Here is a 54,562-nt window from a genome sequence, read left to right as displayed (position 1 = left end):
GGCCACGGTTTTCTACTTCAGTCATTTTTCCAAGTCTTCTGTAACGAGGGAGCGACATCACCAGGTCGCCGGTCTAGGGTGACGAATTGCGACACGTCAACAGAAAGACCTTATCGAGGAATGATGAAGGCCAAAAGCCATTATTCTGGAAATTATTGAGCGTCATGGGGCGGTTGTTCGAGTCGTGCCTGATGGTTGGCGGATGAGGTGGGCGGCAAACAGCCCCAGTTGCGCACTGAGCCACTGTTGCCATTGCCAGTTACTTTGCTATCTCCGAATAGACGCTATAAATATTTAATTGATGGGCGGAAATAAACTCAGGTTTCAATGTCGGATATTTTTTGCACTCGCCCAGCGTTTATTGCCAAGCCTCAAGTTTGTTTTTTGTCGAAGGCTCTATCGCGACGATCAATATTTTTTGTTTGAGTTATTAATAACGATGATGGTTGAGTTGTCTGGTTATCTCTCGTGACCGGTGTTTGATATTGCAGTTTTTATAGCCGGTGCCGCTCGTCGTTTGGCTCAATAAAATCAAGGAAATTCGAGAGAAATACTGGACAAAAACCCACCATGAGCGATAATCTTACGTATAACTTGACGTGAAGAGTTTCAAAGACTCTTTACGCTTTGAAATGGAATGGAGTCCTCATATGTTAGCTCGCATTGATTCAGCCTTTTAGTTGCACTGCTTAGGGCAGGAATTGGTTTCATGAGTTGACGACTCTGAGAAACAACCTTATTGCAGGATATATAAAATGGCGAATGGAAAAGTACTCAGGCAACTTGTAAAGGCGGGTGCTATCGGAGATCTGGCGGCGTTCCGTCGTGCCTCTGAAGCAATCATCGAAGAAGAGCGCCAAAAGCAACATCACTTGTTGGCAAATGACTTAGAGCAGATCCTGTATGGTGGGGATATGCATGTTCAGTCTGCACGTAAACCGCAGTTTACTGCGGACATTCCTGTGGACAAAGAACGTGGACTTCCTTTGCTCGACATCAGGCCGCCGAAGCGGTCGCTGGAGGAGATCATCCTTCCCGAGAGCAGCGCCTCGATGATCGATGAGATGCTGGAAGAACATCGACGCGCGGAGGTGCTTCGTAGCTATGGCATGAAGCCGTCGGGCAAAGTGATTTTCTTTGGCCCGCCGGGGTGCGGTAAGACCTTGGCTGCTGAAGTCATTGCTTTCGAACTGGATCGCCCTCTGGCAATTGTTCGTCTCGATGCTTTGGTCTCCTCGTTCCTGGGTGAAACAGCCGCGAATTTACGCAAGGTCTTTGATTTCATTGCGAAACATCAGCTAATCGTTCTGTTCGACGAGTTTGATGCTATTGGTAAAGAGCGTGGTGATAGCGGTGAGCACGGCGAGCTACGACGCGTGGTTAATGCGGTGTTGCAGATGATGGACGCCTACGACGGGCAGAGCCTTATTTTGGCAGCAACTAACCACGAGAACATTCTGGATTCGGCAATTTGGCGCCGGTTTGATGACGCCATTGAGTTTCCGCTGCCTGATCACAAGCAGCTGATGGCATTGTTACAGTTGAAGTTGCGCGGGACTCGTCGTCAGTTTGAACTGGATGATCCTGAGTTGCTAAAAGAGTTCGATGGAAAAAGCGGTGCGGATGTGGAACGTGTTGTCCGGCGCGCTGTGAAGCGTATGATATTGCGCAATCAGGAGTTCCTCACGATCAAAGAACTGCGTAACGCACTTGTGCGGGAGGGACTCCGCAAGCACTAACCAGCTATCAAGGACGATGAATTGGCAACTTACAAACACCTGAGTTTTGAGCGCGAAAACCTGGACAATCGTCGCCGGACGAAAAAATCCCCCGAAGTTCACCAAGCGTGATGACTTGCGGGGGCATGGCCAGAAGCTTAACGGCTATTTTGCGACGGCAGCGGGTGTTGCTGCAAAGCAGCACAAGTCTGCCGAGAACTCCCCGTTTGTATTCAAGTTGCAGTACGACGGCGCGATGACGTTTGAAAATCTACAGAAGCATGGGCTGGAATTCATCAGTCAGGAGGGCAAGCAGGTTTGCGTCGTGTTCGCGACCGAGGCGGGCCTGGCCATCTTTCAAGACCACCTGAACAAGTTGGGCGTGCTTGGGCAGAATGTCAGCTACAAGCAGATTCTGGAAGCCATCGAGGGTATCGATGCGTGGTCCGTCGAGGACCGCAAAAGCTGGGCCTTACGTCATATTGGCCTTCCAGACTCTGAAACATTCACACTAGACGTTGAGCTCTGGCCACACCACGTCACCAATCATCCGGCACGCATTCGCCTTTGCGCCGCATTCGAAAAGTGGCTGGCGGACAACGGCATCAAGACCATCCACAAGCTCAACTTCGACAGTTTGGTGATGTACCGCGTCGAGGTGAGTGATGCTCAAGCACAAGGGCTGCTCAACCATAGCGACGTGCGCATGGTCGACCTCATTCCCCAGACCGGCATCTCTTACCCGCAGTTGAATCGTGACATCGCTCAGATCCCAGCAAACATTCCACGCCCGGCCGACGATGCGGCGCGTGTGTGCATCCTTGACAGCGGTATCAACACTAACCATCCGCTGCTTCGATCGGCCATTGCAGAAAGTGAGTCATTCGTGGAGGGGCAGGATGCATTCGATGAGGCTGGCCACGGGACAGCCGTCGCCGGCATTGCGCTTTATGGCGACGTGGAAGCCTGTGATCGAAGCAACTTCTGGAATCCGCAGATCTGGCTTTACAACGGCAAGGTCATGCGTAAATGCCCTGTCACCGACAATGCTATTTATGACGAGCACACGGTAGAAGCGACTCTGACAGAGGCCGTTGAGCACTTCGTGGGACTGGGCTGCCGCATCTTCAATTTGTCGCTGGGAAACACCAACGCGCCATACGACGGTACACACATTCGCGGTCTGGCCTACATCCTCGATGTGCTTGCACGTAAACACAACGTGCTGTTCGTCGTTTCAACCGGCAACTTCATGGGCTCTGAGGATCCGGCCGTACCCTTGAACAGCTGGCGAGACGAGTATCCGGAATACCTGCTGCACGAACGCAGTGTCATCATTGACCCAGCACCTGCGTTGAATGTGCTCACGGTCGGCAGCATTTCCCGCCACGACGCCACTTTCGACAGTCAGCGTCACCCCGAAATCCATCAGCTGTCTCCAGCATCGGAGAACCAACCCTCACCGTTCACCCGCCATGGGCCCTCGGTGAAAGGGGCTCTGAAGCCAGAGTTGGTTGCTCATGGTGGCAACCTAGCGTGCCCGGTGCATTACAACAATCAGCAGTGGAAGACCGACATGCGCGGTTTAGGCGTGCTGACGATGAACCATCAATTCCAAGGCAATACACTGTTCAAGGAACTCAGTGGCACCAGTTTCTCTGCGCCTTACATCACTCACTTGGCTGGGCGTCTGCTTAATGAATACCCAGAGGCCTCAGCCAATCTTCTGCGAGCCATGCTCGTGAACCATGCGTCTCTGTCCAGCGAAGTAGAGAGCACTTTCTCGGAGGAGATGCGCAAGGGCTACAAAGCCAACAAAGCGACTTACAACCGCGAGATTTCGCGCGATGTGGGTGGGTACGGCCAAGTGAGTGAAAGTGACTTGTTCCGATCCTCGGATCAATGCGTTGTATTGACGTGCGAAGAGAGCATTGAAAAGGATGCGTGCCAGTTTTATGAACTACCTCTTCCTCCTACTTACCTGCGCAAGACTCGGGGCCTCAGGGAGTTGTGCGTGACGCTGGCCTACTCGCCGGCAGTGCGTACTACTCGCCTGGACTACCTTGCGACCCAGATTAGTTTCCGTTTGGTCAAAGGGGCTTCTTTGGACGAGGTGCAGGCCTACTTCAACAAGGACAAGCAGGAGGAAAATGAAACCCGGCGGGACGATGCCGAGCCGAATCGGGATATTTCCGCTCAATTGAGAAGTCGCGGTACGGTGCAGTCCTCCAGGTGGACCTTCAAGCAACGCAATCCTGCTGAGAAATGGTTTGTCGTCGTGATTCGTCAAGATCGGGAGTGGAATCACCCAGACGTCCTGGACAAAGAGCCCTATTCGCTCGTTGTGACAGTAGCTGACCGCGATAACGAACGGGCTCAGCTGTACACGGAGATCCAAGCCCAACTCGAACTACAACTTCAGGCGCGAGAAGAGGCCAGACAGCGGGCGACTCTTTAGTCGGTTCTAGCTTTTGGGAGTGAATGCCGGATAGGAGGGCCAGTGATTTCTTTACGGCACTGGCCTTTCGACCCGATCGTCAATCGGGAGACCGATCAGCGAAAGTAAAGCCGGCACGATTTCTGTTGCCCGCCCGACCAGACACAATTCTCGGTTGCTCGGATGAGCAACTTGCACAGGGTTGATGTGCACGACGTAAGCGCCGGCGCGCAGAGCAATGGTTGGAATCTCTGCCGCCGGGAAAACCACCCCCGAAGTGCCGATCGACAGCAGAACGTCGCAATCTTTTACAGCCAGAACAGCGCGCTTCCATTCGGCCGCCGGCAGCTGTTCACCGAACCACACCACACCCGGGCGTAGTTTGCCGTTACAGCGGGGGCAGCGAGGCGGTTCGATCCTCAAACCCTCCCTTGCATTGGGTTCTTCGAAGGAAAAGGCCGTAGGAGTTCTATGGCAGGCAAAGCATTTCGGCTGGGCCAAGCTACCGTGAAGGTGGATCACCTGCTCGGATCCAGCTCGCTCGTGCAAGTCATCGATGTTTTGGGTGATCACTATCACCTCTCGCGTTCCTGCCAATTGCGCAATGGCCTGATGTGCAGCGTTGGGCAGGGCACGCGAGACCTGGGCTCGGCGCCACAAGTACCATCCCCAGACTAGGGCGGCGTCCTCGCGAAACGCGTTGGCCGTTTCCAGCTTTTCTGGATCCTGGAGGGCCCATAGACCGGTCAGCGGATCACGGAAGGTGGGTATACCGCTTTCGGCCGAGATACCGGCGCCGCTAAAAAACACGATTCGCCGTGCCCCCCGACCAGCGAGGCTACGGCTTCGACAGTATTGGCCATGTTGGTTTCCACCACTTACAACGCTAGCCTGTGCCAATAAGGAATGTTTCCGGCATTCTCAATACACGCCATATTCAATACGACCCAGATATTCTCTTATCCGCTGACAGCCATCTTCATCGTTCGCAACGCTGCAAGGCGGTTGATAATCTAGGCCACGGGCGGGATGGTTGAACCATTGCTCGGCACTAGCACGGCTACCGAGCACCATGGTGGCTTGGTCCAGGATCATGTCGCGTCGTAGCAGATAGGCTTGGTGGTGACTGCTAAGGCATTGGGCCGTAGAACAAGCTTTCTTACTCACCGACCAAGAAAGTTGGGATTGTGCATTGGAATGCATCGTTGCCACCTGCGAATTGCGTCATTCAGCGCGTTCAGCATACAACGGGCCTAGGCATCGGAGCAGTGCAGCCCGTCGAACAGAGAGGGTTGGGAGCGACCGCGTTTTGCGACTGTCGAGCTGGCACAGAGTTGTGGGCGTTGCTGAATGATTTCGCCAGAGAAGGCCCGAACCTCGATCACGTTTCGTGCACGATGCGAAGACCGCGTGCTAAGGGTGCAGGATTACGGTTTCCTTTTTCACAAGCGATCTGCGTACATTGGTTCGCAAGGAACAGGGGCAAAGGGGAACGTCATGCCAACGCAGAAATTATCCATCAACGATTTGGAGGTGAACGTTTCCATTCGTGGTGACGGTTCACCGCTGCTCCTGATCAACGGATTGGGTGGTTTGATCCGTGCCTTCGACCCCCTAAGGAAGGAGCTGTCTGATTACACGACCATCACGTTGGACGTGCCCGGCGTCGGAAAATCCCAAATGCCACTTTGGCCGATGCGTTTACCACGCCATGCCGACACGATTGCGCAGATGCTCACGCAATTGGGTTTCGACCAGGTCGACGTATTCGGCGTGAGTTGGGGCGGTGCTTTGGCACAGGAATTCGCGCTGCGTTATCCCACCATGGTGCGTCGCCTGATACTCGCAGCAACCTCAGCCGGCCCAGCAATGCTGGTGAAGCCCGCCGACGTCCTGGATTTTTTGAGCATAGGCAAAAGCCTCAAATCGTATAAGACAAAGGGTCCGCGCCGTTCGGTAAAGGCGCTGATGTCCTTCGGGGTCGCGAACGGCATGCTCTCCGTCAATCCGCGAACCTATTATTTGCAATTGGCCGCATTGGTCGGCTGGACCAGCCTGCATCGGTTGTCCCGTCTTCGCCAGCGCACGCTGATTCTCGCCGGTGATTGCGATCCTTTGGTGCGCCTTTATAACGCGCACATTTTGCGCCGAGCCATTCGCGGTGCCGAACTGCATGTTCTGCATGGCGAAGGTCATTTTTTTGTGGTGACCCGTGCTACGCAAACTGCCGATGCAATACGCGATTTTCTTCAGCAAACACACTACGAAAAGAAGCGTGTGATCGCTAATCCCACATTCCGGGCCACAACGTAGCCCATTGGCGACACTCACAATCAATATGAGCCGCCCACTGGGAATGCACTTTCGCCATTTCGGTTTTCCTATGCCCGTGCGTCGGCCTCAATCGTCTCTCACGTAGGTGGCCTAAAATTACCCTGGTGGCTTCGCGCTTCGGGAGTCGCTGCGTTGTCGGCAGGCACTGACTCAAGCAGTCAATTGCCATGAAAACGTGAACCAGTCATTTATTTCAGCTGTGAAAGTCAAACTTTTGTCGCCAGAAATGTATCGTAAGTGTCGCAAAGGTTCGAAAGGATTTTAGAGCCTGTGTATGACACTCAACACTGACCTACCTTGCTTCGGGAAAACGACACTGGAGGAACGAATGATTTCAACCCTGGAGCTGCGCCGGATCATTGAAGAAAGCTTCCGACCATTGGAGTGCCAATGCACGCTTACGCCTGGAAACTCGCTTCAAGTCAGGGTGACGGACCCTGCAACGGGACGAGTGGATTTGCTCGTTACCGGCATATCCACGAACACGTTAGTAAGTTCCCGAGCGATCTCTGAGTTGATTGCTGAACTGCGATACGATCTGGCTACGAACAAACAGAAGAATCTGACAGGCGCCGCCGGGTTCCACTGATGGCGAAATGTGCCGAGGGCTTAGCTGATTCTAAGCCCTCTTGCGTCTGTTATGGCTTTGGTGTTTCAGCCGGAGGCAGTGCGGCCGGCTTCTGGATCTCTACCACCGAAACGGATGAAGTTTCCGTGCACTCAACCTTTATCTCCTCTTCCCCTTCACCCATCGTGCAGTAACGTTTGCGCAGCTCGTGCAGCTCCTTGGTATCCATGTGATCCAATGACAGGAAAGCGTTTTGTGCATCCTTCGTGGCCCGAATCAGTTCATCGAGTTTCAGGTGCAAGATGTCGTTATCCCGGTTCTGTGTGTTCTGAATGAGGAACACCATCAGGAAGGTGATGATCGTTGTGGACGTGTTGATGATCAGTTGCCACGTGTCGTTGTAATGGAAGTACGGCCCTGTTAAAGCCCAAGCGACAATCAGCAGGATGGCCGTCAAAAAGGTTTTCGAGCTGCCCGACCAGTTCGAGAGCGCTTGGCAGAACTTTGCGAATTTCATGACCGTGAATCCTAGAGGTGAAGTAACTTTTCGACCGCGACCGTGCTCTGAAATTCTTTGTTACATTCGATAATCTCTCTCCCCTCGATGTGCTCCCTCGACAATCCGCTGAACACCGATAGTGGTTGAGCACGCCGCCCCCACAAAGGTTTGTATTCGATGCAGGAATGTCGACGACTGGCGGCAATTCGCACCGTAAATCCCCAAAAGAACCGCCGGTCGTTGTCAGTACATACAAATTGCAATTACTCGTTCGTGATTCGCTTCAGATGTCTGTGGGCTCGCATTCGACATTTTTTGAATGAGCATCGAGCCTCGCCTGATCTGAGGAGATTTGTCATGTTTCTACATAACAAGCGACTTCAATACACCGTGCGTGTTGCTGAGCCCAATCCGGGCTTGGCCAATCTATTACTGGAGCAGTTTGGCGGCGCTCAAGGAGAGCTCGCGGCAGCATCGCGGTACTTCACCCAAGCGTTGGCCGAGGATGACCCAAGTCGCAAAGACCTGCTGATGGACATTGCGACTGAGGAGCTGAGCCACCTCGAAATCGTCGGCTCCATCATCGTCATGTTGAACAAAGGCGCGAAAGGCCGAATGGCCGAAGGCGTTGAGGAGGAAGGTGAGTTGTACCGGGCCATTAATGGTGCCGGCAATGATTCACACATCACCAGCCTGCTGTACGGCGCCGGCGCACCGCTGACCAACTCGGCCGGTGTGCCATGGTCGGCCGCCTATGTCGATACGATCGGGGAGCCTACCGCCGACTTCCGCTCCAATATTGCCGCCGAAGCCCGCGCAAAAATCGTCTATGAGCGGCTCATGAACGTGACGGACGATCCTGGTGTTAAAGAAGCCTTGGGCTTTCTCATGACCCGTGAAATTGCCCATCAGCTGTCCTTCGAGAAAGCGTTGCACGCCATCCAGCCGAACTTCCCTCAAGGCAAATTGCCCGGCATGCCTGAGTTCACCAACGTGTACTTCAACATGTCCCAAGGCGAAGGCAGCACCCGAGGTCCATGGAATCAGGGAGATGACTGGGAGTTCGTAGAAAACCCTGAGCCAGCGGTGGATGGCGGTGACGGTACCGCCAGTGTTCAGCTCAGTGCTGAGGAAGACGCACTGCTGCTGGATATGAAGGCTCGAACCATGTCCGACCCGGATAGTAACCCCATCACCGGCGCTGATTTGGGTGCGGGTGTTCAGGGGGAACCGAAAGCCTGATGACCAGCGCCGCACGCCGCAACGGCGTGCGGCTTTTTTACAAGCAATCTGAGGTACACGAGATGAATTCGAATGCCGGCGTTTTCAGCGATGGTTTGGCGCAGTCCCTGTCTGAGCGATTCAACGCAACCGCTGCATCCTATGATCGAACCGCTTTGCGGATTGCCCGAACATTGCGCCCGTCCATGGTGAGCACCAATGGGAAATCTGCGACGGGACGATAGGAGGCGACATGTCACTTTCCCAATCGTCTGGAACAACCCCGCTGCGCAGCTGGCGGGGGATGGCGTCCAGTGGTGGCTGGCCTGCGGTGCTGTTTTGGGTGACCCTCCTGCTGGTAACAGTCCTGTTGTTGATCAGCGGTTACTCAGCGCTGGTCGGGGCTGAAAAGGAAAATCTGCGCCTGGCAGCATTAGGCGGATTGTCCGGATTTGCGGCGACCGCTCTCGGTGCCGTGATGGCGATCATCCTGCGTGATATTGCCTCGCGCACTCAGGACATCATGCTGGGGTTTGCCGCCGGCATGATGCTGGCAGCCAGTTCGTTCTCGTTGATCCTTCCTGGCATTGAAGCCGCTCAGGCACTGTGTGGTAACCAGCTACTGGCCGCCTGTGTTGTCGTGGTCGGTCTGGCCTTGGGTGTTGCGCTGATGATCGGACTGGATAGGTTCGTACCTCACGAGCACCAGGAAAGCGGCAGGAGGGGGCCTGACTCCCAACGCATCAATCGCGTGTGGCTGTTCGTCCTGGCCATTACCCTGCACAACCTGCCCGAGGGCATGGCGATTGGCGTCAGCTTTGCCAACGGCGACATGAAAGTTGGTCTGCCGTTGACCACCGCCATCGCCATTCAGGACATCCCTGAAGGTCTTGCCGTGGCGTTGGCATTGCGGGTCACTGGCATATCGGCGTGGCGGGCGGCGCTGATCGCCATTGGTTCCGGTTTGATGGAGCCTTTGGGCGCAATCGTGGGCCTGGGTTTATCGAGCGGTTTCGCCTTGGGCTATCCAGTCGCCTTGGGCTTGGCCGCCGGCGCGATGATCTTCGTGGTGTCGCACGAAGTTATTCCTGAAACGCACCGCAATGGCCATGAGACGCCTGCGACCCTGGGTCTGATGCTCGGCTTTGGCGTGATGATGTTTCTCGATACCGCGTTGGGTTAGCTGGGTGTCCTCCATCTGTAGATGGGAAAACTCTTTGAACGCCTCCTCAACGGGTCGGGTCAGCTTCTTTGAACACCACAAACGTGGATGCCTTTCCGGCTACTACGCCTTAGTGAAATTAACGACCAGAAGGAAGTTAGAAAATGGCTAGGAAAACAGTTGAAGATCTGTTCATTCATGAGCTCTCCGATGTCTACAGTGCAGAGAAGCAGATCACCAAAGCGTTGCCGCGTTTGGCCCGAGCCGCGACCAATCCGCTGCTCGCCGACGCGTTTACCTCACATCTTGAAGAAACCCAGGGCCAGATCGAGCGCATTGATCAGCTGGTCGAGCTAACGGGCCTGAAGCTAAAACGCATGAAGTGCGTGGCCATGGAGGGCTTGATCGAGGAGTCCAAAGAGTTGCTGGATGAGATCGACAAAGGTGCGGTGCTGGACGCGGCACTGATCGGTGCTGCGCAGAAAGTCGAGCACTACGAGATCGCCAGTTACGGCACGCTGATCGCAATGGCCAAGCACCTGAAACTCGACGACGCCGCTGCATTGCTACAAGCGACGCTCGCCGAGGAGAAAGGCGCCGACGAGAAACTGACGAAGATCGCCGAGCAAGGTGGTAACCAAGCGGCAACTCTCGAAAAATAACGTTTGAAAAGTAGGTCGGATGCAGGCTACGGCGTCTTTGGACGCCGTAGCATTTTCAGACTTAGCCGACCGTCACGTTGTATGAACATTACCCATTGGTTGTTCGCCCAAGTTATACGAACAACGGAGGTGCATCATGCAAACCGAATATTTTTGGATCGCCTGCGCAGTCATTCTTTTGCTGCTCGACCTGTGGGCGATGAACAGCGTTCTGAGATGCGACAAATCTTCTGGGACCAAGGCGGGCTGGACGGCTCTGATCTTCCTGGTGCCATTGCTGGGCGTAGTGATCTGGGGTGTGGTCGGGCCACGCGGGGTCACAAAAGGTCCATCTTCACCCGAGCACAGCAAAGGATGACCGATCTCTTCAGGTCATTTTGGGGTAATGCACTTTGCCACGGATCCTGACTTCACAGACCAGCGAAGCTGATCTGAATGAACACAATGCCAAGATGTTTGGATCACCCAAGGAACGCTTGGAGTTCTACCGGCGGGAGATTCATTACGAGACGGCGATATTAGCCAACCGAACCGATGCGTACCTGGCGGCGCAGTCCTTTCTCGTGATCGCTTTTGCGTCCTGCATGGGCAACCTCAACCCTGAGTGGGGCAAGCTGTTCACGCTGTTTGTACCTCCCTTTCTCGCGCTGCTGGGACTGTTGAGCACACTTAACGCGTGGCCGGGGATCCGGGCGGCTTACGACATCATTGATCACTGGTATTACAAGCAGAGTGAACTGCTGCGTAGCGAGCCGGTGATGGGCATGGCGTATGACGAATCGCCGTTGTTCTGCGAGCGGGAATCCACCCACAAGGGCTACCGCAAGGCGCTGCTGTTCTCGGTGCGCACACCGTGGATCTTTGCGACGTTCTGGATAGTGCTGGGTCTTTGGTCGATCGCCATCCAGCTTACCGATCCCTTTGGTTAGTCTGTAACTCGCCGGGGGACTTAGGCCCCGACGCATCGCTGCTTGGGTCCGTCGGTGCAGCAATCGAAGACTGGCCGCGAATGCGCAACAGATCCTGCTGCGCCTCGCCGCGCTTGGCATCCGCCAACCCCTTTGCCTCGCTAAAGCGCTCCCACGAGAGAGCAATGGTCGAGTCGCCCTCGATCAGGCTGTAGGCATACGTTTCCAGTCGGTCGGCCTCGAAGAAAAGAGCAGTATTACGTGCCAGCTCATCATCATTCTGGTCAACCGAGGATGGGGTTGTCTGGTTCATGGTGAGGCAGCCTCAATCCATTCCAATTTGGTGGTTTCACGCCATCTAACATCCGTCACGCCAAATCGCTCGGCCATCGGTTTGCTGAAGACCTTGAGCGGCGGCTTTCCGGGTTTTGGTATGGGCGCTATGTCCGCGTCGCAGCAAGCCCAATGCCAAGCGTCAGCGTTGCGCATTTTGGGAGAACGAATGACGAATGATTTCGGCTTCCCATGCAGCAGGTATTCAATGACGTACAGCTCGTTCTGGCTCATGAGGCCCTCCTAATGCTCATATGCTAAGGAGTGACCTCGGGCTGAATGATTCCAAAAAACTCGCATTACTCCTCTTGTCGCGATCATCTCTGCTGACCCGAAAATCTGATTCACGACAGGCAACGCTCCCTCTGGTCGACTCTGCTGAACTGTCCCTGATTTCTGAAGCTCAACATTCAAACCAAGTCCGAGAGTTCTCGCTATGAACACCTGCAGAAATGTTTTTTCTCCAGAACAGGAGGCCAAGCTGCGTGCCTATGAGCGATGGCATAGGGCGCTGGATGATTGCTCGCTGCGAATGGACTGTCCGGACGCGTACCACGAGGAGCTCTTGCGCCAGGCTGATGAAATGGATCGGCTGGACGTCGTGACCTGGCAGGAGTGGCGAGACTTGCGGGTGACGGCAGATCAGGCGTACCTGCAAGCGATCGCAGGTGCTGGCTACCATGACAGGCAAGGAAGAATGCATGTCCACGGCTGACGTCACGGTCTCTTATCTACGCCAAAACGAGTTGCGGTTAACAACGGCCGAGTCGTGTACCGCCGGCAAAATCATCACGCTTCTATCTGAGGTAGAAGGCAGTGGCGAGTTAATCGAGAGCGGTTACGTGGTCTACTCGCCGGAGGCGAAGCAGCGCTTGTTGAATGTCAGCCTCAAAACCATCGAGACGTTCAACCTCACCAGTTGTGAGGTGGCACGAGAAATGGCAATTGGAGCATTGCGCGACAGCCCTGCCAATGTAGCGTTGGCCACCACCGGAATTCTCGGCCCCGACGATGTCGACGGTATTCCGGCCGGGACCATCTGTTTTGCTTGGGCCTTTCAGACGAATCAGGGCCAGAGTGTATTCACCCGTCAGCTCCGGTTTTTTGGCTCTCGTTGTGAAGTGCAACTGGCGGCCGCCGAGCATGCCTTGGAGGCGCTCGCTCATTTCCATCTGCGGGCCCTCACCGGCGAGCAAGCCTGAGGACGATGATCATGGATGAGCATCAGCATTCTGACTTCAAGAGTCGCAAGCATCCGGTGTGCGAAGACATGCCGTATCAACTGAAGGTTTGGCGGTTTGAGCGATGGGGTTGGTATGCTCTGGTCGCTGTGGTGCTGATGGGCCTGCTAGGCGTGTTTTCACGCGGGCCCCTTAGCGCTCGGGAAGTCCACAGCGCAGACGGCAGGCTATCGGCACACTACGAGATCTTTCACCGCAATGGTTCGACGAACCCGATGAAGATTGCTATCAGCGGTCGGCCTGAGTCGCCGGTAGAGATTGAGCTTTCGGGTGATTTTCTCGACGGCTTCAGCATTGAATCCATGCAACCGGAGCCTGTTAAGTCGGTCAGCGCCGGCGACGGGATCAAGGTCTGGTTGCAAACGGATCCTCAAGGACGGGCGACGCTTTATCTGACGTTGCGAGGTGATGGCCTCGGCGGTTACACCAGCCGCCTGTCGGTGCCGGGATCTTCACCCGTGAACGTTACTCAATACATTCTGCCGTAGGTGCGCTATGGACTCGGTTTTACGCGCGGCCGCCATGTACGTGGCGTTGATGATCCTGTTCAAGATTGCCGGTCGGCGGTCCTTGGCGGAGTTGACGACCTTCGATTTCGTGCTGCTTATGATCATCGGCGAGGCTACGCAGCAGGCGTTGCTTGGCGATGACTTTTCGCTGACCAATTCCATCGTCGTGATAGTCACGCTGATCGCCGTCGATGTCGGACTGTCGCTTTTGAAACGACGCTCCTCGTTCGTTTCCCGACTCATCGATGGCGAACCCACGGTTCTCGTCGAACACGGCAAGATCCTGTACGAACGTTTGCGACACGCGCGCCTGATCGAGGCCGATCTCATGGAGGCCGCACGTTCAAGCCAGGGCATCGAGACCGTGGAGGAGATCAAATTTGCGATATTGGAGCGAAACGGGAAGATTTCAGTGATCCCCAAGGATCACTGAAAGCCAACGGGTTCAGGTTTTGCGTAATGGGTAGCCGGGTTGTAATACCTCAGCCACGGCGGCGATGAAATCATCCATGGCCCAGGGTTTTTGTAGATAAATCGTCGAATGAGGAATGTTCGCAGGCGCCAACAGATACCCCGAAATTAGGATTGAACCTGTTGACGGCCATTTGCTCTTCACCATCTCGATGAATTCGGCCCCTTGAATTTGCCCAGGCAGTGCATGATCAACCACCACCAAGGGACAAGGGACATGTGCTTCGAGCAAATGGGTGAGGGCGTCGTCCGCTGTCGCAAACGAAAGAGAGGAGGCGCCGATCTCCGACAAAATGTACACCATCAGCGCGCGAAGTGTAGGGTCATCCTCAATAACAATGACTTTTCCCGTTATGGGAAACAAGCATTCCATATTTATCTTCAATTTCCTGTTCCCTACTCTAGGCCTATTGAAGACGGTGACTCGCATTGTAGACCAACAACTGTTGCAAAATCCCATCCTACTTGACACCCGTTTGCATCCGACCTCACTAGGTATTTGCACTCGTTCGGGCCATCGATTCCATCGGATTCGACCAACCCGCTTACCAACCATGACCGGTAGATAGCGGCCAGTAGCAGACATCCAAATACTGCACTTGTATATGTTCCGACAGACAGATCTTCACCCACCGTGCGGAATCGGAACTGAGGTGTAGACCGTGAGGAGCTTTACGCTGAATCGCGTGAGATAGATCAAGGGATAACCGGGAGCTGAACCTTAAAAACGGTGCCTTCCTCAGGCGTTGAAACCACCTCAATTTGTCCTCCGTGGGCTGTTACGATCTCTGAGGCAATGAACAGCCCCAGCCCCAAGCCGGCGGTCGATCCTTTTTCAGTCGCTGCATAGCTTGAGTAACGGGCCTGCGGGTTGAAGAGATGAGGCATTACGCTAGCAGGTATAAGTTCGCCGCGATTCTGTACGCTGAAGACTGAACAATCGTCATCTTGAGACAAGGTCACATGTATAGGTTGCAGTGGGTCACCATGTCTGACCGCATTACCGATCAAGTTGGTGAAGACTTGTTCTATGCGCGACGGATCATACCTTCCCGCTACTCGTTCACTCACGCTTGAAACGATTTGCGCCTGTGGGAACGCGGTGCGTAGCTCTTCTATAACGGAAGCGCACACGATCGATAGATCAGTATCTTCTGGATGGACTGGGATGCCCGCGCCCAGATTCGAGCGGGCCAGGTCTAGCAAATCGCCGACCATATGATTGGCTCTGCTTACACTCACGTTGATTTGCTCTGCCAACCTTCGATCCCTGTCAGTCATACTGACGTTTTTACGCAGCATGTCACTAGCCATCAATACAGCGCCCAGCGGTGAGCGCAGGTCATGGCCGAGCACGCCCAAAACAGTTTTGCGCGTGCTCTCCACGGTCGCACCGTATCTCGCAATTGACTCCACGAGCGCTTGGTCTATTGCTTCATTGAAGCGGATGATGTCTTGCACGTCATGCGAATCTTCGATGGGAGTTTCCGCCAGCCAAAGCCTGAGCACGCTTGATCGGAGGGCCCGATATTCTGAAACCATCTGATCCATGGAAAAACCTGCCAAAAACCGCGTCATCGCATGCGTCTGCGCGGGCGAGTCTCCTTCCGCCACCGGCCCCTGACCGTGCGATTTGGCGATCTGCTGACGTTCGGTCTGAGGAGTCTGCATATCTTGAGCCACTGCCCTCAGGATGTGCTCAGAATGGTTCCTCAGTCCCTTGGCATCCATGGTAGGTAGCGCAGTGTCCACAGAGCGGGCAAAGCTTTCCCAAGCCGCCAGTATCTGCTCGATATGCTTTAGGATGAACTCGTGAAGTCTCATCGTTGTCCTTGGGTTTATGGTGAGGTGTGATATCGAGCGAAGCCGCGTTTTAAAGACTAGACCTGAATAAAGGCATCGAAAAGTCGCTGAGCTCCTGGTTGATAAAAGGTCGACACCTTGTTTGAGCCCTTGGGAGTTTCACCGTGTCACTCAATATACTTCTGGTCGAAGACGACGGATTTTTACGTTCAGTGATGGCGGAGGCTGTAACAATTCTCGGTCATGCGGTGATCGAGCGGTCCAGTGCCGACCAAGCGTTAATCGCATTAGAGGGTTCGACACCCATTGCCTTGGTTATCTCCGACGTGCGCATGCCGGGCAGGCTAGATGGGTTGGACTTGGCTCAAGCGATTTGGTTGCGATGGCCTGAAATACCTGTCGTTCTGATGTCTGGAAACACGGTGCTGCCTCCTGGCTTCCTTCCGGCTAATGCGCGATTTCTAACCAAGCCCGTGCATCTGCATGCGTTGCACCATGCGATCGGGGAGTTTCTGCCGACCGCAAATCCACATTAGAATCATCTGTTTGGTATTGATAGCTAACGATCGATTGCAGACGTCTGCGGATTGTGGTCAGCAAGACAGCGAATCCCTGCTCTACTTGCAGGGTGATGATGTTGCATCCCGGCGTTGCATCCATACCTCATATTTTCTCTGGCGCCCTAATATCCCGCCTGCACTCCATGGTCGGCGGTAACGCAAAGTCTTTAAAAGGCGCGAGGTTCAAGCCGCCGTTCGTCTCTCGATGCTGTCAGCAGTAGAGCAAATGTCGCCTTATCCACCGGCTTGCTCATCAGGTAACCCTGTACTTCGTGGCATTCATCTTTGCCCAGAATGCCCAATTGCTCCTCGGTCTCGACGCCTTCGGCGGTCACGGTTAAACCCATCGCCTTCCCTAGACTAATAATGGCCTGCACCACTGCGCGGTCATTCTCTCCGTTGCCGATGGAGGCGATAAATCGCTTGTCGATCTTGATACCGTCAAAGGGGTAGGCTCGCAGATAGCCCAGAGATGAATACCCAGTACCGAAATCATCCATGTTCAAACGAACGCCTAACTGCTTAAGGGCGTTCATGGTATTCAATGCGCCTTCTGTATCGTTGAGCATGACGTTTTCGGTGATTTCAAGTTCCAGCCGACTCGCTGGAAAACGGGTTCCCACCAACACCTCGCGAACATCCTCCACCACATCACTGTGGGTAAACTGCGCCGGTGACAGGTTCACCGAAAGCATCACCTCATGAGGCCATGTCAACGCGGTTTCGCAAGCTTCGCGCAACACCCAACGCCCTAAAGGAACAATCAAGTCGGTTTGCTCTGCTAGCGGGATGAACATATCCGGCCCCAGCAGACCCTGAGTGGGGTGTTGCCACCTGACCAGCGCCTCCACGGAAACGATTTCTTTGCCATCCACCTTGTAGCGTGGCTGGTAGTGCAGCACGAACTCATGATTTTTGACGGCCAAGCGCAGATCGTCTTCCATCTGACGGCGCGACTGGATCTGGTCGCTCATGTGGGGTTCGAAGTAGCACCAGGTATTTTTTCCTTCTGCCTTGGCCTGGTACAGCGCGATGTCCGCGCAGCGAATTAATTCACTGGCGACATAGCCCTGCCGGCGGCTGACAGCGACACCCACGCTGGCCCCGATGTGTAAGGCGTGCCCATCATGTTCAATCGGTTGATGCAGGCTACCAATCAGTCGGGTACAGAACTTGTCGATCTCGCTATGAGTGTCCATTCCGTTCAGTACGACCACAAACTCATCCCCGCCAAGTCGAGCAACCAGATCGTGTTCGCGCGTGCACTCACGAAGGCGCTGGGCGACCTCTTGCAACACCGCATCGCCTACTGGATGCCCCAGGGAGTCGTTGATCGGCTTGAAGTTGTCCAGATCAATCATCAGCACAGACAGCGGTACGGAATGCTCATTGAGCAGCAGAGCGTCCTCCAGAAATCGTCCCATTTTGTTGCGGTTGGGTAGTCCGGTCAGGGCATCGTGCATGGACAGGTGCTGGATCTGAGCGTGAGCGGCGACTTCATCAGTGATGTCACTGGCCGTGCCGCGAAATCCAATCACACCGTTCTTATCGACTATCGGGCGGGCTGAAACCCGGCAGTAACGCGTTTGTCCTGATTGATCCCGATATGTGCAACGAAGGTCACTGGCATGAGTCTCCTCGGTCAGCTTGCTGAACCACAGGGAAAGTGGCGTGGTGTCGCATTGCAACAGTTCTTCGAAGTTCTGCCCCAGCCACCGCCGATCTGAAAATCCGGTTACCGCACTGAAGCGACCGGATAGGTAGGAGATAACCAGCCGATTGTCTGTTTCCCAGATCCAGTCCGAGGCTGCTTCCGCGACCGCTCGGAACCGCTCTTCGCTGGCTTCAAGAGCATGATTGGCGTCTTCCAGTGCTTTGTTGGAGCGTTGCATGGCGTCAAAACTGGTGTCGACGTATTGGGAGGCGCGTAGGGCGTGCCGGAAGAAAAAGGCCGTCAGTAATATCAACACCACCAGGACACCGGCCAGGATTGGCAACAGCGTCCACAACAGGTGATGGCCCGGGCGTTCCAGCTCGGCGATCAGGCTGTAACCGGTGCTGTCGAGAGGAACTCTTTGTGGGCTATCCGAAAGCGTCTCATCAAGCGCTAGAGTCAAGTTGGTTAGGCCGTAGGCACTGCCCAGTTTGCGCAGCTTGGTTGGGGTCAGCTTATCGACGAAAACCAGAACGGATGTCGTCTTGGGATCGCCCAAAGGGCGTTCATCGTTGGGCAAAATTGCCGACGCGGTTATGAGCGCGGGCCATCCCTCAAAGAGCGAATAGGTACTGAGGGGTTTGGTGAGATCGCTTTGAGCTTGCACCTGATCGACTAGGGCAGACGCCGATGCTTGAAGGTAGGCGGAGATATCGGATTTTAGTAGCTGGCCTCTGACCAAAGCGTATTTGGTGTGCTCCTGTCCAGTACGAACACGCCGTCATAGCCATCTGTGGTGAACAGCGTCTTGCCCATGTTCTGGTCGGTATAGGCCCATCCCACATCGACCTCGCCATTCAGGTGTTCGAAGGCGGTGGTCCAGTAGGCGTAACTGGTGATGTAGTTTTTTGATGCAGTGATCCGGTTTTCCATTGCGCGAGCAGAATAAAACTGCGTTTCGTGCACATCATCGCTATCCAGATGTTTTGCAATGGTGAACAGGGCGCCGGCAGCCGCGACCACTCCGGTAACAAACAGCAGACCTACCGCTAATGCCAAGCGTCGAGTTACGGCACTTTGACGTGAAGGGAGTGGAATTGCGTATGTGGAGATGTCCATTCGCTCGTCCTTGATCCGGTGTCACTTCATGTAGATGTACTCACTGAGGCAACGTTCAGACTTTCAGGACAACTCCCCATGCCGACGTGAGTCGATGTGGAGTATAGGTAATTACGTCGGTGTCGATTATCAGCATAAAGGTGAAGGAGAACTTTCCAGCCCAACGCATTGAACACCGGTCAAGAAGTCAGGCCTGAGCCTTGAACTGTTTCAGCCAACGACCCGAAGTCGTTGAGCAGTACCGTCCAAGCCTCAAAGGCGCGCTTTTGGCGTGTCGCAGCCTCGTCCCAGCGTGGTCCTGAGACTTCTTTGACGATTACTAGCATCATCAGGCGGTTGGTTGCGGCATCCAGCTCGATGAGCAAATGATGGGAGGAAAAACGAAAGTCGTCGCTGGTGGGCATACAATCACACATACAAGAAAGAGAAAGCGACGCAAAAAAAACGCGCTGATGATGGCAGTCTGACAGCCTTGATGTGATATCTGATCCGTGAATAAGACGAACGGTCATACGAGAAGAACCGTTCTATAGTGCAGTGCAGCTTCATGAATGAGAGCGGCGCGTGAAAGGTCTGAGCCCCAACCAGCACCAGGGCCTAACACACGCGCATGGCGCTGTGACGTTTGAGCGAACGTCGGAAAGGGAATTTATGCAGGTTCACATGTATAAGGGCAAGTCATGCTTGATCCTACGTTGGACATGAGCCTCGGCAAAACCGAGGCAAAGAATCCAGTCACAAACGTTTTGACGGCGGAGCATGTCGTCGCGGAACACAAGGTCAGAACCGCTGTTCGCTTTCTGTTAACCGTCTGTCTTTCTCTAATGTTGGTCGCTATATGGCAAGGTTGGACTTCACGCCAGTACCATTTGCAGGACAAAGAAGTGGCAATGGCGAATTTGGCACAGACGCTGTCCTCACAGGCACACGACTCGATCAAACAAGCAGATACGGTGCTGTTCAGCCTGGTCGATCGCATTGAGACGCAGAGCATGGGCGCTGACCAATTGCCTCTGCTGAGGCGGTTGCTCAGCGCTCAGCGTAATGAGCTATCTCAGCTACATGGTTTGTTCATTTATGACCAGAACGGCGCCTGGATAGCTACCTCGAACGGCATTCTGCCGCCTAACGCGAATAACTCTGATCGCGAATACTTTATTTACCATCGGGACCACCCTGATCGCGGCCCTCACGTCGGGCCAGCCATCAAAAGCCGTTCAACGGGCGAATGGGTATTGCCTGTCTCACGTAGAATCAACAAGCCTGATGGCAGTTTCGCTGGTGTTGCCTTGGCTACCATCTATCTCGACCATTTCTTGAAGCTCTATAACAGCATCGATATCGGAAACAATGGCGTGATCAATCTGATCTCCAGCGACGCCAGGATCGTTTTGCGCCGTCCCTTTAACGAGGCGGTTATTGGAACGAGTGTTGCTGAAGGACCGCTCTTCACCCAACTGCTACCCAAAGGTTCTTCTGGCACAGCCACTGTCAAATCCTACGTGGACGGCGTGGAGCGCGTCGTGGGATACCGTCGGGTCAACGATTATCCACTAATCGTCTTCTCGGCCGTAAACAAAGAGGAGGTGCTGGCCAGTTGGCGGCAGCAGAACTGTGATGAGCACGGCTATCGTCTTTTTACTCATGACCGTGCTTGGCGGAATCGGTTATCGGTTCATCCGCCTGATGAAGAAACAGGGCCAAATTCAAAACGAATTGCTGGGTACGCAGAGCCAGTTGCTGGAAGTTAACCGAACGCTGGAGCTACTGGCCTTGGAGGATGCCCTCACGGGGCTGGCCAATCGTCGTCAATTCGATCTCTTCACGCAGACGGAGATGGGTAGAGCCAAACGGAGCCAAACTACCTTGGCCCTGTTGATGATCGATGTCGACCACTTCAAACGCTTCAATGACCGGTACGGCCACTTGGTGGGCGACGAATGCCTGCGCAGGATCAGCGCGATCATCAGGGAAAACATCAGGCGGCCAGGTGATCTGGCTGCTCGGTTCGGTGGGGAGGAATTCGCAGTGGTGTTGCCGGCCACAGACTACGTTGGCGCCTTTATCGTCGCAGAGAAAATTCGAAAGGCTGTTCTGCAAGCCCAGCTCGAGCACAAGGACAGCGATTTAGGAATGGTGACGGTTAGCATCGGGGTGGGGGCCTGCAACCCGACTGCCGAGGATACGCTGGAAGAGTTGATAGGTTCCGCCGATAAGGCTCTCTATATCGCCAAGACCAGCGGACGGAATATGAGCGTGATCGCCAATTGAAAAACAGAAGCGCAGGTAGAGCGTTGAGGCTTGGCTGGCGAGCGGCACTGAAATTCACGGTTGCCTGAATATGAGCATCAAGACCCTTCTGTAAAAAACGTCTTCAAGGCACTGGCCAACTCATGCGGCGCTTCTTCAGCCATGTGGTGACCACAGTCAATGCCTGAGCCTGTTACCGCCTGCTCCGACCATGGCGCCCAAACGGAAAGCACATCGCCGTAAAGGTCTTGCAAGTCATCATGCAGAGACCAGAGCACATGGAGCGGACATTGAATTTTCCGTCCAGCTTGGCGATCTTCTTGATCATGTAGATGGTCAAGTGCGATACCTGCGCGGTAGTCACCGAGCATACCAACGACCGTTCCTGGGTCCTGAATCGCTGACTGGAAATCATCATAGTTTTCCTTCCCCATTGACTCCGCGCAGCCGCCGTACCAGGCAGTGGGATCTTGCAGGATTGCCATTTCTGGTTTGGTGGGTTGGGCATAGAAAAACCAGTGCCACCACTTGGAAGCGAACCACGCGTCACATCTTTCAAGCGCTTCGAGAATTGGGACGCCATCCAGAATCGCGAGTTTTAATACACGGGAAGGATGATCAAGTGCTGTACGAAAGGCTGAATAACTGCCCCGGTCATGTCCCGCCAGGTAGAATTTTTCGAAACCTAGGCTTTCCATGAGGGCCACGCAGTCTCGCCCTTTGGCTCTCTTTGAAAACGCCTCGTTATCATGAGGGTCAGTTGGCTTACTGGATTTACCAAATCCTCTCAAGTCAGGGCAGACGACTGTAAAAAAATCCGCGAGCAGCGGAGCTACCTTATGCCACGTGGTGTGCGTTCGGGGGTGTCCATGGAGCAACAGTAAGGGAGGGCCCGCGCCGCCGAAGCGAACGCGTAAGGTAGCTTCCGGCAACTCAATCATTTCAAGCTGGAAACCTTCGAACATACTCACTTCCTTGAAAGTCCAAGCGACGTTTGATCAACGGAGCAACAACTCAGGCCATTCACAGGCCGCGCCCCGGCACCAGCCAGCATGCGCTTCCACAACATCCTGATACTGTTATGTCCCTTGTCCTACGCCTTCAACGGCTCGCCTGTAATTCGCTGTGGCTCTCTCAATCATCGCCCTGCGTTCTTCTCGGGTGATAAATCCCTCCTCACAGTACTCCTCGGCGAGTCGTAACAGTTCGTCATACTGTTCAGGAGCGCTCATTCGTGTTTCAGGATGAGCGAGTAACCGCTCCCAAGTTTCCAATGCGTGCGCTTTTCTATCTTCATACATGATGTGTCCCTCCCTGATGGTCGGTGGAGCGCTATGTCAGGCTTGCGGTTCAGCGACCGCGACGAATGGGAGTAGGCCTGATTCGTAGCTTATGGCCATGAAAGCGAGCCGTAAGGCTCAATGCCTCTTATTCAGACTCGCGTGCAGAAGCTGATACAGAGCTGCGCCATAGGTGCGGTACATGATTCGCGCTGCCGATCAGTCGTGTCCCTAAAAGCCTCGGCGGAAACTCAGAGAATCTTCCATTCGGCTCGTTGTCCCACTTTTAACTGCGTTATCACCTGGGAGACCGATATGACCGACAACCTCCAGAACCGTGGGCCACAAGACCGTGACCGCATCAACACCTCGGAAAAATGGGAAGTGGATTACTGGAGCAAAAAATTCGGTGTGAGCTCAGAGCAACTGAAGGCGGCGGTTAAAGCTGTAGGACCGATGGTCGAGGATGTACGCAAGAATCTCGGAAAGTAAATCAACCGTCAGTAACAAGCTGGGAGCGAAGCCTTTGGATTCTCAACTCACTCCGCAGTTTGAGAAGACCTTGGCCCAATTGGAGATTCTGCGGGATCTGCTCACAGGGTTGGAACAAAGCGTTGGCCATTCTTTGCTTGGGCACCAGACAGTGGATGACAGTGAGTGCTTGGAGCGATCATTTGAATCATTGCACGCGGCGATTGGCGACATGGAACAAACACTGACGCTAATCGCCGAGGCCACTGGAAAGCTTCCTAAACTATGAGCGCTAGGCCGGCCCTCATACCCGCGTAGGGTCTGCCGACGTCAAATACTCCACCAGAGTGGCGACACAGGCATCGATTGCGCCATCAACCACCAATTCGAAGCCGTGAGTGTTTTCCGTCGGTATGGCCAGACAGCCTGCTTGCGCGCTGAAGCCTGCGCCCATAACGGCACTTGCGTCGGACGCAAAGTCCACGAGAAGTGCAAATTGCGGATCGAGATGGCACCGCTTGGCTGCATCCGCCAATGCCCTTACTACCTTACGAGAGTAGTAGCCCTTCTCATCGCCTGTATTGATGATGGGATTAACGCTGAGCTTGGTACCGTACTCGCTCACAACTGGTCCGACTTCGACAGCAATTGTGATGTCTCCGGGCAAATGAGAGGCGGCGTACATGGCGCCAGAATTATTTTCTTCTTCAAGTGTGGTGAATACGAAGTACGCGTCAGAGAGCAGACCCTCAGGGCGTTCGCTGAGTTGCGCAACCGCTTTTAGCATGGCTGCGACAGGTGCCCGGTCATCAAGAAAGTGCGCGGCTGTCGCGTCTCCAACGCGAAATGGCGTTCTCCAGTGTTGGCTCAAGACCACACGTGTTCCTGGCCGAATGCCAAGGTGTTGAAGTGTCTTCGGATCTTTTCGCGTAATGACGTGGACGTCTTTCCATTGGACAGCGCCGTTCAGGACATCATTGCCTTGGGGTGAACCCTCGGTTACGTGCATCGAACCGAATGAAAGGACGCCTGAGAGTATTTCCAGGTCGCCCAGGATGTCGACCGGGCAAACGCCGAAATTCACCGGGTTTGCTCCGCCCAGTGCCACGACCCGCAACGTGCCGTCTGGTTCAACTCGCTTAACCACCATAGCGATCTCATCCATATGGCCCATGACACGTACTGTTGAGCGGCTTTGAGCGTCGGGCACTCGACACTTGAGCAGACCAATCAAGTTGCCGGCTTGGTCGACCCAAGATTCATCACAGTAGCGGGAAAGGTATTCGAGGCAAATGGCGCGTACTTCGTCTTCCTGTCCACCAGGACCACGTGCCATAAGCAGGCGGCTGAGCAAGTCCTGAGTTTTTTCGTTCCCGTTGGCGATCGCCTTACGGCCGTCAGGAATGGTGCCGTTCTGCGACATACGTAAGCTCCTATTTATTCAGTGCGTTTCTCAAAGCTCATGAATTTAGGGGGCCTACATCCGAAAAGATTCAGATCAACGATCCGTTGTTCATCCAACCAGTGCTTGGAGCTGCATAGACTTTGTAAGACTGAAGGCGTGGCGGTAGCTCAACTGCGTCGTAAATCCGCTACCAGGCTAAGGGCCAAGGATTGGTGTGTGTGCTAAGCAGGGTGGTCACGGTCGTCCTTCGCATTTTTTCTGAATCCGCGAAGGTTCATCACAAACAAGAACACCTGAAGAAGGATCAGCGCATACGCATCTGTGTGATAACCCCACACAACCCACAATGCGTTGCTAATGATAAAAAATACAAATCCTGCCATTCGACGCTTCGGTCGCTGGGACCCAATCCACCAGGCAGCGAGTACGGTCACCACCATGGCTGGCCACTGTAACCAGTCAATATCGAACTGGCTCATGACAGATCTCTAGAAATCTGTGGTTCATTTTTTTCTGGGCTTGTGTCATTGGGTTCCTCAGGTCTCAGATCCATTGATCTGACTTTGTGAAAGCATAGTGAACTCAGGTGGGTCCAAGTCCTTCGGTATGAAGACAAGTGTCTTTCTCTCAAAGTACGAGGACATCACCATGCGAGCAATGACTTACCACGGCGCCCATGACGTCAGAGTCGAAAATGTGCCGGATCCGATACTAGAAGCTCCGGACGATATCATTCTGCGCGTTACCGCGACGGCTATCTGCGGTTCGGATTTGCACCTATACCGCGGCAAAATTCCGACCGTCGAACATGGAGATATCTTCGGTCACGAGTTCATGGGCATCGTCGAGGAAACCGGTTCTGCCGTCACGGCAGTGCAGCGTGGTGATCGAGTCGTGATCCCCTTTGTCATCGCCTGTGGTGATTGTTTCTTCTGCCAGCAGGAGCTCTACGCCGCTTGCGAAACCACCAATGCTGGTCCGGGCGCCGCGATGAACAAGAAGCTGATCCCGCCGCCGGCGGCGCTGTTCGGGTATAGCCGAATGTATGGCGGTATTCCGGGTGGCCAAGCTGAACTGGTAAGGGTGCCCAAAGCCAACACAGGGCCATTCAAGGTGCCAGGCACGCTGGCGGACGAGAAGGTGCTGTTTCTCTCCGATATTCTTCCAACCGCGTGGCAAGCGGTCCTCAATGCCAACATCGGTCAAGGATCCAGCGTGGCGATCTACGGAGCCGGCCCGGTAGGGCTGCTGAGCGCCGCCTGCGCACGCATGCTCGGGGCCGAGCGGATTTTCATGGTCGACCATCATGCGTATCGTCTGGATTACGCGCAGCGTACCTATGGTGTGATACCGATCAATTTTGATAACGACGATGATCCGGCTGACACGATCATGCGCCAGACACCGGGTAGCAGGGGTGTGGACGGGGTGATCGACGCGGTCGGATTCGAAGCCAAGGGCAGCACGACCGAAACGGTGCTGGCCACGCTCAAGCTCGAAGGCAGTAGTGGTAAAGCCCTGCGCCAGTGCATAGCCGCCGTGCGGCGCGGAGGTGTGGTAAGTGTGCCGGGTGTGTACTCAGGGTTCATTCACGGCTTTCTATTCGGCGACGCTTTCGATAAGGGGCTGACGTTCAAGATGGGTCAAACCCATGTACAGCGATTCCTGCCTGAACTGCTGGAACACATCGAGACGGGGCGTCTGCAACCTGAAGCCATTATCACCCACAGGTTGTCCCTGGAGCAGGCGGCTGAGGGTTACCGGATCTTCGACAAAAAACAGGAAAATTGCCGCAAGGTTATTCTGACTCCCGGCAGCACCGACGTCCCACTCTCCGACGTCAATGAAACCCCGCCAATGATCCCAGTCGCTTGAACGGTGGCACTTATTCTGCCGGCCGCTGACTCGTGGTCAGAATTTGGGGTCGTGAGTCTTGGAGTGAAGCCTGTTCTTTCAATGGAGGATAGGCCTCACACTCGACTGAGCAGCCGTCGTCATCGGCGACGAAACCTAGGTCTCTTGGCTCACGCCTCCAACTGATATTTCGCCGTCGCGTTCTCGATGATCACCTGGCGCTCTTCTCGGGGTGATGAACCCCTCTTCGCAACACTCGACGGTAAAGCGCAGTAATTCATTGCGTTGCTTAGGAGCGCCCATTCGTATTTCTGAATGATCAATACGTCGCTGCCACGCATCCAACGCACGCGCTTTTCTATCTTCCTCATGAGGGGCCTCCAGTTTTGAACTGGTAGACAGATGTGCATGTTTACGGTTGAGCGTCGGGGATGCCTGGGACCGCTAGCGGCAAAAAACGCCTAAACCTACGATTATCTGTTGGGACCCCCGCAGCGCTTAGCTTTGAAGCATCGGCACTTAAAGATCCGCATCGCCTGCGAGTTGCATCTATTTCCAATCAGTTGCATTTATTGCCAAATGTCACAGCTGCCGCCGACCAGTGCCGGCCCGGAGGCCGAGTGATGGGGTTGGCGGAACGGGCGCTGCGGCCAGTGAGTGAGCGGCGTGCCGCTGGCAACCGATTGAATCGCCGCCACCTCCAGCGCTTCACTTTCGGCCAGCGGTGGCAGCAATCCCGGTAATCGACTGGCCAGTAGCGTCTTGCCCGTCCCCGGCGGCCCGCTGAACAACAGGTTATGTGCGCCGGCAGCGGCAATCAGCAGCGCCCGTTTGGCGGCGAGTTGGCCTTGCACTTCGTTCAGGTCGGGATAGGGTTTGGCAGCATGGATCAACCCATCCGAGACATAGGGTTCGACTGGTGTATGCCCGTTGAAATGCGCCACTGCCTCGAGCAGATGATCCACCGCGATCACCCTCAGTCCCGACGCCAGACACGCCTCCTCGGCATTCGCTCGCGGCACCACCAGTGTCCGCCCGGCCTTGCGCGCCGCCAGTGCCGCCGGCAACACCCCGCGCACCGCCCGCACTGCGCCGGATAACGCCAGCTCACCCAGGCATTCCACGTCATCCAGCGTCAACGTCGGCACCTGCACACTCGCCGACAGAATCCCCAGCGCAATCGCCAGATCGAACCGCCCTCCATCCTTGGGCAAATCCGCCGGGGCCAGATTCAGCGTGATCCGCCGCGCCGGAAACTGCAGCCCGGAATTGATTATCGCGCTGCGCACCCGGTCCTTGCTCTCCTTCACCGCCGCTTCGGGCAGGCCGACCATGGTCAGCGAGGGCAAGCCGTTGGCGAGGTGAACTTCGACGGTGACGGCGGGCGCGTCCACGCCAATCTGGGCGCGACTGTGGACGATGGCGAGGGACATGGTCGTTCCTTGAGCTGAATCGGGGGCCGCTTCCTGCGGGTTTTTTAAGGGTAGTCGGGGAGGAGGGAGTTGAAGGGACAGTTGCCTGGGCAAAGCTTCACTGGATGTTGCTGAAATAGAAATGACTAGTCTTCAGGCGAAAAAAAACCGCCTACTAGACGGTCTTTTAATGCGGGATTCAGGTTCCGCCACCGGCGAGCCAGCCATCAGGCTCCAATTCTTTGCCATAGGCCGCGGCGACCTTCAAAAAGTGCCGCTGACTGGCAGAAACCGTATCGGCCAAACTGGGCGTTTCTGCACGAAGCCTGGATGCGAGTAACGGCTGTTTTTTCTGTTTCTTCTGTTTCATAGACACCTCTCGTGTCTGTGTTCTGTTTGGATCAGGCCGCAGAGGGTAGCGAAGGCTGGGATACTCACGTAATCAGGCGTGGGGGTCAGTCCTTGTAGGACGGTACTTATGTAAGTGAAGGACGTTGGTTCGGGCGAATTAAGGTTGATACGGCTTGGGAGCTAAAAGTTCGCTGCGACTACTCCACAGAAAACCGATTGTCGCACCTATCTCGAGGCGAAAAAAAACCGCCTTGAGGAGGCGGTTTTTAGTTGCAGGCTTCGGTGAGGCCAAGGCCTGCGCATCCTTAGTGGACACACTCACGTTCGCTGAGGGTATGCAGGTTTGCTTCTTGATGCAAGCGTCAAAGCCACTTGGCGCCCATCAGGACATGACGTGTCAGATAAGCCGGGAAAACATGCTTAATGGCTTGATACAACTTGTTTAAATGCATTTTGAAGGACTGCAATACCATCCGCTGCGACGATGCCCACTCATGGAGTGTTCACGGAGTGTGGCCGGGAGCGTAAAAATTTCATGTCCCTCGACACGGTGTGAGACCCGTGCCGGTGCTTTTTCGGGGGATCCACACCCGGTCGCCTTGGTGGGCACACTCACGTGTAGTCCCGAAGGTGTTCGTACGCCGGAAAGAGCATCGGAGGTTTGGCCCCACGCAAGGAGGGCCAAAATATGTCTAAGTTTCTTAAACATATGTGGCGCCTCGTCAGGATCGCGCTATGGGCTTTTCGCCTGTACGAGATTCTGCGAGACCGTTGGAATAATTCGCTGTAGGAATTGAACCGACGGAAACCGTTCCTGCCTCGGCAGGAGCGGTTTTAGCTTCTTGTCTCACTCAGCCGGCGGCGTCAACTTCGCTTCCATCTCCGCCACCTTCGCCTCAAGGCTCTCAAGCCGAGCGCGAGTGCGCGCCAACACCACCATCTGACTGTCAAACTCTTCCCGGCTCACCAGGTCCAGTTTGCTGAAGGCACTTTGCAGCAGCATCTTGAACTGGCTTTCGATTTCGGCTTTTGGCAACGGTGTGTCGCCGCTGAACAGGCGGGAGGCGGTGCCGCTCAGGGCGTCGAGGAAGTCTTTGGGCGCGAGCATGGGATATGTCCTGGAAACTATGGCCGGCAGTGTATCACGCAGTGTCTATAGTCATTTGCGCGAGCCGGGATGCACGCTTTTCGCGCAAAGGGACGAACGGCTGCGCACCGTTGTTGTGCGTATCCCGTGTGCCATTTCGGTGATGGCATCGACGGTCGCGGCCAAGGGATTGAAATCAGGGGATTTTGGCGAGATGGCAAGCTTTCTGCTTAGTCGGTAGTGACCCATGCACTGATGCAGTCGCTGTGACGAATGCAGTGCGCCGGACGGGACGGGGAGTTTCGTCGGGAGCGGTTAGCTGGCGTCAGTCGGGCGGGTAGGGCCGACGATGCGTTACAAAGCCAGGCACTGCGCTTAGACTTGAGTCGGGTTTGTTTTCCTGGGGCAAGTCCACCAATTCGGGAGAGAGTTTCATGAAGCTAGTCACTGCCATCATCAAGCCGTTCAAGCTGGACGACGTGCGCGAGTCGCTGTCCGAAATCGGCGTGCAGGGCATTACCGTAACTGAAGTCAAAGGCTTCGGCCGGCAGAAGGGTCACACCGAGCTGTATCGCGGCGCGGAGTATGTGGTCGATTTTCTGCCCAAGGTGAAAATCGACGTTGCCATCGACGACAAGGATCTGGATCGGGTTATCGAGGCGATAACCAAGGCTGCCAACACCGGCAAGATCGGTGACGGCAAGATCTTCGTGGTCAATCTGGAACAGGCGATTCGCATCCGTACCGGCGAAACCGATACCGACGCGATCTAAACGCCGCCACAAACCCAACGCCCCAGGAGAAAACAATATGACTCTGCGTAAATTCGCAGGGCTAGGCGCCCTGTTGTCCATCGTAATGCCCGGCCTGGCTTTGGCGGCAGATCCGGTGGCGCCTCCAGTCCTCAATTCCGGCGATACCGCCTGGATGCTGACCTCGACGGCCCTCGTGCTGTTCATGACCATTCCGGGCCTGGCGCTGTTCTACGGCGGCATGGTGCGGTCGAAAAACATTCTTTCCGTGATGATGCAGTGCTTTGCCATTACCGGCCTGGTCACCATCCTGTGGTTCATTTATGGCTACAGCATGGCGTTCGACACCACCGGGATGGAAGCCAACGTCGTCAACTTCAACTCCTTCGTCGGCAGCTTCGGCAAGGCCTTCCTGGCAGGCGTCACCCCGGCCAGCATTACCGGCCCGACGGCGCTGTTCCCTGAAGCGGTATTCGTTACCTACCAGATGACCTTCGCCATCATCACCCCGGCGCTGATCGTCGGTGCCTTCGCCGAGCGCATGAAGTTCTCCGCGATGCTGGTGTTCATGGGCGTCTGGTTCACCCTGGTTTACGCGCCGATTGCACACATGGTCTGGAGCGGTCCGGGTTCGCTGTTGGGTGACTGGGGCGTGCTCGACTTCGCCGGCGGCACCGTGGTGCACATCAACGCCGGTATCGCCGGTCTGGTGGCGTGCCTGGTACTGGGCAAGCGCAAAGGTTTCCCGACCACCCCGATGGCGCCGCACAACCTCGGTTACACCCTGATGGGTGCGGCGATGCTGTGGGTCGGCTGGTTCGGCTTCAACGCCGGTTCCGCTGCTGCGGCCAACGGCACCGCCGGCATGGCGATGCTGGTCACTCAGATCGCAACCGCCGCCGCTGCACTGGGCTGGATGTTCGCCGAGTGGATCACCCACGGCAAACCAAGTGCGCTGGGTATCGCTTCGGGCGTGGTTGCCGGTCTGGTGGCAATCACTCCGGCGGCTGGCACCGTGGGCCCGATGGGCTCGCTGATCATCGGTCTGGCCGCTGGCGTGGTGTGCTTCTTCTGCGCCACCAGCCTGAAACGCAAACTCGGTTATGACGACTCCCTGGATGCCTTCGGCGTGCACGGTATTGGCGGTATCCTCGGCGCAATCCTCACCGGTGTGTTCGCTGCTCCGGCGCTGGGTGGTTTCGGCACCGTCACCGACATTGCTTCCCAAGTGTGGATTCAGTGCAAAGGCGTCGGCTTTACGGTGATCTACACCGCGATCGTCACCTTCATCATCCTCAAGGTACTGGATGCCGTGATGGGGCTGCGCGCTACCGAGGAAGAAGAATCGGTGGGCCTGGACCTGGCACAACACAACGAGCGCGGCTACAACCTGTAAGAACGCGCCTCAAAAAACTTGCCCGGTTAGCCGGGCATTTTTTTGTCCGGAATTTGTCATCCCTGATGTGGCTGAATGTATTTTTCGTACGGCTTTGGTCGTGTTTACGACGGGCGTTTTTCTGCGGCCAATGGCTTACATCATTGAAGGAATATTAGGGCCTTTGTTTTTTTTCAGAGCGCGCTAGAATGCGCCCCGAACGTGCGGAGAACTGTATGTGGCAACAGACTCTGATAACCCTGCGGGCGAGGCCCCGGGGCTTTCATCTGGTAACGGAAGAGTTGCTCGCCGGACTGCCCGAACTCAAGGCATGCCGGGTCGGTCTGTTGCATTTGTGGCTACAGCATACCTCGGCGTCGTTGACCATCAACGAGAACGCCGATCCGGCGGTACGTCGCGACTTCGAACGATTTTTCAATCGTCTGATCCCACAAGGAACAGACGGCTATGAGCATAACGACGAAGGCCTGGACGACCTCCCGGCGCACTTCAAGGCCAGCGTGCTGGGCTGTCAGATCAGCCTGCCGGTTTCGGCGGGTCGTCTGGCACTGGGCACCTGGCAAGGCGTTTATCTGGGGGAGCATCGCGATCATGGCGGTGCCCGCAAAGTCCTCGCCACCTTGCACGGTGAAGAGGCATAAACCGTTGGTCACCAATGGTTACCGATTTTTTTACGGCGACTTTCGACAGTCGCCAAAGCTGGTCTATAACTAATCTGCTTTTCGCAAGTCATGAGGTAGAACATGAGCGACGATGATCTGGAAAACGACGACCTCGAAGTAGGCGACGAAGACGAGGCCGAAGACGGTCTGGAAGCTGCAGCGGAAGACGTTGCTGAAGACGATGGCGGTGACGATACGCCGGCCCCGGCTGCCAAAGGCAAGGCCAAGGCTGCGGTGTCGGTCGACGAGTTGCCGAGCATCGAAGCCAAGAACAAGGAGCGCGACGCCCTGGCCAAGGCCATGGAAGAGTTCCTTGCCCGTGGCGGCAAAGTACAGGAAGTGGAGGCCAACGTGGTCGCCGATCCGCCCAAGAAGCCGGACAACAAGTACGGCAGCCGCCCTATCTGAGGCGTGTCGCTTGCTTGCTGAAAAAGCCCGCCGTCGCTGCGGGCTTTTTCATGGGCGAAAGAAAACTAGCCGCGACTGTTCCAACGGGCAAGCACGGCGGGCAGGTCGGTCAGGCTGCGAATTTCGGCATCCGGCAGGCGCTCCGCTTCCCAGACCTTGCCTGCCGGGTTGAACCAGATCGCACGCAAGCCGGCCTGCTGTGCCCCGGCGATGTCATCCCCCGGGTGATCGCCAATATGTACCGCTGCCTCGGCACTCACGCCGCCACGCTGCAGGGCTTCATGGAACAGTCGCGCATCCGGCTTGGCGATGCCGATGTCTTCGGCGCACAGCGCAAACTTGAAGTAATCCGCCAGCCCCAACCGACGCACATCGGCGTTGCCGTTGGTGACCACGCCGAGGGCGTAATGTTTGGCGAGGGTCTCCAGGATCGGCTCGACTTCCGGGAACACCTCGATCTGATGCCGGGCATGCAGAAACACTTCAAAACTCTTGTCCGCCAGCTCCGACGCTTCGTCGTGGGCATATCCGGACTCTTCCAAAGCATGGAACAGCACTCGCCGGCGTAGCGCGCTGATGCGGTGCTTGAGCGCCGGTTCGCTGCTCAGCACGCGCTCGCGGATCGACCACAGATGTTCCACCGGCACCGCGCCCAGCTTCGGTGCATGGTCGCTCAGCCACTGGCGCAAAACCGCTTCGGCGCTGACGATCACCGGGGCGGTGTCCCACAGGGTGTCGTCGAGGTCGAAGGTGATCAACTGGATGCTCATGAATCGTCGCCTTTCGTGCGTTTGGCCCGTGGGTGGGCGCTGTCGTAGACCGCCGCCAGATGCTGGAAGTCCAGGTGGGTATAGATCTGGGTGGTCTTGATGTCCGAGTGGCCGAGCAGTTCCTGCACCGCGCGCAGGTCCTGGGAGGACTCCAGCAAATGGCTGGCAAAGGAGTGCCGCAGCATGTGCGGATGCAGGTTCTGCCCCAGTTCGCGTTCGCCGGCCAGTTTGACCCGCACTTGAATCGCTCGCGGGCCGAGGCGCCGGCCTTGCTGGCTGACGAACACCGCGTCGTCCGCCGGGTTGGTCAATGCGCGTAGCGGCAGCCATTGCTCCAGCGCTTCCCGGGCCTTTTTGCCGACGGGCAACAGACGCGTCTTGCTGCCCTTGCCGAGCACCTGAACCATGCCGTCGGCGAGGTCGAGCTGATCGAGATTGAGCCCGGTCAGCTCCGACAGGCGCAGGCCTGAGGAATAGAACAATTCCAGAATCGCCTGATCGCGTCGGGCCAGAAAATCGTCCTCGACCGCGCCTTCAAGCAGTTGCAACGCTCGGTCGGTGTCGAGGGTTTTCGGCAGGCGGCGCTCGCCTTTGGGCGGTGTCAGGCCGGTGGCCGGGTCGTGATCGCAGAGGCCTTCGCGATTTAGATAGTGATAGAGCCCGCGCACTGCCGAGAGCAAACGCGCAAGGCTGCGCGAGGACTGGCCCTGGGCATGCAGGCGGGCGATCAGGCTGCGCAGGCGCTGGATGTCCAGGGCCTGCCAGCTGCCGACGTTCTGTTTGTTGCACCAGCCGAGGACTTTATCGAGGTCGCGCCGGTAGGCCGACAGCGTGTGCGGCGACACCTGCCGCTCACTGCGCAGGTGTTCGCAGTAAGCGTCCAGTTGTCGTTCCATGCTCAGCGTACCGAGCGCAGGGAGCTGTTGACCCGTGGCAGCACGCGGCCCATGACTTCGGCGATGTAGCTGAGGAACAGCGTGCCGACCGAGCTTTTGTAGTGCTGCGGATCGCGGCTGGCGATGGCCAGGATTCCGTGGATGCCTTGGTGGCTGACGGCGACCACGGCGGTGGAACCGATCTGCTTGCGCTGCTCTTCGCCGAACAGGAAGTCCAGCTCGTGTTCACGCAGGCTGCCACTGACGCTCTTGCCTTCGGTGAGCAGGCCGCCGATGGCGGTCTGCGCGTCGGCGTGGGTCACCCAGCGGCCGACCGGCGCCGGGTTGTCGCCGAGCAGGATCAGGCTGACGAAGGGCACTTGGAAGTCCTGACGCAGACTGTCTTCGACGCTGATCACCACGTCTTCCAGGGTGGCGGCGTCCATCAGGGCGAGGATCAGGCGACGGGTCTTGTCGAACAGGCGATCGTTGTCCCTGGCCACGTCCATCAAGTGCGAGAGGCGGTGGCGCATCTCGATGTTGCGGTCGCGCAGGATGGACATCTGACGCTCGACCAGCGACACGGTGTCGCCGCGACGATGGGGGATGCGCAGGGACGGCAGCAGCTCTTCGTGCTCGACGAAGAAGTCCGGATGAGCCTCCAGGTACGCGGCAACCGCTGCCGCCTCCAGGCTCTCGGACGCTGTTTCACCGGACTGTCGGGCGGGTACCTGAGGCTTATCGGTCATGGCTTCTGCTCACTCAAAGACGGACTTGTCCTTCGTATACACGCACTGCCGGACCGGTCATCAGCACCGGTTGGCCAGGGCCTGCCCATTCGATGGACAGGCGCCCGCCTGGCAGGTCGATCAATAGCGGCGAATCCATCCACCCCTGGCTGATCGCAGCTACAGCAGCAGCGCAGGCGCCGGTGCCGCAGGCCTGGGTTTCCCCGGCACCGCGTTCCCAGACGCGCAATTGTGCGCGGTTACGGTCGATGACCTGGAGGAAGCCGACATTGACCCGCGCCGGAAAGCGCGGATGGTGTTCGATCTTCGGCCCCAGTTCATGCACCGGTGCGGTGTTGATGTCCTGCACGCGCAGTACCGCGTGGGGGTTGCCCATCGAGACCGCTGCGAGTTCGACCGATGTACCGTCGACGTCGACCTGATAGCTCAAGGCCTGCTCGGTCGCCTGGAACGGAATGTCCGCCGGCACCTGACGCGGTGCACCCATGTTCACGCCGATCTGGCCGTCGTTACGCACGTCCAGTTCGATGATGCCGCCCTTGGTCTCGACGCGGATCTGCCGCTTGGCGGTCAGGCGCTTGTCGAGTACGAAGCGGGCGAAGCAGCGTGCACCGTTACCGCACTGTTCGACTTCGGAGCCGTCGGAGTTGAAGATCCGGTAACGGAAATCCACGTCCGGATTGCTCGGCGCCTCGACGATCAGCAATTGGTCGAAACCGATGCCGGTGTGCCGGTCGCCCCACATTTTTGCGTGCTTGGGCTGAATGTGCGCGTGCTGGCTGACCAGGTCGAGGACCATGAAGTCGTTGCCCAGGCCGTGCATCTTGGTAAAACGCAGCAGCATGGGGTTACTCCGGCAGCAGGCTTTCGCCGGCAAACAGCTCGGCCACGGTCTCGCGGCGACGCACTTCAAATACCTGATCGCCATCTACCAGCACTTCGGCGGCACGGCCGCGAGTGTTGTAGTTGGAGCTCATCACAAAACCGTAGGCCCCGGCGGAATGCACGGCCAGCAGGTCGCCTTCTTCCAGCGCCAGTTCGCGATCCTTGGCGAGGAAATCGCCGGTCTCGCAGATCGGGCCGACCACGTCGTACTTGCGTGCAGCGGTGTCCCGCGGCTTGACCGCCGTCACGTCCATCCACGCCTGGTACAGGGCAGGGCGGATCAGGTCGTTCATCGCCGCATCGACGATGGCGAAGTCTTTGTGCTCGGTGTGCTTGAGGTACTCGACCTGGGTCAGCAGCACGCCGGCATTGGCGACGATGAAGCGGCCCGGTTCGAACACCAGCGCCAGGTCACGACCGACCAGACGCTCGCGCACGGCCTTGATGTAGTTGGCAGCCAGCGGCGGCTCTTCATCGCGATAACGCACACCCAGGCCACCACCGAGATCGATGTGGCGCAGATGGATGCCGCAATCGCCCAGGCGGTCCACCAGATCGAGCAGGCGATCGAGCGCATCGAGGAACGGTGGCAGGGTGGTCAGTTGCGAACCGATGTGGCAATCCACGCCGACCACTTCCAGGTTCGGCAGGTGTGCGGCACGCACGTACACGTCTTCGGCGTCGGCGATGGCGATACCGAACTTGTTCTCTTTGAGACCGGTGGAAATGTACGGGTGGGTGCCGGCATCGACGTCCGGGTTCACGCGCAGGGAAATCGGTGCACGAACGCCCAGTTCGGCGGCGACGACTTGCAGGCGCTCCAGCTCGTCGGTGGATTCGACGTTGAAGCAATGCACGCCGACTTCCAGCGCGCGACGCATGTCGTCACGGGTCTTGCCGACGCCGGAGAACACGATCTTGTCAGGGCTGCCGCCGGCGGCCAGGACGCGTTCCAGCTCGCCACGGGAAACGATGTCAAAACCGGCGCCGATGCGGGCCAGGACATTCAGAACGCCGAGGTTGGAGTTGGCCTTGACCGCGAAGCACACCAGGTGCGGCATGCCGGCCAGCGCATCGGCATAGGCCAGGTACTGGGCCTCGATGTGGGCGCGGGAGTAGACGTAGGTCGGTGTGCCGAAGCGGTCGGCGATGGCGGACAGCGCCACACCTTCCGCGAACAGCTCCCCGCCACGGTAGTTAAAAGCGTCCATGGCGATCCCTTATTGGTAAACGTCGTGCTTGTGTGCTTTGGATGGCTGCTTTTGCGAAGACTGGGCTTGTGCAGCCGGATCCTGATCTTCATCGGGAAGGTACAGCGGGCCTTTCTGACCGCAGGCCGAAATCAAGCAGGCAAAAGCGACGAGCGAAGCGAGCGCAGCAATGGAAGAGATCAGGCGCTTCATGGCGAAATCCTTGAATATGCGTTAATTGCGCCGGAGTATACCGGCCACCCGGCAGCTTGCCTATGCGACGGAACTCCCGTCCGGCGGGGCTCGGGCTGCGGCGCGGAAAACTTTCCTGCATGGCGGGTGCATATTTCGTCGCCGGGCAGGGCGCTTGGTCGTTATCCTTTGCAATCGGCTGGCCGCGACCGTATCTTGCGGCGCTTGAGCCTGATCAGACATTTTTTGAGGTTGCCGCAATGAGTTTGTCCGAAGCCCGTTTCCATGATCTGGTCGATGCCACCCAGCAAGCGCTGGAGGACATCTTTGATGAAAGTGGCCTGGATCTGGACATGGAGAACTCGGCCGGTGTGCTGACTATCAAGTTCGACAACGGCAGTCAGTTGATCTTCAGCCGTCAGGAGCCTCTGCGTCAGTTGTGGCTGGCTGACCGTTCCGGTGGTTTCCATTTCGACTATGACGAGCAGGCCGGCAAATGGGTCTGCGAGAAAACCGAAGAGTTGCTGGGTGAAATGCTGGAGCGCATCGTCTGGGAGCGCGCCGGCGAAAAACTCGATTTCGACGAAATCTGAGATGACGACCGCACCACGCCCTGCCTGAAGCCGCTCTACAGCAACGTCAGCCCGGCCGTGCCTTCGCCGTGCACCGGCGTCTGTCGGCTGGATGAGCAGAAGGTCTGCCTCGGTTGCATGCGCCATGTCGAAGACATCCGCGAATGGCGTTCGGCCGATGACGAGCGCCGTCGGGTAATCTGCGCGCAGGCGATGCAACGCCGGCAGCTCGCCGGAGCGTAGCTTGTATATTTTTTGAGCTGTGATAGTGTCCGGAAACGCCTCAACCCATCGAGGCCTGGTGAAAACCCCGTCTTTTTTGGCGGGGTTTTGCTTTTTTTGTGTGCAGAAGAAAGGAGTCTGCCCGGATCATGACCGCACCTTCCATCACCCTTACCCGTCTGGACGTGCAACGTCTGGAACGCCTGATCGACAGCCTGGATGACTCGCTGCCGGGCGTGATCGCGCTGCAAACCGAACTGGACCGCGCCGATACCCTGGTCGGTCACGATGAAGTGCCCGCCGATGTCGTGACGATGAATTCCCGTGTGCACTGTCGCGAAGAAGGCAGTGGCAAGGACTACCACCTGACGCTGGTCTATCCGAAGCACGCCAACGCCGACGAAGGCAAAATCTCGATCCTGGCCCCGGTCGGCAGTGCGCTGCTGGGCTTGAAGGTTGGCCAGCACATCGACTGGCCGGCACCGGGTGGCAAGACCCTGAAGCTGACCTTGCTGGAAGTCGAATCGCAGCCGGCCAACGGCGGCGACTTCCCGGAATAACCCAGCCTCAGACCTGCTCGAGCGCCTCGTTCAGAGAGCGTTCCAGGTCGGCCTTGTAACGCAGATACAGATTGCTCGAACTCTGCCCGTCACCGATCACACCCGACAGGTCCAGGTCGGTGATGTAGCAGCGGTAGCGCTCGGTTTCCCGGCGCTGCCCGACGATTTCCCGGGCGACCACGCTGAACAGCTGGTCGCCATGTTCCAGTTCGCAGAACTCCCGCTGATTGCAATACAACGTGACCTGCACCTCGCCCGGTGCGGCTTTGCCGATGATCGCCTGCACGTCGTAGAACGGCTTGTTGACTGGCGTCTGCGGCGCCGGGCGCATTTCGACCCGTCGTGCGCGCCCCGGTCCTGATGGCAATAACTGGTAATACAAGATTTCAAGGCTGGCGGCGTGGTTCGACTCCATCGGCAGCAGTGCTTCACGCCGGAACTGGATCGATTGCAGGAAGCGTTGTAGCGGCACCAACAGACTTTGTTCGTCGTGATAGGGCAGGTGTTGTTGCCACAGCGCATTGAATTCGTCGAGCACGTACAGCTCGGCCGTTTGCTCGGTGATACGGTAGAACACCTGAATGCATTCGGGCTGGCCCATCGGCAGGATCAGCGCGAGGTCGTGGTCTTCCAGCGCCATCGGGTCCAGGTGCAGCGGGCTGTAGCGCGGTTGCTCCTCGCCGAGGTAATCGAGCAGTGCCGGCAGGGTGGCGAGGGCGACATGGCTGACCTGGCCCGGCACCAGTTCCAGCACGTGATAGTGCTGCTGCACCTGAATCAGGTAGCGGTGATTCAAGTCGCTGAGCAGCAGGTTCTGCGCGGTATCGACGATCTCTTCCACCCGGCGTGCGATGAATTGCGCGCGATTGTGGCAGAAGCAACGCACTCGCAGCGAGGGCTGGTGCGGTCCTCGCGGCAGGTTGTTGAGGTAGTCACGCAGGCAGTCGAGCAGCGCATGCGGGCCGTCGAAGCGGTTGACCAGCACTTCGTTCCAGCTGTTGAGCGTGACCTGATCGAGGGTCAGCACCAGGTTCTCGCGCACGCCGGCATAGCTCAGGGAGTCCGTGCGTTCGGTGGTCATCAGGATGTTCAGGTCGCGGTGATGCTTGAGCGGGTCGACCCCGACATTCACCAGAATCAGCACTTCGCTCGGCACACTGGCGCGCAGCAACGGTTCTTCGGCAACGGTCGGCAAGGGCAGGGCGATGCTCTGCTGCAGGCTGCCGAGCAGGTTGAACAGCTCGAACTCGCTCATGTCGCTGGTGCCGGGGTGCAGGGCCAGTCGGGTGCTGCTGTCGATCACGCCGTTGCGATGACACCAGGTCAGCAGTTCCAGCAACTGGCGGCTGCGCTTGATCGGCGCGAAGTGTTCCCACTCCAGCGCCGTCAGGCTGCCGTTGTACAGGCCCCACTGGGTTTGCCCGGGTTCCTTTTTGTTCGGCGATTGCACCAGGGTCAGGGTGTCTTCGGCCAGGTCCGGGGCGATGCCGGGGTTGATGAACTCGACTTTGTCGGCCTTGCGTTCGAACGCGGCGTACAGGCGTCGGCCGAGAACGTTGAGATCACGTTTGTTGATCAGGCTGACGGTCTGCTCGGTGCGGGCGAACTGGGTCAGGAAGCGATAGCTGTAATTCAGCTCGTTGACCAGAGCCCGGCGTTCGGCACTGACCTGTCGCACTTTCCACTGGCTGCGGCTGTCGAGCAAAGCCAGTTGCCGCTGGTCCCAGTGCCATTCGCTGGCCAGTCTTTCCAGTAATGAGCGCTGCCAGCTCTGGGTGCGGGTGTTGCCGGTGAGCTTGCGGTTGACCTTGAGGTACAGCGCACGGCGTACCAGTTCCAGGCGCTCGGGTTCATTGCGGGCGGTGAGGTATTCCTCGATCCGGCGGTAAACCACCATGTACGGATCCAGCTCGTCGAGGTCGAGCCGGTTGGCAAACACCGCCTGCTTGAAGCGCAGGCTCAGGCACTGCACCTGCGGATGTTCGCTGGCGTAGACCTCGATCAGCAGCAGCTTGAGCACCGACTTGTAAGGCGACTCGATGCCCTTGAACAACTGCCACAGCCCGGCACCCACGAACTCGCCCGGCGGAATGTGCGCCAGTGGGCCGAGGTCGAGGGTTTCATCGTTGCGGATGAAACGCTTGGAGATCAGGGTGTGGGTGTACTGGTCGTATGCGCGCTCTTCGTAGACCGGCACCAGCCACCAGATCGGCGTGCGCCCGGCCAGCCAGATCGCCGTGCGGTAGAACTCGTCCAGCAGCAGATAGTGCTGGGTGGTGCCGCAGTCTTCGGAGCTGAGTTGGGTATCGCGCTCACCTTTGACGAAACGCACCGGGTCGATCAGGAAGAAATGCGCCTCTGCGCCCTGGCTCGCGGCCCAGGCTTCGAGCAACTGGCATTTTTTGCGCAGTTCGGCGAGTTCACTGTCGCTCAGGTCGGGGGCGTGGCAGACCCACACGTCCATGTCGCTCTGGTCGGCCTGGGCCAGGGTGCCGAGGCTGCCCATCAGGAACAGGCCGTGAATCGGTCGCGGCGGGTTGCTGCCGTGGCGCGGCTTGTAGGAAAACGAGCGCGTCAGGCGCTGGGCTTCGGCGAGAGCATCGGCATCCGGTTCGTAATTCGATAACCCGGCCGGCGTGCTGCCCGAGACATAACCGGGCAGCAGCGGATGATTGACGTGGAAAAACAGCGGCAACAGGGTCAGCACGCTTTGCTGGCGCGTCGACAGGCCTTCGAGGGCCCGGCTCAGGCGACCTTCGTTGAGTTTGAGAAAGCGTGCGCGCAACTGGCTGAGTACCTTGCGGTCGATTCCCTCGTCCAGGTCGGGGCGGATTTCATGGGTGCGGGTCATGTCGACTCAAACCGGCTCGCAGGGCTCGGAGGCAGAGGGTCACGGAATGCGAGGGAGTTTAGCGCCTGTGCAGCGCGAGCATTAAGCTGAATTTGTTTTTTGACGCCAGATTTCCACCGCGTGACGGTGGCGTGCGGCCGGGCTGGCCCGCGGAAATCCCGTGGCGGAGGTTTCCGTGGGCAAAGTCGGGAGGATCAGGCGGTTTGTTGCTCTTTCAGAATCGTCAGTACGGTCTGCACGTTTTGTGCGGCATCGCGACCGAGACTGGTCAGGTAACCGCCATCAGGCTGGTCTGTCAGTTCTTTTTCAAAGAGGCGTTGGGCAGCAGCAATGTGCTTCGGGGCAGCGGTCTGATGAATTTTCAGACCTTCCTGGGAACTGTCCAGGTTGAAGAGTGCGAGGACTTCCAGTTCGGCAACCAACTCAGGGGTAAGCGACATAAGGACTCCAGACTTTCTAGGAATTGGACGACAGCGCCCCTAAGGTGAACCTGCCGGCGCAGCCTGTCCAGTGTGCGCCAGGGTTTTTGTCTCGGGGGTGGATTCCAGTGTAGTCAGGGGCCGGGAGAAGGCCGGATGGAAGGGTGACAAATTGTGTGGGAGCCAGGCAGCTCCCACATAGGGTTGCCCGATTACGGCTTTTCCGGTGGCAACTCAGGCAGGGCGCGAAGGGCCGCTTCGTACCATTCGGTATTGAACGCGCGGTCGTCATCGAGCATGGCGTCGATTTCGTAAGCCAGCACGTGGGCCATCAGGTTCAGGATGTCTTCGCGCTCGTAACCGACCAGGGTCAGTTTGTTGAACGTGGCCTTGGCTGCGGGCGGGTTGTCGCTTTCGATCTGGTTTTCGATGGCTTCGATCAAAGTGCTCTCGGTGAACTCTTCTTCGTCGTTATCGATGTCTGTCGGCTCGCTCATGGCAGGCTCCTCAAGGAAAGGCGCCAGTTTACCCGCATTCAGCGGCGTGATGCTGCTGGCGGGATTCCCCGGAGCGATCTATAAACAGGCACTGCCCACCCCGCACGGCCTGGAGGCTATGTGATGTTCAAGCTCTACGGATTCTCAGTCAGCAACTACTACAACATGGTCAAACTGGCTCTGCTGGAAAAGGGCCTGCCGTTCGAGGAAGTCACCTTCTACCCGACGCCAACGCCGGAATCTCTGGCCATCAGCCCGCGCGGCAAGGTGCCGGTGCTGGGGGCCGAAGGTGGCTATATCAACGAAACGATGGTGATGCTCGAATACCTCGAAAGCACCCGGACGGGTGTTCCGCTGCTGCCGGCCGAGCCGTTTGCGCGCGCCCAGGTGCTGGCGGTGGCCAAGGAAATCGAGTTGTACATCGAGTTGCCGGCCCGAGCCTGTTACGGCGAAGCGTTCTTCGGCGCGACGCTGCCGGAGGCGATCAAGGAGAAGACCAAGTCTGAATTGCTGCTGGGGTTCGCAGCGCTGGGCCGCCACGGCAAGTTCGCCCCGTATGTGGCGGGCGACAGCCTGAGCATCGCTGACCTGTACTTCCTCTACAGCGTGCCGCTGGCGGCTGCGGTGGGGCACAAGCTGTTTGGTCTGGATCTGCTGGCGGACATGCCGAAGGCCAAGGCACTGCTGGAGCGACTTGAACAGAATCCGCATGTGCAGAAGATTGCAGCGGACAAGGAAGCGGCGATGCCGACGTTTTTGGCGATGATCGCAGCAAAGAAATAGAAATTTGTTCTGAAGCGAATTCGCGGGCAAGTCGATGATTCGACTTGCCCGCGATGCTTTTAGCGGCCGGCGATCAACGCCTGTCCGCGAGCCACAGCAGCCTTGACCTGCGCCGGGGCAGTGCCGCCGATGTGGTCACGGGCATTCACCGAACCTTCCAGGGTCAGCACGGCGAACACGTCCTGCTCGATCTGGTCGCTGAACTGACGCAGTTCTTCCAGGCTCATTTCTGCCAGATCCTTGCCGGTGTCGACGCCGTACTTCACGGCGTGGCCGACGATTTCGTGGCAGTCACGGAACGGCAGGCCACGGCGAACCAGATAGTCGGCCAGGTCAGTGGCGGTGGAGAAGCCGCGCAGCGCCGCTTCACGCATGATCGCGTGTTTCGGTTTGATCGCCGGGATCATGTCGGCAAAGGCTCGCAGCGAGTCGCGCAGGGTGTCGGCGGCGTCGAACAGCGGTTCCTTGTCTTCCTGGTTGTCCTTGTTGTAGGCCAGCGGCTGGCCTTTCATCAGGGTCAGCAGGCCCATCAGGGCGCCGAACACACGGCCGGTCTTGCCACGCACCAGCTCCGGCACGTCGGGGTTCTTCTTTTGCGGCATGATCGAGCTGCCGGTGCAGAAACGGTCCGGCAGATCGATGAACTGGAACTGCGCGCTGGTCCACAGCACCAGCTCTTCGGAGAAGCGCGACAGGTGCATCATCGCGATGCTCGCGGCCGAGCAGAATTCGATGGCGAAGTCGCGATCCGACACGTTGTCCAGCGAGTTGCCGCCAACAGCGTCGAAGCCCAGCAGTTGCGCGGTGTATTCACGGTCGATCGGGTAGGTGGTGCCGGCCAGCGCGGCGCTGCCCAGCGGCATGCGGTTGGTGCGCTTGCGGCAGTCGACCAGGCGCTCGTAGTCGCGGCTGAGCATTTCGAACCAGGCCAGCATGTGGTGACCGAAGGTCACAGGCTGTGCGGTCTGCAGGTGGGTGAAGCCCGGCATGATGCTCGCGGCTTCACGCTCGGCCTGTTCCAGCAGGCCTTTTTGCAGACGGGTGATCTCGGCCAGGATCAGGTCGATCTCGTCACGCAGCCACAGGCGGATGTCGGTGGCGACCTGGTCGTTGCGGCTGCGGCCGGTGTGCAGCTTCTTGCCGGTGATGCCGATGCGGTCGGTCAGGCGTGCCTCGATGTTCATGTGCACGTCTTCGAGGTCCACGCGCCAGTCGAACTGGCCGGCCTCGATTTCACCCTGGATGGTCTTCAGGCCATCGATGATGCTGTCGCGCTCGGCATCCGTCAGCACGCCGACCTTGGCCAGCATGGTGGCGTGGGCGATCGAGCCCATGATGTCGTGGCGATACAGGCGCTGGTCGAAAGTGACGGAGGCGGTGAAGCGGGCGACGAAGGCGTCGACGGGTTCACTGAAGCGGCCGCCCCAGGACTGATTGGTCTTGTCAGTGCTCATGAATTCGCTCGTATCGGCTTGAAGAAAAAAGGCGTGAAACGCTGGCGCGGATAATAACAGGGTTGCCAATCCTGTCGTTGACACTGGTCGATACGTTTTTTTCTCATCTCTGCGTTCATAGTCGCCGCCGGTTCCGGGGGATTTGCGCAAGGATATTTTCCAATTGAGCAATATCGGCCCGGCGAGCGTCTACAGTAGGACTAAGGGTCGGCGCGACTGTGGATCGTGCAAAGGTCTGGCCGCCGGCTATAAGAAGAGAGGGGTGGGTGTTTTGACCATCGGCATACCCTGCGTAAAACGCAGACAGACGCGAGCTTCGAGGGGTGCGTCCCGGGTGTCGGCAAATATTGCCGGCCGACGTACGGCACTTTTTGGCGCTCGCGCTAGTCTTAGCGTGGATCGCGGTGACGGACGTCACTCCACTTGTCTACGCTATCCTTGTGCGAGACTCACGCAGGAATCCAGCGCAATATGAATGTCCTGATCGTTGATGACGAACCACTGGCCCGCGAGCGCCTCGCCCGAATGGTGAGCGAGCTCGAGGGCTACACAGTCCTGGAGCCCAGCGCCACCAATGGCGAAGAGGCGTTGGCACTGATCGACAGCCACAAGCCGGATATCGTGCTGCTCGATATCCGCATGCCGGGCCTCGACGGCCTGCAAGTGGCTGCCCGGCTGTGCGAACGCGAAACCCCGCCCGCCGTGGTGTTCTGCTCCGGTATCGATGAATTTCCCTTGGAGGCCCTGCAGGCCAGCGCCGTGGGCCATGTGGTGAAACCCGTGAGAACCGAACATCTGCAGGAAGCCCTGAAAAGGGCTGAACGTCCGAATCGGGCTCAGCTATCGGCCCTGACCCGTCCCGCCGCCGAAAGCGGCAATGGCCCGCGCAGTCATATCAGCGCCCGCACCCGCAAAGGCATCGAACTGATCCCGCTGGATCAGGTGGTGTATTTCATTGCCGATCACAAATACGTGACCCTGCGTCATGAAGCCGGTGAAGTGCTGCTGGACGAGCCACTGAAGGCGCTGGAAGACGAGTTCGGCGAGCGGTTCGTGCGGATCCACCGCAATGCGCTGGTCGCCCGCGACCGCATCGAGCGCCTGCAGCGCACGCCGCTGGGCCACTTCCAGTTGTTCCTCAAGGGCCTGAACGGTGACGCGCTGATCGTCAGCCGCCGCCATGTGGCGGGCGTGCGCAAGATGATGCAAGGGCTTTAGCCCGAGGGCGTCGGGCGGCTTTCCATTCTCTTCACCAGGCATTGCCGGCCAGGGAGGCCACGCCGTTTCTGATTCAGGTCAAAGTGGATTTGGCTGAGCTGTTATCATCCGCCGTATCTATTCAGTACGGATTGATCCATGTCCACTCGCGAAATCCGCATCGCCACCCGCAAAAGTGCACTGGCCCTCTGGCAGGCCGAATACGTCAAAGCCCGTCTGGAAGCAGCCCACCCGGGGTTGCTGGTGACGCTGGTGCCCATGGTCAGTCGCGGCGACAAGCTGCTCGATTCCCCCTGTCGAAAATCGGCGGCAAGGGTCTGTTCGTCAAGGAACTGGAAACCGCGCTGCTGGAAAACGAAGCCGATATCGCCGTCCATTCGATGAAAGACGTGCCGATGGACTTCCCCGAAGGTCTCGGTCTGTTCTGCATCTGCGAGCGCGAAGACCCGCGCGACGCGTTTGTCTCCAATACTTTTTCCAGCCTTGATGCGTTGCCGGCCGGCAGCATCGTCGGCACGTCCAGCCTGCGCCGCCAGGCGCAGTTGCTGACCCGTCGTCCCGACCTGGAAATCCGTTTCCTGCGTGGCAACGTCAACACCCGTCTGGCCAAGCTCGATGCCGGCGAGTACGACGCGATCATCCTCGCGGCGGCCGGTCTGATTCGCCTCGGTTTCGAAGACCGCATCACTTCTGCCATCAGCGTCGACGACAGTCTGCCGGCCGGTGGCCAGGGCGCGGTGGGCATCGAATGCCGCAGTGCCGACGCTGAAATCCATGCCTTGCTCGAGCCTTTGCATCACGCCGATACGGCTGACCGTGTGAGCGCCGAACGTGCCCTCAACAAACACTTGAATGGCGGTTGCCAGGTGCCGATCGCCTGCTATGCCGTGCTCGAAGGCGAGCAGTTGTGGCTGCGTGGTCTGGTCGGCGAGCCGAGCGGCGGCAAGTTGTTGAGCGCCGAAGCCCGAGCGCCGCGCGCTGCCGCTGAAACGCTGGGCGTGCAAGTCGCTGAAGATTTGCTTCGCCAAGGTGCCGGCGACATTCTCAAGGCTGTCTACGGCGAGGCAGGTCACGAGTGACGACCTGGCGCCTGCTGCTGACGCGCCCCGCTGACGATTGCGAGGCGCTGGCCGAGGTGCTGGCCGGGCAGGGGATTTTCAGCAACTGCCTGCCGCTTTTGGAAATCGCGCCGCTGCCGGTCTCTGACACAATGCGCCAGACCTTTGCCGGGTTGTCGCACTACAGCGCGGTGATCGTGGTCAGCAAGCCGGCGGCGCGCATCGCTGTGCAATTGATCGATGCCGTGCCGGCCATGCCCTGGTTCAGCGTTGGCGCAGCGACGGCGCAGATTCTTCGGGATCGGGGTCTCGATGCGCATTGCCCGGACGAGGGCGATGACAGTGAAACCTTGCTGCAATTGCCGCGTCTGCTCGAGGCCGTTGAACGGCCCGGCGCACAGGTGTTGATCCTGCGCGGAGAGGGCGGTCGCGAGCTGCTGGCCGAGCGCCTGCGCGCGCTTGGTGCTAGTGTCGAGTATCTGGAACTGTACCGCCGTGACCTGCCGGACTATCCGCCGCGGGAACTGCCCCGACGGATTGCGGCGGAACGCCTGAACGGGCTGGTGGTCAGCAGTGGACAGGGTTTTGAGCACCTGCGCCAATTGGCCGGCGATACATGGCCGGCGTTAGCGCAGATGCCGTTGTTTGTTCCAAGCCCAAGGGTCGCCGAGCAGGCACGTGCCGCCGGGGCCCGAACAGTTGTGGATTGTCGCGGCGCCAGTGCCGCGGCCTTGCTGACGGCGTTACGGGAGCATCCCGTGCCCGTTCTCTAATGCAAAGGATGGATACGTGAGCGAAACAGCCTTGCCTAAAGATGACGTTCAACCTGTGATCGATGCACCGGTTGATGCACCGCCACCGGCCGCTGAACCGCGCCGAGGCAACGGATTGGCCATTGTCGCGCTGCTGCTCGGCGCCGCCGGTGTTGCGGTGGGTGGCTGGGGTGTCTGGCAGGTGCGACACCTGCAAGCCAACACGCAGGAGCAATTGAGTCAGGTGCAGGCGTTGAATGATCAGGCCCAGAACCTGAAACTCAACGAGCAGCGTCTGACCGAGCGCCTCGGACAACTGCCGGGCGCTGACGAGCTCGCCGAGCGCCAGCGTCTGGTGACGCAACTGCAGGGCGATCAGCAACGCCTCAATCAGCGTCTGGAAACCGTCCTCGGGGCTAGCCGCAAGGACTGGCGTCTGGCCGAGGCCGAGCATCTGCTGCGACTGGCCAGCCTGCGTCTTTCTGCCTTGCAGGACATCAGCAGCGCTCAGGCACTGGTGCAGGGTGCCGACGATATTCTGAAGGAGCAAAACGATCCGGGTTCGTTTGCCGCGCGTGAACAAGTGGCGAAAACCCTGGTGGCGTTGCGCAGTACCGAGCAGCCCGATCGTACCGGTCTGTTCCTGAAGCTGGGCGCACTGCGCGATCAGGTCATCGGGCTCACCGAGCTGGCGCCCGAATACAAGGATCGCGGCGATTCGCTGCTGGGGCTGACCGCCGATGGCGACGGGGCCAGTCGCTGGTCGCAGTGGTGGGATCAGATCTCGCGCTACATCCGCATCGATTTCAATGCCGATAAAAACGTACGGCCGCTGCTTGCAGGGCAGAGCCTGAGCCAGGTACGCCTGGCCCTGAGTCTCTCTCTGGAACAGGCGCAATGGGCGGCTCTCAACGGTCAGGCAGCGGTCTACACCCAGGCGCTGACTGAGGCGCGGGACGTGCTCAAGGGCAATTTCAACCCGGACAACCCGCAGAGCAAAATCATGCTCGAACAAGTGGCGGAGTTGAGCAAGCAGCCGGTCACGGTTGTTACGCCGGATCTGGCTGGCACCCTCAGCGCCGTGCAGGCCTATCTTGAGCGCCGTAACGTCAACGCTGAAGACTCGGTGAAACCCTTCGCCAAGCCTGCCGCCACCGTGCAGGAGGCCACACCATGAAGCGTCTGTACGTCATCGTGTTTCTGGTGATCGCTGCGACGGCGGCCCTCGGTCTGGCGATTGCCGAGCATTCCGGTTACGTATTGGTGGCCTACAAAAGCTTCCGTTATGAATCGAGCCTGTGGGCGACGTTGGCGCTGGTGGCGGTGCTCTGGCTGCTGATCTGGGGCATCAAGGCGCTGGTCGAGCTGGTGCTGACTTCGGGTGGCGTGGTCAATCCATGGTCGCGCCGCAACCGCAGTCGTCGTGTGCAAGTGGCGATCGAGCACGGTCAACTGGATCTGGCCGAAGGTCGCTGGGCCAGCGCCCAGCGTCACCTTTATCGGGCTGCCGAGGCCGAGCGTCAACCGTTGCTGTATTACCTCGGTGCGGCCCGTGCTGCCAACGAGCAAGGCAATTACGAAGAAAGTGATCGTCTGCTGGAGCGCGCGCTCGAACGTCAGCCTCAGGCCGAACTGGCGATTGCCTTGAGTCATGCGCAACTGCAAACCGACCGTGGCGATACCGAAGGTGCGTTGGTGACCTTGCAGGCCATGCGCGAGCGTCATCCGCACAACGTCCAGACCCTGCGTCAGTTGCAGCGCCTGCATCAGCAGCGCGGTGACTGGTCGGCGGTGATCCGCATGCTGCCCGAGCTGCGCAAGGACAAAGTCCTGCCGCCTGCCGAACTGGCCGAGCTGGAACGTCGCGCCTGGGGAGAGAACCTGTCGCTGGCGGCACATCGCGAAGAAGATGGCGCGGTCGGTCTGCAGTCGCTCAATCGCGCCTGGCAACAATTGAGTTCGTCGCAGCGCCAGGAACCTCCGCTGGTTCTCGCCTATGCCGAGCAACTGCGCCAACTGGGTGCTCAAGTCGAAGCCGAAGAGGTGTTGCGCAGCGCCCTCAAGCGCAAGTACGACAGCCACCTTGCGCGGCTCTATGGTCTGGTGCGCGGCAGCGATCCCGCGCGTCAACTGCAAACCGCCGAAGGCTGGCTCAAGGATCATCCTGCCGACCCGAGTCTGCTGCTGACGCTCGGTCGACTGTGCCTGCAAGCCAGTCTCTGGGGCAAGGCGAGGGACTACCTGGAAAGCAGCCTGCGTACACAGCGCAATCCGGAAGCCTGTGCGGAACTGGCGCGTTTGCTGGCTCGACTCGGCGATACCGATCGCAGCAACCAGCTGTTCCAGGAAGGTCTCGGTCTGCTGGATGAGCGTCTGCTGGCCTCGCCGTTACCGGTCCAGGCTCATGCCTGAATGGACGAGGGAGTTCGCTCCCTCGCTCAAGGTGTCGACCGAATTTTTACCGTTTTTTCTCTATCGGGACAAAGTCCTACAAGGGACTACTTTCATTCCTCTCGAGTCTGTCGGGATTTCCCTACACTTCTGGTGAAGTGTCGTCAGTGGACCGCCTTGAAAGGCTGAGGCCCTTTCCTCTACCGTACCTGCCTGTCTTTATTGTTACGGATAAGCCATGTCGGCGACCTGCTCACGCTCCCTGTTTTTTATGGCTTTCACGGCGGGAATCCTGGCGCTGGGAGCTTCCTATTACCTCGAATACACAGTCGGCCTCATGCCGTGCAGCCTGTGTCTGGTGCAGCGACTTTTCCTGAGTGTCCTTACCGCCTGCTGTGGCGTGGCGGCCGTGCATGGGCCCGGACGCTTCGGTCTGTCGCTCTACTGGTTCGGTGCGCTGTCGGCCAGCCTCGGCGGTACGATGGCTGCCTGGCGACAGGTACTGCTGCAGAGTGATTCGATGCATTACCTGGCGCATTGCGCACCGGGCACGCAGGAGTTGTTCAGCCACCTTCCATGGCTTTGCGCATTGGGGCGAATGTTTAGTGACAGCGAAGACTGCGCGCAATTGTCCTGGACGCTGTTCGATCTGAGCATTCCGGAGTGGAGTCTGCTGTTCTTCGTCGCCATGTCGATCCTGGCGGTTTATCAATTATTGCGACTGGCCTGGAGCGCTCTGCAACGACCGCTCAGCGGCGAACCGTCGCATCGGACCCTGATCAGGGATTAAACACTTGTATGAACTTTCTCTCCTGCGTACCTTGAAGCCACAGGCGTGCGGGCATAATCTGGCCCGCACGTGTCATTGGATTTGTGTTGCTCGATGACACTCTGCCTGCCCGCCTCTCAAAGCAACAACCAAAGAAAGAGGCGCAGGTGCAGGGCAGCATGACCCACAAGGGAAGAGAGATCGCCATGCTCGAAAGTTGTCAGAATGCTCAGGAACGTTGGGGTGGAGTTCATCTGCTGATCGACCGCTGGCTCCAGGAGCGTGAGGAACTGATCGCAGCCTATGACAAGCTGGGCGCAGAGCCTCAGTCGTTGTCCGTGGATCGCAAGCCCCTGCAGGAATTCTGTGGTGTGCTGGTCGACTATGTGTCAGCCGGACATTTCGAAATCTACGAACAACTTACCGGCGAGGCCAAGGCCTTCAACGACAAGCGCGGCCTGGAACTGGCCGAGACGATCTACCCGCGCATCGATGTCATCACGGAAAAACTGCTGGCTTTCAACGATCTGTGCGATGAAGGCAAATGCGTTACCGAAAAATTCAAGGAGTTGGGTGGACTGCTCCACGAGCGCTTCGAACTGGAAGACTGCCTGATCGAAGTGCTGCATACCGCCCACAAGGAAGAGGATTCGGTTCAGGCCTGAACCGGTCCCGCGAGACACAAGAACGGTGCGCCAACAGCGCACCGTTTTTTATTGGGCGATCAACTGGTCGCGCCACGCAACTCGACTTCGAACACCAGCGGTGTGAACGGCGCGATCAAGTCGCCGGCACCGTCGGCACCGTAAGCCTGATCCGATGGAATCACCAGTCGCCACTTCGCACCCACCGGCATGTTTTGCAAAGCGGTGCGCCAGCCTGCGATCACGCTGTCGAGATTGAACCACTGCGGTTGAGTGTTCTGGTCGAACACGGTGCCGTCAGGTAACCGACCGATATACAGCACCTGTACTTTCCCGTCGGGGCCGGCCTTCGGGCCAGTACCCGGTGCCAGCTCGGTCAGCAGGATGCCGTCGGCCAACGTCTTCACCCCGGGCTTGGCTTTTTCTGCGGTGAGAAAGCGTTGCTCGTTTTCCATCGCGGCTTCGCTCGAAGGCATGGCTGCATGCTCGGCCGTCTGCGATTCGTGATCCGCCAGAATCTGTTCGATTCGCGCTTCGCTGAGTGCCAGCGGCTTGCCCTGATAGGCCTGTTGCAAACCTTCGATCAAGGCCTGGATCTGCAGTTGCGGAACCTCCTGGCGCAGCCGTTCACCGAGGCTCGCGCCGAGACTGTAGGCCAGATCGTGGGCATCGTTCGCGGTGTTTTTTTCGTCGGCCTGGACCGCCGAAAAGATCATGCAGAGGGATAAAAAAAGTAGCGCGACATGGGCACTCTCCATCCTGAATTGCGGTGGATTATGCCAGCGCGAAGCCCTGCAACGGTGAACTGCTTTGAGCAATGTGCAGAAGTTTTTCGCGAGCCTGCAACCGAGTGCCTTCGATACTGTCAACATGCCCTAGCGGCGGTAGCAGCAGAGGTCTAGTATGAGCCGCACTCACGTCAGCCAGGAGGTAAACCATGTCGGCCACCAAGAAGCCTGTAAACACTCCGTTGCACTTACTCCAACAGCTCTCGGGCAGCCTGCTCGAACATCTGGAAAACGCTTGCTCCCAAGCCTTGGCTGATGCTGAAAAACTGCTCGCCAAACTGGAAAAGCAACGCGGCAAGGCACAAGAAAAACTGCACAAATCCCGCACCAAATTGCAGGACGCAGCCACAGCCGGTAAAGCCAAGGCGCAGACCAAGGCCAAGGCTGCCGTGAAGGAACTCGAAGACCTGCTCGATGCGCTGAAGGATCGTCAGTCCGACACCCGCAGCTACATTCTGCAACTCAAGCGCGACGCCCAGGAAAGCCTGAAACTGGCCCAGGGTGTCGGTCGTGTTCAGGAAGCCGTCGGCAAGGCGCTGTCCCTGCGTTCGGCCAAACCGGCAGCGGCGCCTGCGAAAAAAGCGGCCGCCAAACCTGCTGCAAAAGCACCGGCCAAAGCGCCAGTGAAAGCCGCCGCAAAACCTGCAGCGAAGAAACCCGCAGCCGCAAGCGCTGCTAAACCTGCAGCTAAAACCACCGCTGCAAAACCAGCTGCCGCCAAGCCGGCTGCAGCAAAACCAGCCGCTGCCAAACCTGCTGCGCGAACCGCTGCTGCAAAAGCGGCTCCGGCAAAAAACGCAGCTGCCAAACCGGCTGCTAAACCAGCCGCCAAAACCGCCGCCAAACCGGCAGCGAAACCAGCGGCCAGAACGGCTGCTGCCAAGCCTGCGGCCAAAACCGCTGCCAAACCGGTTGCAGCCAAACCCGCTGCCAAAGCTGCAGCGAAACCAGCGGCCAAGCCTGCGGTAAAAACAGCGGCCAAACCTGCTGCTGCCAAGCCTGCTGCGAAACCAGCCGCCAAACCGGCTGCCGCTGCCAAGCCTGCAACTGCCGCCAAGCCAGCGACCGCCGCCAAACCGGCCGCAAAACCTGCTGCAAAACCAGCAGTGAAAAAACCAGCCGCTGCCAAGCCAACTGCAGCCAAACCGGCCACCGCTCCTGCTGCCAAACCTGCCGCTCCGGCAACCCCGGCTGCAACCACAGCGCCTGCATCGGCCGCCACTACCTCGACCACCGCAACCACGCCATCCTCGGCGCCGGTGTCGAGCGTCGCCAGCAACCCGTCCAGCGCTTCCTAAGCGCCGGTCGCCGCGACGCGCAGCACTTGCAGCGCGTCGCGGTTCAGGTTGGCCGCAGGGCCGGCCAGCACTTCCAGCCAGTCACTCGATTCCTTCGAATTACGCTTCCATCCCTGCGCTACGCCTTCAAGTCGCGACAGCAACGCGCGCTCCGCCTCCAGCTCCAGCCCCTTGATCTGCTCGCGCATACCCTTGAGCACAGGATCGGTGTCGGCCAGATTTTTCCACTGCATGCGCATCGCGCGCAGCGGTTGAATCACCTCTTTGTCCCAAGGGATGGTCAGCTCTTGAAGCTGTTTCGTGCGTACTTCGTCGCAGGTCGCATCGCGCTGTTCCAGCCACAAACCACACAGCATCAGGCACACATTGGCCCCCGCCGATTGCAGGCGCAGGCAGGCATCCTCCACGCCGGGACGGGCGTAGACGGCAAGGGCAAAGCTCCACAGGTCAGAGGACATCGTGCTACTCGCGCCAGTTGTGAGCGAAGCTGGTAGACTCCGCCGCCATTATGATCCGACTTCAGAACCTGACTTTACAGCGTGGCCCGCAACGTCTGCTAGAAGACGCCGAGCTGACCCTGCACGCCGGCCACAAAGCCGGCCTCATCGGTGCCAACGGCGCCGGCAAATCCAGCCTGTTCGCCTTGCTCCGCGGTGAGTTGCACCCGGATTCGGGCGACTGCCTGCTGCCGGCCGACTGGCGTATCGCCCACATGCGCCAGGAGGTCGACACCCTCGAGCGTCTGGCGGTCGACTACGTGCTCGATGGCGACCTGCGCCTGCGCGAGGTCCAGCGTGATCTCGCAGCGGCCGAAGAGGCCCACGACGGGGCTGCTCTGGCGCGCCTGCACGCCGAACTCGACAGCGCCGACGGTTACACCGCCGACGCGCGTGCACGCAAGTTGCTGGCCGGTCTCGGTTTCACCAACGAGCAGATGGATCGTCAGGTAGGAGATTTCTCCGGTGGCTGGCGGATGCGTCTGAACCTTGCGCAGGCTTTGATGTGCCCGTCAGACCTGCTGCTGCTCGACGAACCGACCAACCACCTGGATCTCGACGCCATCATCTGGCTCGAAGAATGGCTGAAAAGTTACCCCGG

Annotated in this window: 59 protein-coding genes and 4 pseudogenes (2 of these 63 cut by a window edge); 34 read left to right on the top strand and 29 right to left on the bottom strand. The window is 58.0% G+C overall.

All coding sequences use genetic code 11. The annotated features are described in order from the left end of the window. On the bottom strand, positions 1-25 hold the 5' end (the start) of the coding sequence (locus tag R1A29_RS28125) for a toll/interleukin-1 receptor domain-containing protein (protein WP_438300152.1). It extends 953 nt beyond the left edge of the window; 25 of the gene's 978 nt are visible here — the first part of the coding sequence; the start codon lies at positions 23-25; its stop codon lies off the left edge, out of view. 730 nt (positions 26-755) lie between these two features. Here R1A29_RS28125 and R1A29_RS28120 point away from each other — a divergent pair. Beyond that, positions 756-1,739 (top strand): AAA family ATPase, encoded by a 984-nt coding sequence (locus R1A29_RS28120; protein WP_438300151.1) that lies wholly within the window; start codon positions 756-758, stop codon positions 1,737-1,739. A 46-nt stretch (positions 1,740-1,785) separates the two neighbouring features. Continuing rightward, on the top strand, positions 1,786-4,176 hold the full coding sequence (locus R1A29_RS28115) for a S8 family peptidase (protein WP_438300150.1): 2,391 nt from the start codon (positions 1,786-1,788) through the stop codon (positions 4,174-4,176). Positions 4,177-4,227: 51 nt separating this feature from the next. On the opposite strand, the gene R1A29_RS28110 is transcribed toward R1A29_RS28115, so the two are convergent. Further along, positions 4,228-4,968 carry an SIR2 family NAD-dependent protein deacylase gene (locus R1A29_RS28110; RefSeq protein ID WP_438302099.1) on the bottom strand — a complete coding sequence of 247 codons (741 nt, stop codon included), beginning with the start codon at positions 4,966-4,968 and terminating at the stop codon, positions 4,228-4,230. Positions 4,969-5,076: 108 nt separating this feature from the next. After that, entirely contained in the window at positions 5,077-5,229 is a 153-nt protein-coding gene (locus R1A29_RS28105) for an antitoxin Xre/MbcA/ParS toxin-binding domain-containing protein (RefSeq protein ID WP_438302098.1), read from the bottom strand. A gap of 423 nt (positions 5,230-5,652) precedes the next feature. Between R1A29_RS28105 and R1A29_RS28100 the strand changes: the two genes are divergently transcribed. Then, positions 5,653-6,468 (top strand): alpha/beta fold hydrolase, encoded by an 816-nt coding sequence (locus R1A29_RS28100; protein ID WP_438300149.1) that lies wholly within the window; start codon positions 5,653-5,655, stop codon positions 6,466-6,468. A 349-nt stretch (positions 6,469-6,817) separates the two neighbouring features. Then, positions 6,818-7,078, top strand: a complete 261-nt coding sequence (locus tag R1A29_RS28095) for a DUF1652 domain-containing protein (RefSeq protein ID WP_438300148.1) — start codon at positions 6,818-6,820, stop codon at positions 7,076-7,078. A 49-nt stretch (positions 7,079-7,127) separates the two neighbouring features. Here the strand turns inward: R1A29_RS28095 and R1A29_RS28090 are convergent, their stop codons facing one another. After that, on the bottom strand, positions 7,128-7,574 hold the full coding sequence (locus tag R1A29_RS28090) for a low affinity iron permease family protein (protein ID WP_438300147.1): 447 nt from the start codon (positions 7,572-7,574) through the stop codon (positions 7,128-7,130). Between the two features lie 339 nt (positions 7,575-7,913). On the opposite strand from R1A29_RS28090, the gene R1A29_RS28085 reads away from it, so the two are divergent. The 5 genes from R1A29_RS28085 (at position 7,914) to R1A29_RS28065 (ending at position 11,530) form a co-directional block, all read left to right on the top strand. Then, on the top strand, positions 7,914-8,798 hold the full coding sequence (locus R1A29_RS28085) for a manganese catalase family protein (RefSeq protein ID WP_438300146.1): 885 nt from the start codon (positions 7,914-7,916) through the stop codon (positions 8,796-8,798). Between the two features lie 283 nt (positions 8,799-9,081). Next, on the top strand, positions 9,082-9,960 hold the full coding sequence (locus R1A29_RS28080) for a ZIP family metal transporter (RefSeq protein ID WP_438302097.1): 879 nt from the start codon (positions 9,082-9,084) through the stop codon (positions 9,958-9,960). 143 nt (positions 9,961-10,103) lie between these two features. Then, entirely contained in the window at positions 10,104-10,601 is a 498-nt protein-coding gene (locus R1A29_RS28075; RefSeq protein ID WP_438300145.1) for a ferritin-like domain-containing protein, read from the top strand. A gap of 136 nt (positions 10,602-10,737) precedes the next feature. Further along, the gene (locus tag R1A29_RS28070) at positions 10,738-10,959 is read left to right on the top strand and encodes a PLDc N-terminal domain-containing protein (protein ID WP_438300144.1); all 222 of its coding nucleotides are present in this window, start codon (positions 10,738-10,740) and stop codon (positions 10,957-10,959) included. Positions 10,960-10,993: 34 nt separating this feature from the next. Beyond that, positions 10,994-11,530: a hypothetical protein gene (locus R1A29_RS28065; RefSeq protein ID WP_438300143.1), complete on the top strand. Its 537-nt coding sequence runs from the start codon at positions 10,994-10,996 to the stop codon at positions 11,528-11,530. Here R1A29_RS28065 and R1A29_RS28060 read toward each other — a convergent pair. Together R1A29_RS28060 and R1A29_RS28055 are read right to left on the bottom strand one after the other, a co-directional pair. Beyond that, positions 11,511-11,822 (bottom strand): hypothetical protein, encoded by a 312-nt coding sequence (locus R1A29_RS28060; RefSeq protein WP_438300142.1) that lies wholly within the window; start codon positions 11,820-11,822, stop codon positions 11,511-11,513. The two genes, R1A29_RS28065 and R1A29_RS28060, sit on opposite strands and share 20 nt — an antisense overlap. Then, positions 11,819-12,076, bottom strand: coding sequence for a DUF6555 family protein (locus tag R1A29_RS28055; protein WP_438300141.1), 258 nt, complete (start codon positions 12,074-12,076; stop codon positions 11,819-11,821). Before R1A29_RS28055 ends, R1A29_RS28060 begins: the two co-directional genes overlap by 4 nt. Positions 12,077-12,278: 202 nt before the next feature. Here R1A29_RS28055 and R1A29_RS28050 point away from each other — a divergent pair, with 202 nt between their 5' ends. Genes R1A29_RS28050 through R1A29_RS28035 form a run of 4 tightly spaced genes read left to right on the top strand, consistent with a single transcriptional unit; the run spans position 12,279 to position 14,025 of the window. Further along, positions 12,279-12,557 carry a hypothetical protein gene (locus R1A29_RS28050; RefSeq protein WP_438300140.1) on the top strand — a complete coding sequence of 93 codons (279 nt, stop codon included), beginning with the start codon at positions 12,279-12,281 and terminating at the stop codon, positions 12,555-12,557. Next, the gene (locus R1A29_RS28045) at positions 12,544-13,044 is read left to right on the top strand and encodes a CinA family protein (protein ID WP_438300139.1); all 501 of its coding nucleotides are present in this window, start codon (positions 12,544-12,546) and stop codon (positions 13,042-13,044) included. The genes R1A29_RS28050 and R1A29_RS28045 overlap by 14 nt, the downstream gene beginning before the upstream one ends. Positions 13,045-13,055: 11 nt before the next feature. Further along, entirely contained in the window at positions 13,056-13,571 is a 516-nt protein-coding gene (locus R1A29_RS28040) for a hypothetical protein (RefSeq protein WP_438300138.1), read from the top strand. Between the two features lie 7 nt (positions 13,572-13,578). Continuing rightward, positions 13,579-14,025: a DUF421 domain-containing protein gene (locus R1A29_RS28035; protein WP_438300137.1), complete on the top strand. Its 447-nt coding sequence runs from the start codon at positions 13,579-13,581 to the stop codon at positions 14,023-14,025. Between the two features lie 12 nt (positions 14,026-14,037). Here R1A29_RS28035 and R1A29_RS28030 read toward each other — a convergent pair whose 3' ends face one another. Both R1A29_RS28030 and R1A29_RS28025 read right to left on the bottom strand, forming a co-directional pair. Further along, positions 14,038-14,436: a response regulator gene (locus R1A29_RS28030; RefSeq protein ID WP_438300136.1), complete on the bottom strand. Its 399-nt coding sequence runs from the start codon at positions 14,434-14,436 to the stop codon at positions 14,038-14,040. 323 nt (positions 14,437-14,759) lie between these two features. Then, positions 14,760-15,887: a sensor histidine kinase gene (locus R1A29_RS28025; protein ID WP_438300135.1), complete on the bottom strand. Its 1,128-nt coding sequence runs from the start codon at positions 15,885-15,887 to the stop codon at positions 14,760-14,762. A gap of 143 nt (positions 15,888-16,030) precedes the next feature. On the opposite strand from R1A29_RS28025, the gene R1A29_RS28020 reads away from it, so the two are divergent. Beyond that, a complete protein-coding gene (locus R1A29_RS28020; RefSeq protein WP_438300134.1) occupies positions 16,031-16,402 on the top strand; it encodes a response regulator in 372 nt (123 codons plus the stop codon). A gap of 191 nt (positions 16,403-16,593) precedes the next feature. Here the strand turns inward: R1A29_RS28020 and R1A29_RS28015 are convergent. Both R1A29_RS28015 and R1A29_RS28010 read right to left on the bottom strand, forming a co-directional pair. Then, positions 16,594-19,199, bottom strand: a pseudogene (locus tag R1A29_RS28015) (bifunctional diguanylate cyclase/phosphodiesterase). Positions 19,200-19,378: 179 nt separating this feature from the next. Continuing rightward, positions 19,379-19,711 carry a hypothetical protein gene (locus R1A29_RS28010; RefSeq protein WP_438300133.1) on the bottom strand — a complete coding sequence of 111 codons (333 nt, stop codon included), beginning with the start codon at positions 19,709-19,711 and terminating at the stop codon, positions 19,379-19,381. A 189-nt stretch (positions 19,712-19,900) separates the two neighbouring features. Between R1A29_RS28010 and R1A29_RS28005 the strand changes: the two are divergent. Beyond that, a pseudogene (locus R1A29_RS28005) lies at positions 19,901-21,470 on the top strand (sensor domain-containing diguanylate cyclase). A gap of 77 nt (positions 21,471-21,547) precedes the next feature. Here R1A29_RS28005 and R1A29_RS28000 read toward each other — a convergent pair. Further along, on the bottom strand, positions 21,548-22,414 hold the full coding sequence (locus R1A29_RS28000; protein ID WP_438300132.1) for an alpha/beta fold hydrolase: 867 nt from the start codon (positions 22,412-22,414) through the stop codon (positions 21,548-21,550). Positions 22,415-23,044: 630 nt separating this feature from the next. On the opposite strand from R1A29_RS28000, the gene R1A29_RS27995 reads away from it, so the two are divergent. Further along, positions 23,045-23,221 (top strand): DUF3606 domain-containing protein, encoded by a 177-nt coding sequence (locus R1A29_RS27995; RefSeq protein ID WP_438300131.1) that lies wholly within the window; start codon positions 23,045-23,047, stop codon positions 23,219-23,221. A gap of 283 nt (positions 23,222-23,504) precedes the next feature. Here the strand turns inward: R1A29_RS27995 and R1A29_RS27990 are convergent, their stop codons facing one another. Beyond that, positions 23,505-24,623 carry a M42 family peptidase gene (locus tag R1A29_RS27990; RefSeq protein WP_438300130.1) on the bottom strand — a complete coding sequence of 373 codons (1,119 nt, stop codon included), beginning with the start codon at positions 24,621-24,623 and terminating at the stop codon, positions 23,505-23,507. Between the two features lie 203 nt (positions 24,624-24,826). Further along, positions 24,827-25,084, bottom strand: a complete 258-nt coding sequence (locus tag R1A29_RS27985; protein WP_438300129.1) for a hypothetical protein — start codon at positions 25,082-25,084, stop codon at positions 24,827-24,829. A gap of 169 nt (positions 25,085-25,253) precedes the next feature. On the opposite strand from R1A29_RS27985, the gene R1A29_RS27980 reads away from it, so the two are divergent. Next, positions 25,254-26,480 (top strand): zinc-dependent alcohol dehydrogenase, encoded by a 1,227-nt coding sequence (locus R1A29_RS27980; RefSeq protein ID WP_438300128.1) that lies wholly within the window; start codon positions 25,254-25,256, stop codon positions 26,478-26,480. Positions 26,481-26,629: 149 nt separating this feature from the next. Here the strand turns inward: R1A29_RS27980 and R1A29_RS27975 are convergent, their stop codons facing one another. The 4 genes and pseudogenes from R1A29_RS27975 to R1A29_RS27960 form a co-directional block, all read right to left on the bottom strand. Beyond that, positions 26,630-26,830, bottom strand: coding sequence for a hypothetical protein (locus R1A29_RS27975; protein WP_438300127.1), 201 nt, complete (start codon positions 26,828-26,830; stop codon positions 26,630-26,632). Positions 26,831-27,049: 219 nt separating this feature from the next. Beyond that, positions 27,050-27,892: pseudogene (locus tag R1A29_RS27970) on the bottom strand (YifB family Mg chelatase-like AAA ATPase); the annotation flags it as partial. A gap of 178 nt (positions 27,893-28,070) precedes the next feature. Then, positions 28,071-28,241: a hypothetical protein gene (locus R1A29_RS27965; RefSeq protein ID WP_167443788.1), complete on the bottom strand. Its 171-nt coding sequence runs from the start codon at positions 28,239-28,241 to the stop codon at positions 28,071-28,073. Positions 28,242-29,069: 828 nt separating this feature from the next. Then, complete coding sequence (locus tag R1A29_RS27960; protein WP_007920416.1) at positions 29,070-29,330, bottom strand: accessory factor UbiK family protein; 261 nt, start codon at positions 29,328-29,330, stop codon at positions 29,070-29,072. A gap of 413 nt (positions 29,331-29,743) precedes the next feature. Here R1A29_RS27960 and glnK point away from each other — a divergent pair, with 413 nt between their 5' ends. The 4 genes from glnK (at position 29,744) to sutA (ending at position 32,527) form a co-directional block, all read left to right on the top strand. Next, positions 29,744-30,082, top strand: a complete 339-nt coding sequence (gene glnK / locus R1A29_RS27955) for a P-II family nitrogen regulator (protein ID WP_002555808.1) — start codon at positions 29,744-29,746, stop codon at positions 30,080-30,082. Positions 30,083-30,119: 37 nt separating this feature from the next. Beyond that, a complete protein-coding gene (locus tag R1A29_RS27950; protein ID WP_119426782.1) occupies positions 30,120-31,457 on the top strand; it encodes an ammonium transporter in 1,338 nt (445 codons plus the stop codon). A 215-nt stretch (positions 31,458-31,672) separates the two neighbouring features. Continuing rightward, a complete protein-coding gene (locus R1A29_RS27945; RefSeq protein WP_085731425.1) occupies positions 31,673-32,098 on the top strand; it encodes a secondary thiamine-phosphate synthase enzyme YjbQ in 426 nt (141 codons plus the stop codon). Positions 32,099-32,200: 102 nt separating this feature from the next. Then, entirely contained in the window at positions 32,201-32,527 is a 327-nt protein-coding gene (gene sutA / locus R1A29_RS27940; protein ID WP_007951900.1) for a transcriptional regulator SutA, read from the top strand. A gap of 65 nt (positions 32,528-32,592) precedes the next feature. On the opposite strand, the gene R1A29_RS27935 is transcribed toward sutA, so the two are convergent. From R1A29_RS27935 to lptM, 6 genes are read right to left on the bottom strand one after another with little or no spacing between them, the layout of a single operon-like run. Beyond that, on the bottom strand, positions 32,593-33,297 hold the full coding sequence (locus R1A29_RS27935) for an HAD family hydrolase (RefSeq protein ID WP_438300126.1): 705 nt from the start codon (positions 33,295-33,297) through the stop codon (positions 32,593-32,595). Further along, positions 33,294-34,193 carry a tyrosine recombinase XerC gene (gene xerC, locus R1A29_RS27930; protein ID WP_438300125.1) on the bottom strand — a complete coding sequence of 300 codons (900 nt, stop codon included), beginning with the start codon at positions 34,191-34,193 and terminating at the stop codon, positions 33,294-33,296. The genes R1A29_RS27935 and xerC overlap by 4 nt, the downstream gene beginning before the upstream one ends. Before the next feature lie 2 nt (positions 34,194-34,195). Continuing rightward, positions 34,196-34,921, bottom strand: coding sequence for a DUF484 family protein (locus R1A29_RS27925; protein WP_114886291.1), 726 nt, complete (start codon positions 34,919-34,921; stop codon positions 34,196-34,198). 13 nt (positions 34,922-34,934) lie between these two features. Next, positions 34,935-35,765, bottom strand: coding sequence for a diaminopimelate epimerase (dapF, locus tag R1A29_RS27920; RefSeq protein WP_085708924.1), 831 nt, complete (start codon positions 35,763-35,765; stop codon positions 34,935-34,937). Between the two features lie 4 nt (positions 35,766-35,769). Next, entirely contained in the window at positions 35,770-37,017 is a 1,248-nt protein-coding gene (gene lysA, locus R1A29_RS27915) for a diaminopimelate decarboxylase (protein WP_438300124.1), read from the bottom strand. Between the two features lie 9 nt (positions 37,018-37,026). Next, on the bottom strand, positions 37,027-37,209 hold the full coding sequence (gene lptM / locus R1A29_RS27910) for an LPS translocon maturation chaperone LptM (RefSeq protein ID WP_119426778.1): 183 nt from the start codon (positions 37,207-37,209) through the stop codon (positions 37,027-37,029). A 239-nt stretch (positions 37,210-37,448) separates the two neighbouring features. Between lptM and cyaY the strand changes: the two genes are divergently transcribed. The 3 genes from cyaY (at position 37,449) to rnk (ending at position 38,542) form a co-directional block, all read left to right on the top strand. Beyond that, positions 37,449-37,781, top strand: coding sequence for an iron donor protein CyaY (gene cyaY, locus R1A29_RS27905; protein WP_114886277.1), 333 nt, complete (start codon positions 37,449-37,451; stop codon positions 37,779-37,781). A gap of 24 nt (positions 37,782-37,805) precedes the next feature. Beyond that, positions 37,806-38,003 carry a DUF1289 domain-containing protein gene (locus R1A29_RS27900; RefSeq protein WP_438302096.1) on the top strand — a complete coding sequence of 66 codons (198 nt, stop codon included), beginning with the start codon at positions 37,806-37,808 and terminating at the stop codon, positions 38,001-38,003. A 128-nt stretch (positions 38,004-38,131) separates the two neighbouring features. After that, a complete protein-coding gene (gene rnk, locus R1A29_RS27895) occupies positions 38,132-38,542 on the top strand; it encodes a nucleoside diphosphate kinase regulator (protein ID WP_085708929.1) in 411 nt (136 codons plus the stop codon). Positions 38,543-38,549: 7 nt separating this feature from the next. On the opposite strand, the gene R1A29_RS27890 is transcribed toward rnk, so the two are convergent. The 3 genes from R1A29_RS27890 to R1A29_RS27880 form a co-directional block, all read right to left on the bottom strand. Continuing rightward, positions 38,550-41,393 (bottom strand): class I adenylate cyclase, encoded by a 2,844-nt coding sequence (locus R1A29_RS27890; protein ID WP_438300123.1) that lies wholly within the window; start codon positions 41,391-41,393, stop codon positions 38,550-38,552. A gap of 194 nt (positions 41,394-41,587) precedes the next feature. Then, positions 41,588-41,833: a TIGR02647 family protein gene (locus R1A29_RS27885; protein ID WP_007951883.1), complete on the bottom strand. Its 246-nt coding sequence runs from the start codon at positions 41,831-41,833 to the stop codon at positions 41,588-41,590. Positions 41,834-42,024: 191 nt separating this feature from the next. Beyond that, positions 42,025-42,309, bottom strand: a complete 285-nt coding sequence (locus tag R1A29_RS27880) for a hypothetical protein (RefSeq protein ID WP_085708931.1) — start codon at positions 42,307-42,309, stop codon at positions 42,025-42,027. A gap of 123 nt (positions 42,310-42,432) precedes the next feature. Here R1A29_RS27880 and R1A29_RS27875 point away from each other — a divergent pair, with 123 nt between their 5' ends. After that, a complete protein-coding gene (locus R1A29_RS27875) occupies positions 42,433-43,092 on the top strand; it encodes a glutathione S-transferase family protein (protein WP_438300122.1) in 660 nt (219 codons plus the stop codon). A 59-nt stretch (positions 43,093-43,151) separates the two neighbouring features. Here R1A29_RS27875 and argH read toward each other — a convergent pair whose 3' ends face one another. Then, positions 43,152-44,546, bottom strand: coding sequence for an argininosuccinate lyase (gene argH, locus R1A29_RS27870; RefSeq protein WP_119426773.1), 1,395 nt, complete (start codon positions 44,544-44,546; stop codon positions 43,152-43,154). 471 nt (positions 44,547-45,017) lie between these two features. Here argH and R1A29_RS27865 point away from each other — a divergent pair, with 471 nt between their 5' ends. The 7 genes and pseudogenes from R1A29_RS27865 (at position 45,018) to rsd (ending at position 51,399) form a co-directional block, all read left to right on the top strand. Then, a complete protein-coding gene (locus R1A29_RS27865; RefSeq protein ID WP_085708933.1) occupies positions 45,018-45,764 on the top strand; it encodes a LytR/AlgR family response regulator transcription factor in 747 nt (248 codons plus the stop codon). Positions 45,765-45,902: 138 nt separating this feature from the next. Continuing rightward, a pseudogene (gene hemC, locus R1A29_RS27860) lies at positions 45,903-46,843 on the top strand (hydroxymethylbilane synthase). Next, complete coding sequence (locus tag R1A29_RS27855) at positions 46,840-47,595, top strand: uroporphyrinogen-III synthase (protein ID WP_438300121.1); 756 nt, start codon at positions 46,840-46,842, stop codon at positions 47,593-47,595. The pseudogene hemC and the gene R1A29_RS27855 overlap by 4 nt, the downstream one beginning before the upstream one ends. Before the next feature lie 16 nt (positions 47,596-47,611). Next, entirely contained in the window at positions 47,612-48,751 is a 1,140-nt protein-coding gene (locus R1A29_RS27850) for a uroporphyrinogen-III C-methyltransferase (protein WP_438300120.1), read from the top strand. After that, positions 48,748-49,986 carry a heme biosynthesis protein HemY gene (locus tag R1A29_RS27845; protein WP_438300119.1) on the top strand — a complete coding sequence of 413 codons (1,239 nt, stop codon included), beginning with the start codon at positions 48,748-48,750 and terminating at the stop codon, positions 49,984-49,986. Before R1A29_RS27850 ends, R1A29_RS27845 begins: the two co-directional genes overlap by 4 nt. Positions 49,987-50,203: 217 nt before the next feature. Beyond that, the gene (locus R1A29_RS27840; protein WP_438300118.1) at positions 50,204-50,755 is read left to right on the top strand and encodes a disulfide bond formation protein B; all 552 of its coding nucleotides are present in this window, start codon (positions 50,204-50,206) and stop codon (positions 50,753-50,755) included. Positions 50,756-50,940: 185 nt separating this feature from the next. After that, a complete protein-coding gene (rsd, locus tag R1A29_RS27835) occupies positions 50,941-51,399 on the top strand; it encodes a sigma D regulator (RefSeq protein ID WP_438302095.1) in 459 nt (152 codons plus the stop codon). 59 nt (positions 51,400-51,458) lie between these two features. Here rsd and R1A29_RS27830 read toward each other — a convergent pair whose 3' ends face one another. After that, positions 51,459-52,136 carry an FKBP-type peptidyl-prolyl cis-trans isomerase gene (locus tag R1A29_RS27830; RefSeq protein WP_438300117.1) on the bottom strand — a complete coding sequence of 226 codons (678 nt, stop codon included), beginning with the start codon at positions 52,134-52,136 and terminating at the stop codon, positions 51,459-51,461. Positions 52,137-52,315: 179 nt separating this feature from the next. On the opposite strand from R1A29_RS27830, the gene R1A29_RS27825 reads away from it, so the two are divergent. Then, the gene (locus R1A29_RS27825) at positions 52,316-53,464 is read left to right on the top strand and encodes an AlgP family protein (RefSeq protein WP_438300116.1); all 1,149 of its coding nucleotides are present in this window, start codon (positions 52,316-52,318) and stop codon (positions 53,462-53,464) included. Here the strand turns inward: R1A29_RS27825 and R1A29_RS27820 are convergent. Further along, a complete protein-coding gene (locus R1A29_RS27820) occupies positions 53,461-53,922 on the bottom strand; it encodes a TIGR02444 family protein (RefSeq protein ID WP_438300115.1) in 462 nt (153 codons plus the stop codon). The genes R1A29_RS27825 and R1A29_RS27820 overlap by 4 nt on opposite strands. A gap of 50 nt (positions 53,923-53,972) precedes the next feature. On the opposite strand from R1A29_RS27820, the gene R1A29_RS27815 reads away from it, so the two are divergent. After that, positions 53,973-54,562: the beginning of an ATP-binding cassette domain-containing protein gene (locus tag R1A29_RS27815; protein ID WP_085708944.1), read on the top strand. 1,321 nt of this gene lie beyond the right edge of the window; only the first 590 of its 1,911 coding nucleotides appear in the window; the start codon lies at positions 53,973-53,975; the stop codon falls past the right edge of the window.

It is taken from the genome of Pseudomonas sp. NMS19W, assembly GCF_051554255.1.
Lineage (GTDB): Bacteria > Pseudomonadota > Gammaproteobacteria > Pseudomonadales > Pseudomonadaceae > Aquipseudomonas > Aquipseudomonas kribbensis.
This window is presented reverse-complemented; position numbering and strand designations above follow the sequence as displayed.

What these genes read in the sequence shown, in the direction of transcription:
- lptM (WP_119426778.1), bottom strand. Translation starts at nt 37,209, where the DNA reads ATGAAGCGCCTGATCTCTTCCATTGCTGCGCTCGCTTCGCTCGTCGCT.
- cyaY (WP_114886277.1), top strand. Translation starts at nt 37,449, where the DNA reads ATGAGTTTGTCCGAAGCCCGTTTCCATGATCTGGTCGATGCCACCCAG.
- R1A29_RS27960 (WP_007920416.1), bottom strand. Translation starts at nt 29,330, where the DNA reads ATGCTCGCGCCCAAAGACTTCCTCGACGCCCTGAGCGGCACCGCCTCC.
- R1A29_RS27950 (WP_119426782.1), top strand. Translation starts at nt 30,120, where the DNA reads ATGACTCTGCGTAAATTCGCAGGGCTAGGCGCCCTGTTGTCCATCGTA.
- R1A29_RS28055 (WP_438300141.1), bottom strand. Translation starts at nt 12,076, where the DNA reads ATGAGCCAGAACGAGCTGTACGTCATTGAATACCTGCTGCATGGGAAG.
- R1A29_RS28035 (WP_438300137.1), top strand. Translation starts at nt 13,579, where the DNA reads ATGGACTCGGTTTTACGCGCGGCCGCCATGTACGTGGCGTTGATGATC.
- R1A29_RS28090 (WP_438300147.1), bottom strand. Translation starts at nt 7,574, where the DNA reads ATGAAATTCGCAAAGTTCTGCCAAGCGCTCTCGAACTGGTCGGGCAGC.
- glnK (WP_002555808.1), top strand. Translation starts at nt 29,744, where the DNA reads ATGAAGCTAGTCACTGCCATCATCAAGCCGTTCAAGCTGGACGACGTG.
- R1A29_RS28000 (WP_438300132.1), bottom strand. Translation starts at nt 22,414, where the DNA reads ATGTTCGAAGGTTTCCAGCTTGAAATGATTGAGTTGCCGGAAGCTACC.
- R1A29_RS28045 (WP_438300139.1), top strand. Translation starts at nt 12,544, where the DNA reads ATGTCCACGGCTGACGTCACGGTCTCTTATCTACGCCAAAACGAGTTG.
- R1A29_RS28120 (WP_438300151.1), top strand. Translation starts at nt 756, where the DNA reads ATGGCGAATGGAAAAGTACTCAGGCAACTTGTAAAGGCGGGTGCTATC.
- R1A29_RS28085 (WP_438300146.1), top strand. Translation starts at nt 7,914, where the DNA reads ATGTTTCTACATAACAAGCGACTTCAATACACCGTGCGTGTTGCTGAG.
- R1A29_RS28025 (WP_438300135.1), bottom strand. Translation starts at nt 15,887, where the DNA reads ATGAGACTTCACGAGTTCATCCTAAAGCATATCGAGCAGATACTGGCG.
- R1A29_RS27830 (WP_438300117.1), bottom strand. Translation starts at nt 52,136, where the DNA reads ATGGAGAGTGCCCATGTCGCGCTACTTTTTTTATCCCTCTGCATGATC.
- R1A29_RS28040 (WP_438300138.1), top strand. Translation starts at nt 13,056, where the DNA reads ATGGATGAGCATCAGCATTCTGACTTCAAGAGTCGCAAGCATCCGGTG.
- rnk (WP_085708929.1), top strand. Translation starts at nt 38,132, where the DNA reads ATGACCGCACCTTCCATCACCCTTACCCGTCTGGACGTGCAACGTCTG.
- sutA (WP_007951900.1), top strand. Translation starts at nt 32,201, where the DNA reads ATGAGCGACGATGATCTGGAAAACGACGACCTCGAAGTAGGCGACGAA.
- R1A29_RS27985 (WP_438300129.1), bottom strand. Translation starts at nt 25,084, where the DNA reads ATGAGCCAGTTCGATATTGACTGGTTACAGTGGCCAGCCATGGTGGTG.
- R1A29_RS28050 (WP_438300140.1), top strand. Translation starts at nt 12,279, where the DNA reads ATGAACACCTGCAGAAATGTTTTTTCTCCAGAACAGGAGGCCAAGCTG.
- R1A29_RS27885 (WP_007951883.1), bottom strand. Translation starts at nt 41,833, where the DNA reads ATGTCGCTTACCCCTGAGTTGGTTGCCGAACTGGAAGTCCTCGCACTC.
- R1A29_RS28100 (WP_438300149.1), top strand. Translation starts at nt 5,653, where the DNA reads ATGCCAACGCAGAAATTATCCATCAACGATTTGGAGGTGAACGTTTCC.
- R1A29_RS27845 (WP_438300119.1), top strand. Translation starts at nt 48,748, where the DNA reads ATGAAGCGTCTGTACGTCATCGTGTTTCTGGTGATCGCTGCGACGGCG.
- R1A29_RS27945 (WP_085731425.1), top strand. Translation starts at nt 31,673, where the DNA reads ATGTGGCAACAGACTCTGATAACCCTGCGGGCGAGGCCCCGGGGCTTT.
- R1A29_RS27925 (WP_114886291.1), bottom strand. Translation starts at nt 34,921, where the DNA reads ATGACCGATAAGCCTCAGGTACCCGCCCGACAGTCCGGTGAAACAGCG.
- R1A29_RS28075 (WP_438300145.1), top strand. Translation starts at nt 10,104, where the DNA reads ATGGCTAGGAAAACAGTTGAAGATCTGTTCATTCATGAGCTCTCCGAT.
- R1A29_RS27880 (WP_085708931.1), bottom strand. Translation starts at nt 42,309, where the DNA reads ATGAGCGAGCCGACAGACATCGATAACGACGAAGAAGAGTTCACCGAG.
- xerC (WP_438300125.1), bottom strand. Translation starts at nt 34,193, where the DNA reads ATGGAACGACAACTGGACGCTTACTGCGAACACCTGCGCAGTGAGCGG.
- dapF (WP_085708924.1), bottom strand. Translation starts at nt 35,765, where the DNA reads ATGCTGCTGCGTTTTACCAAGATGCACGGCCTGGGCAACGACTTCATG.
- R1A29_RS27865 (WP_085708933.1), top strand. Translation starts at nt 45,018, where the DNA reads ATGAATGTCCTGATCGTTGATGACGAACCACTGGCCCGCGAGCGCCTC.
- R1A29_RS28105 (WP_438302098.1), bottom strand. Translation starts at nt 5,229, where the DNA reads ATGGTGCTCGGTAGCCGTGCTAGTGCCGAGCAATGGTTCAACCATCCC.
- R1A29_RS28095 (WP_438300148.1), top strand. Translation starts at nt 6,818, where the DNA reads ATGATTTCAACCCTGGAGCTGCGCCGGATCATTGAAGAAAGCTTCCGA.
- R1A29_RS27875 (WP_438300122.1), top strand. Translation starts at nt 42,433, where the DNA reads ATGTTCAAGCTCTACGGATTCTCAGTCAGCAACTACTACAACATGGTC.
- R1A29_RS28080 (WP_438302097.1), top strand. Translation starts at nt 9,082, where the DNA reads ATGGCGTCCAGTGGTGGCTGGCCTGCGGTGCTGTTTTGGGTGACCCTC.
- R1A29_RS27990 (WP_438300130.1), bottom strand. Translation starts at nt 24,623, where the DNA reads ATGTCGCAGAACGGCACCATTCCTGACGGCCGTAAGGCGATCGCCAAC.
- R1A29_RS27825 (WP_438300116.1), top strand. Translation starts at nt 52,316, where the DNA reads ATGTCGGCCACCAAGAAGCCTGTAAACACTCCGTTGCACTTACTCCAA.
- R1A29_RS27980 (WP_438300128.1), top strand. Translation starts at nt 25,254, where the DNA reads ATGCGAGCAATGACTTACCACGGCGCCCATGACGTCAGAGTCGAAAAT.
- rsd (WP_438302095.1), top strand. Translation starts at nt 50,941, where the DNA reads ATGCTCGAAAGTTGTCAGAATGCTCAGGAACGTTGGGGTGGAGTTCAT.
- R1A29_RS28070 (WP_438300144.1), top strand. Translation starts at nt 10,738, where the DNA reads ATGCAAACCGAATATTTTTGGATCGCCTGCGCAGTCATTCTTTTGCTG.
- R1A29_RS27820 (WP_438300115.1), bottom strand. Translation starts at nt 53,922, where the DNA reads ATGTCCTCTGACCTGTGGAGCTTTGCCCTTGCCGTCTACGCCCGTCCC.
- R1A29_RS27995 (WP_438300131.1), top strand. Translation starts at nt 23,045, where the DNA reads ATGACCGACAACCTCCAGAACCGTGGGCCACAAGACCGTGACCGCATC.
- argH (WP_119426773.1), bottom strand. Translation starts at nt 44,546, where the DNA reads ATGAGCACTGACAAGACCAATCAGTCCTGGGGCGGCCGCTTCAGTGAA.
- R1A29_RS27975 (WP_438300127.1), bottom strand. Translation starts at nt 26,830, where the DNA reads ATGAGGAAGATAGAAAAGCGCGTGCGTTGGATGCGTGGCAGCGACGTA.
- R1A29_RS27965 (WP_167443788.1), bottom strand. Translation starts at nt 28,241, where the DNA reads ATGAAACAGAAGAAACAGAAAAAACAGCCGTTACTCGCATCCAGGCTT.
- R1A29_RS27935 (WP_438300126.1), bottom strand. Translation starts at nt 33,297, where the DNA reads ATGAGCATCCAGTTGATCACCTTCGACCTCGACGACACCCTGTGGGAC.
- R1A29_RS27840 (WP_438300118.1), top strand. Translation starts at nt 50,204, where the DNA reads ATGTCGGCGACCTGCTCACGCTCCCTGTTTTTTATGGCTTTCACGGCG.
- R1A29_RS28030 (WP_438300136.1), bottom strand. Translation starts at nt 14,436, where the DNA reads ATGGAATGCTTGTTTCCCATAACGGGAAAAGTCATTGTTATTGAGGAT.
- R1A29_RS28010 (WP_438300133.1), bottom strand. Translation starts at nt 19,711, where the DNA reads ATGACCGTTCGTCTTATTCACGGATCAGATATCACATCAAGGCTGTCA.
- R1A29_RS28060 (WP_438300142.1), bottom strand. Translation starts at nt 11,822, where the DNA reads ATGAACCAGACAACCCCATCCTCGGTTGACCAGAATGATGATGAGCTG.
- R1A29_RS27890 (WP_438300123.1), bottom strand. Translation starts at nt 41,393, where the DNA reads ATGACCCGCACCCATGAAATCCGCCCCGACCTGGACGAGGGAATCGAC.
- lysA (WP_438300124.1), bottom strand. Translation starts at nt 37,017, where the DNA reads ATGGACGCTTTTAACTACCGTGGCGGGGAGCTGTTCGCGGAAGGTGTG.